A 57,519-nucleotide genomic window follows, 5' to 3' on the forward strand; every position below is an offset into this window, starting at 1 on the left:
GCTGCTGAAGTTAGAAGTTGAGACAAACCTTCAACTGGGATTGTCAAAGCAATCGCCATTGCCGAAACGATCGCCGCCACCATCGATTCATAGATGTCAGCCCCCATACCGGCAACGTCACCGACGTTGTCACCCACGTTGTCAGCAATAACGCCTGGATTGCGAGGGTCATCTTCAGGAATGTTTTCAACAACTTTACCCGCGATATCCGCGCCGACGTCAGCCGCTTTAGTATAGATACCACCACCGATACGCGCGAAAAGTGCAATAGAAGAAGCACCTACGGCGAAGGAATGCATGATTGTTCCCATGATTTCTTGACCTTGGAATGCGATGTAAAGAGCGCCCAAGCCGACAAGTCCAAGACCCGCGACGGAAAGACCCATCACCGCACCACCATCAAGAGCGACAAGCAAGGCACCCGGTTTTGAACCCAAAGCTGCTGCTTGAGAGGTACGAACGTTGGCATAAGTGGCCGCTTTCATACCGAAGAAGCCTGCAAGTAAAGACAAGAAAGCACCAAGGACAAAAGATCCCGCTGCGATTCCGCCTAACGCAAACCAAAGTGCTGCCGCTACGACAATGGCGTAGACGAAAAGGACTTTGTACTCACGCACTAAAAAGGCCATTGAGCCTTCGCGAACATAACCCGCGATGCGATTCATAGTTTCATTGCCGGCTGGTTGCGCTTTCACGCGCAGGTACAGACCCAAAGCAACGATCAAACCAACCACCCCAGCAATAACTGGAGAAATTAGCAAAGATTCACTGAACATTGTTGCACTCCATGTTTGATTTTCGTTTCAATTACGAAGGCTTAAGAAGTACAGACTTAAGCCCAGCGAGTCAACGAGAGGCGAATTCTCGACCCCACCTTTTTCGTGGCACGGCGCATTTTGATTATTTTTTAAGCAGATTATTTAGTTAAGGCCTGAACGGCTTGCGAGATCCATGAGAAATACTTTCCGGTGAGTGTCGCAATTGTAGTGCGACGACAGATATCTCCCACCTTGCCGCCAAAGAGGGTGCGCGTGTTTTCAGCTTGAGTGGTGATGGCCACCAAAACAGGTTGTCCTTTTGTATAAGTAAAATGCGGACCGCCAGAATCCCCTTTGCAAACACCTTTGCCATTGCTTTGACGGTATTGCAAAAATGACGGGCGTGCTGAAGTCACGCTGCCTTGGAGGTTCACCATGCGCATCTCACCAGAATCAAAATTGCCTGAGGCGGTGCGACCGATGCCGAATGCGCGAGTTTTATAACTCCCCGGCTTTAACGCCGCTCTCGGCAATTGCGCAATCTGAGTTCCTGCAGGAGCTGGCTTTGTTAAATGCAGGACGGCGATATCATCTTCATTTTCTGAAAGTCCATAACCCATGTGCCGCAAAGCCATGTCGTATTCAACAACCGAGCCATCAAAAAACTGCACCCCTTTATCTAAGGCCATTCCCGATTGCACACAATGAGCAGCCGTTAAAACTGTTTGCGGACTGATAATGGTGCCGGTACAAAAAAGTTTTTGAGTTTGCAAATTGATTAAGGCCACAGTGGCTCTTAAACCTAAATCATCTTGAGAAAAAGCTTCGGCCCCGACGATACCGCCAGAGTCTGACACGCCCTCCGCTTCCATCTCATATTCTTCAGCCGGCGTTTCAGCGCAACCCATAAGACTTAAGCCTCCTAAAACTAAGATAAGATTTAAAGCGATAAGTCGTTTCATAAGGGTCTCCGGCAAAACTCGAACGCCCCTTATAGAGCAAGGCCTGTACCGCCTTATAAACGATCTAATAGCATTTAATACGAACCTAAAGCAATTAACGTCACTGCAAGGCAAAAACCGATCAACAGCTTAAGAAGGACTTAAGATCGGAGCCAAAAATGCGAAGAAAAATCCTACTAAAAAAATGACGACCGAGAGCCCATAAACCCGCGCAGAAAAGCGTCGGCCCGAGATGCAGGCATTGCGCAGTTCAGGATCTAGAGGGCATGGCGCATTTCGATTGCGCCACAGCAGAACTCCGTTTAGTGCCAACATCACTCCCGCAAAAATAAAAACAAAACCCTTGTTTTCTGAAACCCAGATAAGACCCGGGACATTCCCCGCAAGGCCTGCAAGCACGGCCCCCATCCCTAGGCTTACTAAAAGTGCGGGCAGCGCACAGCAAATCAAAGTGCCCGTGGAACTAAACAGAGTCAGAAAAGTAACAAACTTATTTGTCTGTATTTTGGGTGTTACCGTTGACGACGTCATAGCCTGATTCCTTTAATAAATTGGAGATCTTTTCATCACTTAATTTCTGCCCGTCTTTATAGGTCAGCTTGACGTATTTTTTTTCTAAGCTGACTTCGACACTTTGAACTTCGGGCTGTTCTTTAAATTTTTTTGTAATGCCTTGAGCGCAGAATGAACAGACCATGCCTTTAACACCGACGGTTTGTGTTTCGCCTGCAAAGGCCAAGCTTGAAAGTAAAAGTATGGTTGAGAGAATGAGTGTTTTCATAAAATCTCCATTAGTAGTGCGCCATAAAGTTAAGGGCTCCGCCGCCGCCAAGAGTGGTGCCAAGTTCTATTAAAACATTGCGATAAAAAAGGCGGACAAATTGAGTGACCTCTATATCTTCATTATCTTGTTTCTTAAATTGCGCAATAAACCAGGTGTTCAAATCATTGTATTCCGCTAAGTAAGGCGCAAAGCCCGCGCGCACTTTTCCTTGTTTGATGTCTTCACGTTTTACAAAATCAGAATCTTGCCTGAAAAACTGCGCATAGCTTGCGGCCACATAGTATTTACGCGATTCCCAGTCCGCATCAATTTGCGCTAAGCCGACACCTTTGGATTCGTTAAACGACTTTTCTAAACCATAGCCCACGCCAAGATAAACATTTCCTTGAGAGTCTTCGTTGTTCCAACGTTTTGCCAGTAAAGACGCGCGCGGCAGGGTTGCCTCGATAATATCTTCAAACTTATAAAAGCTAGTTGCGGCGGAAAAATAACTTTTAAAAGAATAGTTTAAAGTCAGCTCATTTTCCTTGTTGTCATTGTAAGACATCAACCCCCACGCCCCTTCAAAAGAAACCGGGTGGGCCCGTGCAGACAACGAAATGGCGCTGACGAATGTCAGGAGAAGTATTTTTAGCATCTTGATATTCCCTCTTGAGAAGCCTTTCAAACCTCATTAGGATGGGGCAAACAGGTTTGTGACAAAAATGACGAAAAAATTAACCGAACAAACAGATGAAGAGCTTTTATTAAGTCTCGCCGAAGGCGAAACGAAGGCTTTGGATATTCTGTTTTTAAGACACTCTGGAAGAGTGCTCGCCTATGCGCTTAAAAAGGGCCTGTCGCCGGAACGCGCAGACGATGTCTTACAAATCGTGTTCTTACAATTACATCGCAAAAAACACCTTTATGACCCCAAGCATGCGGCCCTAGCCTGGATCTATGTCATCACCCGCAGTGAACTAAAGGATTATCGCAATCGGGAAATAAAGGATTTTAAGGAATGGGATGATTCCTTGTCACAAACCGCCGAGATGGCTCCTATGTTAGAGACGAAGGACGAGGCTTTAGGGCTGCTCTCGGGCTTGCGAGAAAAAGACCAAGAAATCGTTAAAATGAGATATTTAGATGAAATGGAGTACGCGGAGATTGCTAAAGTTTTAAATGAATCTGAAGGCAATATTCGTCAAATCGTCAGCCGCAGCTTGCGCTTATTAAGAGGTCGATCATGAAAGACTTAAAAAAAGATTTTGAATCTTTCGTTGCCGCAGAACACCCGGCGGGATCTTCTTTTGTTTTAGAAAAAATCCATTCGCAATTAGATCTGCCGTCCCCATGGAAAGCAGCGACAAAACTGGGTCTCGCCCACGTCATAAGCTCGGTGGTGATTTTATCAGCCTGTGCTCAGTTTGGCATCCGACTCTTTTTCCCCGGCCATGGATTGATGCATTACTTTATGCAAATCAGTCCGACTTTTTGTATGAGCTTTTGTGGAGGGCTTTACTTAGCTTCGACGTTCTTACTGGCGCGTCTGCTTTTAACTCGCGATGAGTTTTTGGTGATTTATCGCTCTAAGATTTTAAGCATTCTGTCTTTGGGTTTGATTTCTTTAGGCGCGTTTGCCCTGGTCAGTCATGAAGTGACTTTTCAGGCAGGGCTTTTATGGCTTTTTGGAGCCATCATTGGGGCAGAACTTGCGAGCCTTTCAAAGACTCGCGTGCGACAATTCTTAGCAAAGATCTAATTGCTTTTTTTAGCTTGCAGAGTTTGCGATTCTGCGACGTTATTATCTTGATGCGCTTTCACGTGCGACCAGATTTTTTGACTGACAGGCCCTGGAAGACTGGCTTCGATTTGCGCGTCAGCTTTAGGATCTAACGAAGACCAGTTCAATAAAACTTCGGCCTTCACCCCGGCCAGTGCTTTGCGTGAATCCAGAGAATTCGAATTGTTTTCAATGGTCGTATCCGCGACCACATCTCTTAAAACTGCGGCCACTTCATCACGGGCCCCGGCCTGCAAGGCTTCAAAAAGATAATCCAAAGCTGCATTTTGCAAAGAGGCGGTGTCCTTTGAAGCCTCCGCCAACAGCAAAGGCTTCATGCTTTGAATCAGCGTGCGATCTTCAAGCAGCTCTTTTTTATCGCGCTCTTCATTTTTGGCCATTAACACTTTTTTGCGAATGCCAAGATATCTTTCTAAATCCGCCCGGTATTTAAAATCGGTGAAGGCTTTATTTTCGGCAGATTTTTGAACCGGAGACGAAGTCGCCCTCTCAGAAGGCACCACCGCTTCCGCCTTTACTATGGCTTTGGGCCCGGGCTGAGGAAGCTGAGGAGGCGAATTCGCCGGAGTCTCTTTTGAAGACTCCGGCCCTTTAGTTTTTTCTTCGGGAGATGCGGAGAGGAAGTAAACTCCCAATCCGATACCGACGACCACCACCACAGATAAGGCTATTTTCTTAATCATTTGTCAAAAACTCCGCGAGTTAATTTTTGACGGAAGAGCGAACGATTCATATCTTTCGCACCTTCATTTTGGAAGTAAGCCGAACCATTTAAGTAACCATTCGTCACCAGGATGTTGTGATGAATAGCACTGGATTGGACAAACACGTTATACACCTTACCGAAGTGTTTAATCGGAGTGATGGACACGATGGGATCCAGTGCGCCACCCACTTGGACTAAAGCTTCGCCTGATTTAAACTCACCGGCTTTTTTCATCATACCATCCGCTGTTACCACGGGATGGTTCGGAGTTAATTTCAACTCGCGACCGGACTGCATTTTGAAGACCAAGATGTCATGTTCGGTATCGATAAGCTCCGTCACCCATTGGTCGACTTTCGTTTTAACTACAGTCTTGCTTCCCATGCTTTGCGCACTTTGCAATGAAGCGACATAACCTGCATTTTTAGTTAAAGCATCAATGAATGGCATGTATTTCAATTTGCCGTTCGCATGCTCTTGCGCCAGGATTTGTTGCTCGGGAGTGGCGCATGAAGATACGCAGACTGTTGCCACATAAGCTGTCGCAGGCATTGTACAAGGAGCACTTGCCACTTTCGGAGCAATCCATGGTTTTTCTGGTTTATAAGCGTAGTTCATGAATGTTGGATACAACTCACGACCTTTACCGCCGACAGACACCTCTTTACCGTCAACTTTGATTGTCACGTTTTCGAAGTTCGTTAAAAACTCTTTAATCACTGGCAAGTCATTTTGACATTTCACCATCCAGTCGTAACGACCTTTGGCTTCGGTGTTATTTAAGCTGTCTTGCGAACAACGACGAGCCACATAGTCACGGCAGAAGCTTTCTTCAACCCACGCCGTTGGCACGGAAACATCGCTTTCAAGTTGCACGCTGTGATTGATACAAGCGTAAGTTTTCGTATTCACAACTTCGCGAGTTTTTACAATCAAACCAATTTGGTTTTTAGGGCAAACTTTAGAGCTGTTGGCCTCTTCTGTTGTTGAAGAGCTTTCTTGACGACGAACCGCTTCAGGGTTGCCATCACAAACTCGTTCTTCAACCGGCGCTACCTGATCACCGCAACGGCTGTTATCGACCTGGTTGCCTTTATCATCACGGCACACGAAAACGCGTGTTTGCTTACCGCCGCAATCGGCTGAGCATGATGAATAATTATCAGTTCCGGCATAGCTGTAAACAGGGCATGAACCTGATGTTTTAATATCCCCCTGACGAGTGTTCGAATTTACCACGGAACCATCTTGACATGTTTGATCCGTTACTTGGTTAAAGATGTCAAAGATGCCTTGTTCTTGGAACTGACATTGTTTTTGAACTTGGATTTCACCAATCACCACGCCCGTTTTCACGGTTCCATGAGAACCAAAGCTTCCACAACCTTCATGACAAGTCATTTGGTTCGCACTTTGAGATCCGGAAAGAACACCGTTATTACAAGAGCGTACTTCACTGACACTTTCACATGTGTTAGCTGGAGTGGAAGTCGTGTAAAGAACTTTAGAAGCTCCGTTGGCAAGAAGCGAACCATCTGGCAAGCGGCAAGATTGACCTTGGCATTCACCTTCATTGGTTTTTTCTTTCGTGCGCGAAGTTTCTTTCCATTCTAAATGCTCAACCACAAGTTGACACTCTTCGATCACGACGTCACGGTAAGTCACTGTTTTAGTGCCGTCGATACCACAAGCTTGAACTTCTGAATAAAGCTCGCCCTCGAACATGCGTTTTTCACCTTGGAAAACACAAGCGTTAGGATTTGTTGGTTCTTCGGGCTCTTCTGGGATATCAAGATTTTCAATCACACGGATTGAATGTTTTAAGGTGATCCATGGTTCCGTGCTCGCACCTAAGAATAATGTCGCGGTCACGGGATATGTGCCAATGGCGTTATAGGCATGGCTCACCGTTTGGTTTGCGGCAGTTTGGCCATCACCAAAATTCCAGCGAACGGCGCCGACTTTAGCAGTCAAACATGAAGGAATAAATACCGACAAGGTGGTCGCTACTTTCACTTTTGTTTCAGTTGGACCCGAAATTGATACATCCACCGCGCATTCCATACCATCAACAAGACCGATGATATTAATGTCACGAGAAACCACTGTTACTTTGTCGGCGGAATCCGTCACCGTGGCTTTTACGGTGTGAACTCTTTCGTCAAAGAAAATATGCGTAGGGTTCATACCCGCTTGCAGGGGAGTTGAATCACCAAAATCCCAAGCAATCGACTTAACAGTCACTGAAGAAGGTATCACTAAGCCAAAGCTCACATCACTATAAGAAAACGCGATGTGGGGGGCGGACATAGCAATTTCCGTCGAAACAACTTCTGTTTGGAAAGAAACCGCCGCGGCACCCGCCGTCTTTTCTTGGGCGACGACCACGTAAGAACCTGCCTGTTTATAAAGAGACGTCAGACCGGCTTTGGTTGCGACCGCACGGCTGGCACCTGCCACCTTCCAACTGACGTTTTGACCATTGACGCAGTTTCCGGCTTCTGCCAAGGCGTAATTCACAGCACTTCCTGATTGCGCTGAAGACTCCCCGACAATTTGCACGCCGTCACCGGTTGGTACAGATTCACATGATACAGAGGCTGTATTGAACGTTCCGATTTCCTCGTTAGTTGCTGCAGGCTTTTGACAGCCGGCTGCGACTAAAAGACTGAGTGACAATAAGACTCTTCCGTAATTCATGACCGCTCCCTTGCATGAAATTAATCTTCAAGGCAGCAGGAAAAAATCTCCATACTTTTTCAATGTTCGCATCATAATGGATACATGGGTTGGAAAGACTTTTTACAGTTTTTTAGACATTTAAAAAGTCTTTTTTTTCGTCAATTTTTTGATCATTTACAGTCTGAGACAGAGAGGAACTCTTGGCCCTTATAGAGGGTCTTTTTAAAATACTCATAGCGAAGGGGGGACTTCAGCTTTAACACTTGAGGATAATAGCGATAGTAAGTAAAGCTTTCGGCGAAATCCTCAAAAAAGTCCTTCGACGCGTAGTCAGTGACAAACTCCTGCGGGCGCTCATTAATAAAATGCTTCTCTTTTTCCACCCACCCGGAAGCCTTTAGCCATTCCTGGCTGCTATCAAGTCCATAGAACGTCCCATAGTTGTGGGCGATCTCATGGAAAGTGGTGTGCTCTTTGTGGGAGTCACTCATCGCATCCATAGGCTTATAAAACTGGATAATGCCGTTAGATAAGACATTGGGATTGACGGGATTTAAAATCCCAGAGTGATTCATGCGCACGTAAGTGGGAAGCTGGATAGCGGGCAACATGGTCAAGGCATTTAAGTAAGGCCCGAGCTCAGCCTTGCTCCAAGGGCGCACCTTAAAGTAAGCATCAAACTCGTCTTGATCTTTGGGGGTCGGCGCTTTTAAGCGATCAAAGCCTAAATGCGAAAGAATGATTTTATATTTCATCGCGACATAAAGATACAAAACACCGTCTTCAGAGCCAAAGACGGCTTCTGCCGCGCAAAGCGCTTTATCACATTTGAGGTCTTTAAATTTTGTCCAGAAGTCGATATCTTGTTCGGGCTTAAATTTATAACTCTTATAAGTGACTAAATAACGATAAGCCTCAATAAGTTTGGCATTTTCATCTTTAATCGCAAGTCCCCCGACACCAAGACTTGATTTTGCGCCAGAATGGCTCACGGCTAAGATTTCCGCCTTCATGGCTTCGTGAGTTGGGAAAGGTTTGCGACACAAGGCTTGGTCGGTGGAAAGCGCTTCATTAAAAGTACTTTTACGTTTCACACCGTGTTTGGCGATGAGTTTTTCAGTTGTGGAAATAATCCAGTCTTTATAAGCGGCCACTTGCGTTCCAACACCGGTGTAAACGCACTTGTCCCCTTCAACGGGCTGTCCAAAAAACGCGTCGACATCATCAGCGCCATTCACCACACCGACGACGACGGAAACTTGACCCGAGTGTTTTGCAAATAACGGCCCTCCGGAGTCTCCGGTGCAAATGCCTTTTCCGATGCTTTGATCAAAGAAAAAATATTGCGGCGAAGCGGATCTGATTTCAGCCGTTAAATCCACAGATCGCAACACACCGTGGTCGTTTTTCACACTGCTAGTGCGACCATACCCCACGGCGTGCAACGTGCGACTCCCGGGGGCGGTGAGCGTTTCAGGCATCAAAGCAGGAACGGCTTTTTTCGGAGCCGGCTTTTCAAGCCAGATAAGTCCAATATCATTTTTATGTTCGTTTTTAAGTTTCATCACGCCCTCAGAAATCAGTTGGTAATTTTCGTGAGGAATGAGTTCTGCCGACATTACGGATTTTTTTGGATCTGCGGCAAAAAAGATTTCTAAATCGCCACCATCTTTCACGCAATGAGCGGCCGTTAAAACGATTTGTTCTGCAATCAAAGTTCCGGTGCAGATGCGATTAAAGCCATCCACGATTTTAACGACCGACCGCAGATCTGGATCTGAAAACGGTGTGGCCTTGCCCCCAACGATCGCGTTTTCTTGTTCTAATTCCGCTATTTCATGCGAAGTCGGACCCGCGCACGCTGAGAGTAACAAAATACTGAGTAAATATTTTTTCACGGTTGCCCCCACGCCGCCATCATCCCGAACTGACAAGCACGATCAAAAGTGACCGTACCCCCTGCAGATCGACCCGATTTGCTAGATCCAGAAATATCAACCACCCAAAGAGTTTTTCCGCGGTAATCGCTAGATGCGCGTGGGGCTGACTTTTTAACCGACTTTGTAAAGTCGACGAGAGAAAGCGTTTTTTTCACAGCGTTCATATAGGCGGCATCGTTAAAGCAATCAGGCGCCACATTCGAGGAACTTCCCAATCTGGCTTTTTGTTGAGAGATCCATGGGAGGTAATAGGCGGTCTGAGTAGTGATCGCGTTGTAGTGACACATATCACCCACCACCTTACCCATAATTTTAGTGATCTTGTCTAAGGCCGTGCTGACGGAAACAATGGTGGGGCGCCCGTTGACATACATAAAAGAAGGTCCACCGGAATCACCTTTGCACAGGCCTTTTTTATTGCGCTGATTATAGATTAATTTTTGCGGACGATTTTTTAAAACTTCACCTTCAAGGTTGACCATGCGTAACACGCCTGAATCATCGTTGCCACTCACTGTATTCGTAAGTCCAACCCCGAACGTGCGAACCTGATATTTGCCGGGTTTTAAGGGGCCTTTTGGCAAAGCCGCAATAACGGCGGCTTTGGGTGCAGGCTCTGCAAGCAAAATCAAACCAATATCGTCCGAGTCTTTATGGTTCATCGACATGAATCCATCAGACGTACTCGCGGGACTATAACCAGGGTGTTGTAAAATATATTCCGCCCGAACTTCTTGACGGTTGATGAAGATGACCGAAAGATCACTGGCACTGATATTTTTTAAACAGTGAGCGGCCGTGAGAACAAATTTTGAATCAATCAAAGTGCCGGTGCAAAAGGTATCTCCTCGTAAAGTCAAAGCCACCGTCGCCTTAGCACCTGGATCCTCGGCGGAAATACGGTCAGCCCCCACGATGCCTTGCGGGATGATGTCGTGGCCATTTTCTAATTCATGGCGCGCAGGATTTTGCCCCTCGCAGGCAGCAAGTATGAAAAAAGAAAAAGCGCAGGCCAAAAACAGAGACTGTTTCATTTCGAGATCCTTTGGTTATAAGGATAAAACAGCAAGGCCAGGGCCACATTTAGGGGGATGATTCCGGGTTTAAAGCGAGCTCAATGGTATGGCCTTTCAAAGCGCCGAATATTGCGCCCAAGGGGCCATTTAGTAGACAGGACTCTCTTCGGGGACCTTAAGGCAAAATGATTTTTGAAGGCTCGCCCGGAGGCGTCCATTTAAGTTTAATCTCTAATGGGAAGTGATCAGAGCTGACGACGGTGTGATGAACCCTGGCATCCAGCACGTCAAAGCCGCGCACAAAGACGTGATCGAGTTTTAAAAAGCGTCCGTCATCTTGAAGATCCAAGTGTTCAAGTTTTAGATCACGGAAGATACTTTTCATCACCATAAAGCGTTTCAGGTTCCAGGTGTTAAAGTCCCCAGCTAAAACCACCGGTCCATTAAAGTGCGAAATCTTTTCGGCGATTTCATAAAGCGAGCCGGTGAAAGCCCCTATGGTCACAAAATTTAAAACATGCGTGCACACAAAAAGAACTTTGGTGCCATTAAAATCATATTCGTTAAAAAGTGTGAGCTTGGGCGTGAGCCAAAACATTTCTTTGGTTTTAGCTCTGATAAAATCAACCGCTTTCGGTGCATACGGAGACCCAATGGCCACCCCGGTGCTGCTTTGATCTTTTTTATACTGAAAACTTTGTGCTAAATGCCATTCGTAAGCCGCAAAATCTTTTTTCCATATTGTCGGCATCTTGTCTTCACCGACAAGGGCTTCTTGCAAAAGAATAAAGTCTTTACCGTAACCGAGTTTTGAAAAGTCGCGCGAAAAAATATGCGCTTTTTGACCTTTATAGACATTCCAAACGAAAATGGAAAACTCTGAAGGCGGAAAAGGCGGTGATACCGCCTCGCCGATTTTCATTAATACTTTTTCCATTTGCGGAATGAGATAAGGAACCATGTTTCATTTTATCCTTACAGAATGACTTTTACAACCCGGTCCACGACAAACTTCGCTGATTTTAAAGCTTCTGTAGCATCCTCCTCTTTATAAAACTCTGAAGGTGTCAGGTCTTCACTTCCATAATAGGCCAACTCTCGATCACGGCGTAAACTTCTTGAAATGGAACATATTTTATCCAGATCCTTATGCAAGACGGTCGGCATTCGCGCTTTCTCCTCTTGAAGAATTCCCGAAACATCGTGAATTCGCGGGACGTCGATATGGCAATGGCGCAAAAGAGACTTTAACACAAGCTCCACCACCTCTTGGGACTCACGAACGACGTCAGCCCAGGCCTTCTTAGAATAAAGATACTCTACAGCCCCTAAGCGTATCTGGGCCCTTTCCGCATAATCTTTTGCTAGTCCCTTATTTTGCATTTTCCCCCTGCCGGATCCAATAACCTTGTCCATGGCTCATTTTTTTTATATACAGACCTTTTGCAATATCCCCGCGAATATCCCGAAAAACTTTCTTAACATTTCCATTTAAGTCATAAAGAATTTCGCCCTCGATCGCATTTTCTAACCAGAGGCTTCCAACCGGCTCTCCAGGCTTGGGCAACGCCACAAATTGCGGAGAGTATTTTTCGCCGACACCCAATTGATCCCAACGTCTATAAAACTCGCGGTCCATTTTTACCTGAGGCCCCAAGACCACCAATATATCGATATCACTTTTTTCGGTGGCCTGACCTCGAACTTGGGACCCGAAAAGCACCACTCCCTGGGGAGAAAATACTTTTATTATTTCTTCCAAAGGCAAATCCAGATCGAGAGCTTTAAAAGATTTTAGTTTACGATTGCACAGTTGATTCAAAGACTCCCCGTTACGAGAAGCCTCTTCTTTTAAAGCCTGATGTAGGCCTGGCTCTAATCTTAGGACGAACTTACCGGATACCATAGTACTATGGTACTACCATTAGTAGTACTATGAAAGAACTTTTTTAAGTCGTTGAACCCACACGACTTAAATAGCTTTCGTCCACGGTGGAAACGGTTAAAGATTGCGCTTCTTGTCGCTCTTGTTCTGCCAATAAAGTCGACAAATAGCGTTCCGTATAACTAGGGACGATCACGACGATGGTTTTACCCTTGTTTTCCTCTTTAGCGGCCTGTCTTAAACCGGCACAGATCGCCGCGCCTGAAGAGATCCCCACGGGGATGCCTTCGGTTTTGATAACTTCTCTAGCGGTTTTGAGGGATTCTTCCGAAGACACTTGTTCAATGCCATCCATCACGGATTTATCCATTACACTGGGGATGAAGCCTGCTCCGATCCCTTGTATTTTATGGGGTCCAGGTTTGCCACCGGAAAGCACGGGACTTTCCACAGGCTCAACCGCAATCATTTTCACACTTGGCTTTTTTTGTTTTAAAAACTGCCCGACCCCCGTGATGGTTCCGGAAGTACCAACACCACTGATCACCATGTCCACTTGGCCCTCAGTATCATTCCAGATTTCTTGAGCCGTCGTTTTGCGGTGAATCTCAGGATTGGCGGGATTATCAAATTGTTTTGGCATCCACGCGTTCGGAGTTTTTTCATGAAGTTCGATCGCTTTGGCAATCGCCCCTTTCATGCCGAGCGGCCCCGGAGTTAAAATAATTTTTGCGCCCAAAAGAAGTAAAAGAGTTCTTCGTTCTTGCGACATCGTTTCGGGCATGGTGAGCGTTAATTTATAGTTTTTGGCAGCCGCGATAAAGGCAAGCGCAATCCCGGTATTGCCACTCGTGGGTTCGATGATTTCCATGCCGGGTTTTAGTTTTCCAGTTTTTTCGGCGTCTTCAATCATCGCCAGACCAATGCGATCTTTCACGGACCCGAGAGGATTAAAAAATTCTAGTTTTAGTAAAAGCTTTCCGGGAAGATTTTTTCCCATACGTTGCATTTGGATAAGAGGGGTGCGGCCGATGGTTTTTGTGATGTCGGAATAGATGTTCATGAAATGACTCCTTCCTGTGAAGGGTATCCCAAATGAAGGTGTTTTATTAAACAATTTTACGCGTTGGGGTCTGGCGGCGTAGACTCCAATTAAAGGCCGATAAACTCTTGAGGAGAGATTTTTAAAGCCGCGCTCACAGATTCAATAAATTGTATGTCAAAACTTCTTTGACCTGCTTCATACTTACTAATTTCTGACTGCGAGATCCCCAGCGCGAGGCCAAGATCTTTCTGCGTGATGCCCGCTTTTTTGCGAAGCATGATCATCCGCGCGCCTTGCTCTAACTCCACTTTACGTTCAATATCGTAAAGCTTGGGATTTTCGGCTTTTTCTTGCGCGAGTCTTTGTTTACGAATCCTCATTTATTACTCACTTGTACTGAGTCTAGATTAGCATACACATCTATAGCATCATTCTTAGAAGGAGATAAAAAATCCTTGGTCAAAGAAAGCTCTATATCATAGCGGCTTTTCTCGCGATCAAAAATAATATTTGTGAGCGTCACACGAAAAGCTCGTTCACCCTCGACGCTAAAACCCGTAAACTCTTTCCCTCGATTTTCCCATGAGCGCAGTGTGGAAGCCGGAACGCGAATTCTTTGGGCGACATCATCAAATGACAATTTTGCGAAAGTTCTTAGAAACTTAAGTTGGTTTCCCGTTAATCTTTGTCTCTCAATCAATAAAGCTTTCGCCGTATGAAGCTTTAAATCGTTCATATTGATTTCTGGAAATTCTTCGCCCTCTATGGTCTCGACAAAAATATTCTTAAGAAGAACATCGAATCCGAATCCCTTAAATATATATTTGGATACTAAAGTTTTCACTACTCTTCCCTCTTATTTTTATCAATTGCCGTGATAATCAAAACTTTTGGATCCTTAAATAAGACAACAATGCGAATATCCTTTTTCCCACTGTTATCAAGGCCACGGATCGCGTATTTCCGAGCCTTCCCGCCTCAGCCGCCGCTATGACATCGATAACCACATTAGATCGCTTCCTTATCGACATATTACACCCTTCACTTTATCATATTGCTTATTTTTGAGCAATTGAAGATATATATATCTGTAATTACAAGTACTTATAATACAAATATACTTATAATCACATATATTCAAATACCGCGAAGATAGCAACTTCGCCATTTATGGATATGTAGATAATATGTAAATATCTATAAGTAAATACTTATTTACATAGCCTTATACGTAAGGAATTGTTGATTTTAATAAAAATCCAAGGGCAAGTTTTGGATTGAATTGCTAGATTCCAGCTTTCATCGAGTTTTTTGTAAGCCGTACTAATCTGCCTTAGAAGCTTAGTAACAGGCAAGAGCGCGCACCAGGCCTTGCTTCGCATAAGATAATATAAGCTCATCCTGAGTGACTAATTGCAGGCGATTTTTTCGTGCTGTAGCCACGATAATCCTATCCGCCGGATCACCGTGAAATCCTCCCGGAAGGCGAGATGACTCTACCGCGACGTCGGCCGACAAAGGCAACACTTCCAAACCCAGTCTTTGAATAGATAACTCAATCCAATCTAAAATGGGTTCGGTGAGAGTGAGGCGACCTTTAGCCTCTAACATTGAAATTTCCCACAGCGAAATAGCGGAAATACAAAGTGCCCGATCTTTAAATGATTTCTCAATAAGGCTTTTAGCGGGACCCTTTTTCATTTTCTCATTTCCTAATGCCAGCCACACCCAGGCATGAGTATCCAGAAGCAATCGACTACTTGTCATCGGCGTTCCACTTTTCCTTTAAGGGCTTCACGATATCCCCTTGGACTTCGCCAGTGCCAGCCATCACGCCAAAAGGACCCGCGGCCGCGCCCTGTTCATCATTTACCGGAACTAGCTTTGCAACGGGCTTACCATGCTTCGTGATAGTGACAGACTGACCATATTTTTTGACTCTATCCATCAGTTTGAGACATTCTGCTTTAAACTGTCCTGCGGGGTATTTGGTAGTCATATGACCTCTTTTGGGATAATGGTCATAATAACATGGTCATATTTATAAATCAATGTCCTTTACGCTCTCTGGCAGAGCGTAAATTAAACTAGCTCGCCTTTTTCCCCAAAACTTCTTCGGCCATTTTGCCGACCATGTTTTGCAACACTTGGGCTTGCGCGGACATTTCTTCTGAAGTCGCTGCGGTCTGTTCAGCGGCAGCTGAAAAGCTTTGTGTTTGTTGATCGAGCCCTCCCATGATTTTGTGAATGGACTGAATCCCTTCGGTTTGTTGGCCCGAAGTTTCCGCGATCTCTTGATTGAGCACGTTCACTTTTTGTACCGAAGTCACAATTCCATCTAGGACGCGATCACTTTTTTGCGCAAGCTCCAGCGACACCTTTGTTTGATTTACGCTGTTGGTGATGACTTCTTTCACCTCTTTGGCGGCGGAAGCCGACTTAAGCGCCAGACTGCGAACGGCGTCGGCGACCACCGCAAAGCCTTTTCCTTGCTCCCCGGCTCTGGCCGCTTCGACCGCCGCGTTCAGGGCTAAAAGATTTGTTTGAAAAGCGATGTCGTCAATGATGTCCATGGCAGAGGTGATTTCGCCTGAAATTTTAGACATCACGTTGATGGATTCAATCAGATGTTTTACTTCCGCCGCCCCTTCGGCAGCGCCTTTTTCAGAATTTTTCGCGAGTTCTGCGGCGGTGCTAGCGCGCTGTTGATTGGCTTGCACGATGTCGTTCAGGTTTTTGATCGCACTTAAGGTTTCCTCAATACGCATCGCCGATTCCACGGATCCTTGCGCGACGTTTTGCCCGGCCATGGAAAGCTGATTAGAGGCTTCTAAAACTTGGTGGCTTGATTCGTTGGTATTGGTCACCGTGTTTGAAAGAAAGGCCATCATTTTGCTCGCAAAAATAGAGAATCCTGCCATCGCCACCGCGAATGAAATAAAAAATCCGATCAAAATTTCATTACGAAATTTTGCCACCTGCGCTTCGACGTCATCCACATAAACGCCACTGCCAATCACCCAACCCCAAGGAGCAAAATGGCGCACGAAACTGAGCTTTGGTTCTGGCTTCGGCGAATTGGGTTTGGGCCAAAGATAAGGAACAAAACCTTCGCCTTGAGTTTTTGCGAGTTTTGCAAACTCCACAAAAAGTTGAAAGCCGTTGGGATCCTTTTTTTCGGTCAAATCTTGGCCGTTCAATTCAGGTTTCATGGGATGCATAACCATCGTTGGATGAAGATCGTTAATCCAAAAATACTCATTGCCAGCATAACGAAGTTTGCTGATGGACTCTTTGGCCAAGGCTTGAGCTTGATCGGTGGTGAGTTCTTTTTTGGCTTCTAATTCTTGATAGTGTTCTAAAATTTTGGTCGCAATGTCCACCGTGTTACGAAGTGAGACGCGGCGGTCTTGATACATATTATCGCGAATAAGGGGCAGAATGTATCCCACCATCATTCCCCAGATCGGAATCATTGCCATGACTAAAAGAGCGAGCGTTTTGTAACGGTAACTTCGATGTTTCCATAACTTCCCAAACATTCGCAGGCTCCTTTTTTTTTAGCGGGGCTTAGTATCGCCCGGGTGTACATCGGCGGTTGCGCCGATGACTTAAGCCCTGGCACTAAGATGCGAGTCGGATTTTTAATATTTAATGTTTGTCATTTTAAAGCACAATATCGGCCGCACTGCTTTGCATTGAATTCTGAAAGTGACCGGGCCTTATCTTGTGCTAGACTTCTTTTTTGAGCGGAGGAAGCTTATGAAGTATTTTGCAGCAGCATTTTTGATTTTTCTTGGGTTTGGCTTTCAGGCAAAAGCCGACAATGCCGTGGGTGCGGTGTTAGGTGATCCTTCAGGGCTTTCTGCTCGCTTTGGGTTAGACAGCTTTCATTCTATCGAAGGCGCCTTGGCTTATTCGGTTTCGGGCTATAAGGGCTTTCACATGCATGCGACCTATTTGTGGGACCGCGCGCGCACTTTTAAAACTTCGGGTGATCCGCTGTACATGTACTATGGTTTGGGAGCGCGATTTATTTCTATTAATGATGGAAAATACGATGGCGATGTGGCGATCGGCCCTCGTGCTCCGCTGGGTTTGATTTATTACTTTGAAAATCCGGATTTGGAAGTTTTTGGGGAGCTGTCTGTGGCGTTGGATGTGGCTCCACGCACGGATGTGGATTTGGATGTTGGGATTGGGGTGCGGGTGAGGTTTTAGTTCGCCCACTTAAATAACTATTTGTTTTATCGATTTATGATTATTATTGTCACAGACGCTTTGCGCATCAGAAGTTCATTCAAACTTTTTTTACAATCACTTTTTTGTTTGTTTACATACATCTCCTTTCTTTAGACTTTGCATCAACAAATAAAGAAAGGGATTTCTAATGAAGAAAAAAATATTTGTTTTATTAACCATTGCAGCTTCTCTCGTTGCTTTTAAAGCAAAAGACGGGTTGCGCCCATTGGGCTTAAAATTCGTCGCTCCAACCATTTCCGGCAAAAGTAACGTATCCAATCCTGAAGTCGGCGAGATCGTATTTGATACTAGCGATTCAAAATTTTGGGGCTTCTTCGGTCCAAATCACCCGGCTCACTGGGTTGAGCTAGGCGGAAGTTCACCGGGATCCGCTCTTCCTTCTGGCACCATCCTACCTTATGGCGGCACTACTGCGCCTGCGGGTTTCCTCATTGCGGACGGAAGTACTTTAGATGGAAGTGATCCACAGTATGCTGCGCTTTTCGCAGCTATTGGTTGCAACTTCGGAGGAAATTGTGGCACCGGGGGCGATGATTTCAATCTTCCTGATTTGCGAGGTCGTTTTCTACGTGGTGTAGATGGCACAGCGGGCAGAGATCCTGATAAAGCCAGCCGCATCGCCATGGCCTCTGGCGGTAATACAGGAAATAATGTCGGCTCCATCCAAGGCCACGCGTTTCAAACACACAATCACTCTATTTCAGATCCAGGACATTCGCACAGCGGTAATTATTATTCAGCTTCTGGCGGTTCGGATCTCAATATGTCAAGATTCGCTTCAAACGGAAATCCTCAAACAAAATGGGTCGATAGCGCCTATACTGGAATCTCGATCAACAACGCAGGGGCCTTAGGCACAAATGCCCAGGCTAGCTCTGGCGAAACTCGTCCGGTTAATGCCAATGTTACATATATAATTAAATTGTAGGTCTTAATTTAAAGTCGGCTGAGCACCTTACCACGGGTGCTCAGCTTTAGGCTTCCTGGCGCATAGCTTCATAGTCAGTTTTATGTTGTAAATAGCGCGACAACAAACAAATATTTGCCGTGAGTTCACGCCCTAATTATAGAGCTGATGTTGATGGACTTAGAGCTGTCGCCATCGTTGCTGTTCTTATTTATCATGCTTTCCCAAGTTCGTTTCAGGGCGGTTTCGCTGGTGTAGACGTATTCTTTGTTATTTCAGGTTTTCTAATCACTTCGATTATTAAAAGTGAACTTGATGAAAACAAATTCTCGCTTGCGAGCTTTTATTCACGACGAGTTCGTCGCATATTTCCTTCGCTTATTATTGTGTTATCCACTTGCGCCATCTGGGGATGGTTTTTCCTTATCCCTAGCGAATACGAAAATCTTGCCGAACATATCAAATCTGGCGCCACATTTATTTCCAACTTTACCCTTTGGAATGAGGCCGGTTATTTCGACAAACTGGCAGAGACAAAGCCGCTTTTGCATCTTTGGTCCTTAGCGATTGAGGAACAGTTTTATATCCTCTGGCCACTTCTGCTTATTCTTTGCACACGTTTTAAAATCAGTCTTCGTTCGATCACGGGAGCAGTTTTGCTTCTTTCATTTATAACAAGCGTGTATTTAACGAACCAGAATCTGACTGCCGCCTTTTATTCCCCCGCCTCACGATTCTGGGAAATTCTTATCGGCGCTATGCTTTCAACAATGCCTTTAGAAAGACTGAAAAAGTTTGCAAATCCATTATCAATACTGGGCGCTCTTTTCTTAGTCTTGAGCTTTGTATTATTGGACGACAAAAGAAGTTTTCCGGGATTCTGGGCCTTACTTCCGACACTGGGCACGGCATTTATTATCGCCGCAGGCAGTAGTGCCGTTATCAATAAAAAGATCTTATCCCATCCCCTGGCCGTCGGCATTGGGCTGATCAGTTACCCGCTGTATCTTTGGCATTGGCCGCTTTTTTCTTTTCAGATAATTTCTAAACATTCTTTAAGTGTCACAGAAAAATTAGTAACCCTGGGGGTTGCAGTTGGCCTTGCGTATGTGACTTATGTGTTGGTTGAGAAACCTTTGTCCAAGATTTTTTCTGCGCGCTTAAAGGTCGCACTTTATTCAGCAGGAATGGTCACCATGCTGGGCTTGGGGATGTTTATCTATGAAAACGATGGATTGATTTCTCGTTTTCCAAAAGACATTCAGGAGTTTGCAAAACCAATTCCGGTAGAAAAATGGCTAACCGATGTTCGTAGCGGCGTTTGTCATATTCAAGATCCAGAAAAAGATAAACTGAGCGACATCTGTTTTGAAAAGGGGCACCCTTCTGTTTTTCTTTGGGGAGATTCCCACGCCGCGGCACTTGTGCCGGGATTACTTGAACTGCAAAAAGAGAAAAAGTTTTCTTTTAGCCAGGCGACTCATGTGGGGAATCCGCCGTTTATTGGGAATGATCATTGGCCATTGCACTATCAACAACATAATGAGAAAATTATAAAGGAGATTAAGCTCGGCAAGCCCGATATCGTTTTAATACACGCCGCCTGGGTACAATATAAAATTCCAACAGAGTCGATAACCTCTGCCATCTCTAAGACTATACACGAGATTAAGAGAACCTTGCCCGAAAAAACGAGAATTGTGATAATCGGGCCTGTACCAGCATGGAATGAATCTCTTCAGAAAAATCTTCTAAAATATTATTTGGGTCGGAATAAACTTATTCCGCCTTATTCCTCTTTTGGTCTTAACTCAGAGATTTGGATATTTGACTCGGTTCTTCGCACAGTCAGTAGCACAAACGAAGTGAATTATGTTTCTGTATTAGATAACTTATGTAAATCCGGGGAGTGCCTCACAAGGGTTGAAAACAGCTCCAAAGGACTGACAACGTTTGATGATGCACACCTCTCCCCTAGAGGGGCCATCTATTTTACAAGACTTTCGGCAAAATATCTGTTTTTGTAAAATTAAAACTCAGATGTTCGCAGGCTTATACTCTTTTACCAACTCACCTAGTTTTGTTTTTACTTCAGCGGGCTGCCCATCATCACAATAACGGCTCATCTTTTGAAGTTCAGAGAACAAGACATTCGCTTCTATCATTCCCTCTATGGCACGCATGATACGCGGATGGCGGGTTTTTTCAACGTTGTTCCCGATGAGAAGCTCTTCATATAGCTTTTCGCCCGGTCTTAATCCCACAAAAGATATCTTAATATCTCCCCGACCCGACTCAGCCTCAAACACCTCCAAACCACTAAGCTCGATCATCTTTTTTGCAAGATCAACAACCTTAACCGGTTCCCCCATATCCAACACGAATACATCGCCCCCTTGCCCCATGGCTCCGGCTTGTAAAACTAATTGGGCAGCCTCAGGAATGGTCATAAAGTATCGAGTCACGTCCGGATGAGTTACAGTGACTGGACCACCTGCCCGGATTTGTTCTTTGAATAACGGTACGACAGATCCAGAAGATCCCAAAACATTTCCAAAACGAACCATGGTAACTCTAGTCTGGCCGGCGCTTTCTTTTGCAATCGCTTGCAACACTAACTCCGCAAGGCGTTTGGTAGCTCCCATGACATTAGTGGGCCTCACGGCCTTGTCCGTAGAAATTAAAACAAAGTTTTCGACTTTAGCGCTAATACTGGCGCTGGCTGCTCGCCAAGTCCCAAAGACATTATTACGAACCCCAGAAATAATATTGCTTTCAACCAGAGGTACATGTTTATAGGCGGCCGCATGATAGACTGTCGCAACCGAGTATTTGAGAATTGTTTTTCGTAGATGATCTTCATCCAAAACATCGCCTAAGATTCCCACGACCTTGAGATTCGGGAAATGTTTCAGCAAGTCCTGCTCAATTCTATAAAGCGCAAATTCATTTTGCTCATATAACACGATCATGCGAGGGCCATTTTGAGCAATTTGTCTGCATAACTCAGCCCCAATTGATCCCCCAGCACCCGTGACCAACACCGCTCGGTCCTGGATACAACTTGAAATGAGATCTTGAAATGGGGGAACGGGGTCTCTTCCAAGAAGATCCTCGACGCCAACCTCGCGAATATCTTCGATACTCACGCGCCCATCGACAAGCTCTCCCATTCCCGGGAGCGTCTTCAAAATCAAATTTTTCCCCTCAAATCTATGGATAATTTCTTTACGTCGAGATCGTGATGCTGAAGGCATCGCGATAAGAAGCTGATGACAGCCCTCTTCAGCCATGACCTCCAGCGCTTCTTCTGGAGAAAATACTCGAATACCCGCAACATTCGATCCGTGAAGGTCTTTACTGTCATCAAAAAATGCGACGGGCATAAACTCCGGGCCAGACATCAGCGCAAGCGCCGTCTGCAATCCTGAGCGTCCAGCTCCATAAATTGCCACTTTTTGGCGACGATCCCCTTTTCTTTCAAGAGATCGCAGGATACCACGAGCAAAAAAACGACTTGAAGCGATATACGCAATCGCAATCACCCAATAGATCACGATGGAGGAGCGTGGAATCCCCCCCACCTGCCCCATGACCACGACAGCCAAGAGTAACAAAACGGAAAGCGACACTCCGTAAAAAACTGTCAATAAAATCTTGTCGTCCATAAAACGAATAACAGCCCTGTAAAGACCTAACCGAACAAAGATCGGTACCGCGAGAAAAGGTAAAACAAAGAAAATCCAAATATATTGAGAAATGTCCGGCGCCCAAATTCCTAAACGGAGAGCGATTGCCGAATAAAGCGCCAACGGCAACAATAAGACATCGCAAAGAAGCATAAGAATAACTTTAAACTTCCGAGGCAAATATGCGAGGCGATAGTAAGCTGTCATGCGATAAATTACTTCCGACGAAAAATCATCTTAGAACGCCATTGAATAAAACGAATTCCCATTCCCAACTGGGCTTTGAGATATTTAGGATCTTTCCATGAGTTTACCAATAAGCTCTTCAGTATTGCGGTCCCTAAATATAATGCGTAATAAATGTCATGGACCTTCGTAATTAAATTGGGCTTCACCAGCAAGCTTTTGCACCAATCATTCACATCGCATTCAATCACGATATGAACACGAACTTCATTCCCGTCATTTCTCACACTATGAACGTAGCTGGTGTCCAGCGCCCAAAATGTACCAGGCCTCATCACGACCTGTTCCCCAGAAACCTTGAAAACCACTTTGGGATTAGTCTGAATAGGAATATGAAAACGAATACGCTGATTAAGTTTCGCTCCCGTCAAATCCCTATGAGGATGCAGTACTCCTCCCGGCTGTAAATAGTAAAATACCGCCATGTTTATCGGAGTCTTAAAGAATGAAATAACCTTATTTACTTCCGGCGTCCTAACATTATCTGGAATTTCGGCGCCATTTTCCACCAATGGAATAAAGCTCCATAGCTTACTCGCGTACTTACCGGCTTCATGCGTGGGAGTAGACTGTTTTGAGAGACCGATTGCAAGCTCGCAGAGTCGGGCAATTTCAGCATCCGTTAAAAACTTTTCGTCTAAGACGTACGCGCCGTAGTTCAAATCTGTTCCTTTTTTTTTAAAACAGCCACCTTTAACAAAATATCCACAAAAGATACTTGCCAAAACCTAAAAATTTTCACCGATCACCCCGTTTTAAACAATGCGAAATGCTCTGCATAATCTTGAAATCGTTACCGTTTCTAATTAGATTCAGCTAATGATAAAACGTTTTTTTGATTTTTTCGCAAGTTTGGTTATTTTGCTGATTGCTTGCCTTCCACTCCTCATTCTTTTTTTGCTTGTAAGACTGTTTTTGGGGAGCCCAGTCCTTTTCCGCCAAGTGCGTCCCGGCTTAAAAGGACACCCTTTTGAGATGCTCAAACTTCGCACAATGACTGACCAAAGAGACAGTCATGGCAAACTTTTGCCAGATGCTGATCGACTGACAAAATTTGGAAAGTTCCTACGGTCAACAAGTCTTGATGAACTTCCCGAAATTTGGAATGTTTTAAATGGAGATATGAGCTTAGTCGGACCGCGCCCTCTGCTAATGGAATATTTACCTTTGTATTCCGATGAGCAACGTCGGCGTCATGATGTGCGCCCAGGCATTACCGGGTGGGCCCAAGTAAATGGGAGGAATGCTTTATCGTGGGAAGAAAAATTTAAACTAGATGTTTGGTACGTTGAAAATCAATCCTTTTTGCTCGATATAAAAATTCTATTTTTGACTTTATATAAAGTCGTAAAGCGATCAGATATTTCTGCACCCAACCAAGCCACGATGACAGCGTTTAAAGGCTCCAGCGACTTAACTAAGCCTTAAGCTTTGCTGGAACTCCCACATAAGTCCCGGCCTCGACCAAGCTTTTGACCACCGAGCCTCCTGCCCCCACAATAACTCGGTCAGCGATCTTCACCGATGGAACAACGGAAACCCCCGTGCCGATTTCGCAATATGAACCTATGGCCACAAATCCCGATAAAGAGGTATTAGGCGACAGATGAACATAATCACCCAGTCTAACATCATGACCAATTGTACATCCGATATTTACCACGACGCTTTTTCCAATTTCAATATCACAAGTCAGAACTGAACCCGGACAAACAATAGACCCTTCGCCAATATTCACGTTAGATCCTACAACACATGAAGGGTGCACGACGGCGGGACACGCGGAGATATGACCTCTGACCTTTTCGATCATATCTACCATTGCTTTTGGATTTCCAGACCCGACAATCCATTGAGCATCCTTAGGAATCTTTTCGGCCTCGTAAAAAATAGGCAAACCTCTAAGAGAAGTTTCCGGCGAAGTCCTTCCGTTAAAGAAACCAACAACTTGATACCCTGCCTGAGTTACCCAATCATAAACTTCTCTTGAAAAAGCACCACTTCCCAAAATGACAATTTTCATACCTACTCCACCACTCCTATTTTCTCGCAGATTTCAAAACTTTTTTAACTGCAAGGCTCAAACCATCGGCATAATCATCAGCTAACGTCGGATGCACCAAGAAGGCAAGGCTGCTCTCAGAAAGTTTCTTAGCATTTGGAAGCCGTTCCTTCACCGCAAATGGACTATTCACAAACGCCTTTTCTAGATAAATTTCCCCACAGCTTCCCACGAAACATGGAAAACCTTCGGCTTGAATGGCATGCATAATTCGATCTCTGTTCCAGCCATCCCGCAATTGAGCTTGATCAATAAATGCGTATAGACGGTAGTACGAGTGAAACTCTCGGCTGCTAGGCTGAGGGATTATTAATCCTTCCTCATCCTTAAGATTCGCAATAACCTTATGAGCCAAATGACGTCTTTGCAGAACCCAAGCTTCAAGTTTTTCTAGCTGCTTGAGAGCAATCGCAGATTGTATTTCTGTGAAACGCCAGTTGGTACCGAAAGATTCATGCAACCATCTAAATCCCGGGGGATGTTCACGTCTGTAGACAGCGTCATAGCTTTTACCATGATCTTTGAAAGCCCACATTTTTTCGTAAATTTCTGATTCATTGGTCAGAAGAATGCCGCCTTCTCCACCCGTGGTCATAATTTTATCTTGGCAAAATGAAAAGGCCGACATGTCACCAAAAGAGCCCGTCAGACGACCATCAATTTTTGCGCCGTGCGACTGCGCACAGTCCTCAATAACTTTCAAATTATTTTCTTTAGCAAGCTTCATGATAGCTGACATATCTGCGGGCCACCCCGCTAGATGAACAACAACAATAGCCTTAGTATTCTTGTTTATAACTCGAGAGATACTGTCCGCCGTGATATTTTGCGACGAAAGGTCAATATCTGCCATCACCGGGGTCGCCCCCACACGCACGATGCAGCTCGCAGAGGCGATGAAAGTACGGCAAGTCGTGATGACTTCGTCTCCAGGTCCGACCCCTAAGCCGAATAGCGCCAATTCCAACGCCAGGGTTCCGTTTGACAAAGCAATTCCATGCTTCATACCGTGGTACGAAGCAAAATCATCTTCAAATTTCTTTGTAAGATTCCCTGTCCAATAATTTACTTTCCCGGACTTTAAGACGTCCACGACAGACTCTATCTCGTCATTTCCAAATACAGGCCAAGGAGCAATAGCTTTTTTTGAAACCGGGTCTCCACCGTTTATTGCTAAATTTTTCACCATGATCTCCTACGAAATAACATCTTCAAACATTTTTAAAAATCTTGTAATACCATTTTTAAAACTAAGATTTTCTTCATAATAACTTTTGGCCGAGTCACCCATGGATTTTAATTCCCCTTTAGATTTTGCCGACAAATCCAAAACAGCAGCGCTTAAAGCCTCCGGATTTTCCGAAGGAACACAAATTCCGCCCCCAGACAAGCGGATCAACTCCGCGGCATCCCCCGGCACCGCCATCAGCACAGGCTTTCCTATCGACATATAGGCTTGAGTTTTAGACGGCACCGTAATCTCAAATAAAGGGTCTTTTTTTAGATGCACTAATAAAACATCACAATTCGACATCAATCGGCCAACCTCAGTCACTGGCATCCGAGGAACAAATATGACGTTAGTCAGTTGTCGGTCTTGCGCAAGCTTTTTCAACCTGTCTGCATCAATTCCGCCGCCCACAAAAACAAACTGGATATAAGAAGATTTTAAAGAAACCTTTTCAGCGGCTTCAAGAACACTCTCCAGTCCTTGTGCCTTTCCCATATTTCCGGCGAATAAAATATTAAATTTATTTGTTAAAAAACTAAATTCTTCACCTGTTGAATGCGAACTTAAGGACTTTTCATCACACCAGTTATAAATAACTTCGATTTTATTTTGCGCCACTCCTCGCGTAATCAAAGCTTTCTTAAAGCCTGGCGACAAAACAACTATTTTATCGGCTCTTTTATAAATCCAGTTACAAAGCATATTGATAACTTTAAGAATTCGTTCATTTTTAAGCATTCCGGTAGACCGTAAAGAATCAGGCCAAAGATCCTGGATATCATACACAAACGGCACTCGGCGAATCAGTCCAACAAGGGCAGCTGAAAATCCCACCGTCGCTGGCGGATGATAGACATAGATGACATCAAATTTCTTGGCTCTGATTGTCCCAAAAATAAAAGACGAAATGCAAAAACTAACGTAGTTAGAAATTCTTTTAAGAGCAGACCCATCATGACTAGGATAAAGCCAAACTCGGTGGACACAGATATCGTCCATGATTTGTTTTTGATATAACTTCAGACGATAATTTTCGTAAATATCACCACCCGGATAATTCGGAAACCCGGTAACCACCTCAACTTCATGACCCTGACTCTTAAGTCCTTTAGCAAACAAGAGTCCTTTGAAGGTGGGCTCTGGATCAAACCATTGAGTAAGGATTAAAATTCTCACGAAAAGCCTAAACTTTCTTCCACACAACTCTGTTCACATAGTCTGTGTAGCTTAGAATAATCCTTAAAACCTTGTCCGACACGTTGGGCATCGAATAATCAGCAACGGATCTTAACAATCGCGCATCACCCCTAGGCTGATCCGCCAAAACCTCCAAAGCTTGCAAAATGCGGTTTTTCTCTAAACCCATCATCATTACGGAAGCTTCTTCAAAGCCTTCTGGTCTTTCGTGAGCTTCTCGAATATTTAATGCAGGAAAATTAAGGATAGATGACTCTTCAGTTATAGTTCCACTGTCCGATAAAACCGCACGAGCTTGGACTTGCAATTGGTTATAATCAAAAAAACCCATCGGCTTCATGAGCTGAACTAGGGCATGAAATTTGGCACCACTCTTTTCTACCCTTTTCATGGTTCGCGGATGAGTTGAAACGATCACCGGCAAGCCGAACGTTTCAGCTACCGCATTTAAAGAATCAACTAATTTGGAAAAGTTAACCTCTGACTCTATATTTTCTTCGCGATGCGCACTTACTAAGAAATACTTTTCTTTCGTAAGATTTAAACGAACTAAAATATCTGACTTTCGAATCTGAGGTCCATAAAAATTCAAAATCTCGAACAAGGGACTGCCCGTCTTAATAACCCTATCGGCAGGAAGACCTTCCCTTAGCAGATACTCTCTAGCAATTGAGCTATAGGTAAGATTTATATCCGCAGTATGATCTACAATTTTTCTATTAATTTCTTCTGGCACACGTTGGTCAAAACAACGATTGCCTGCTTCCATATGAAAGATAGGGATTTTTCTTCTTTTGGCTGCAATCGCCGCCAAGCAACTATTTGTGTCACCCAATATTAAAACGGCCTCGGGCTTTTCCGCTTCTAAAACTTTATCGACTTCTATAATTACATTTCCAATTGTCGCGGTGGCGTTCGCACCAGCGGCATTTAGAAAGTGGTCCGGTTTGCGCACACCGAGATCATTAAAAAATATCTCATTCAACTCGTAATCATAGTTTTGGCCGGTATGGACGATGACTTGATCAGTATACTCATCAAGCCGAGCCATGACTCTGGAAAGTCGAATAATCTCTGGTCGGGTTCCAACAACGGTCATCACTTTCATTTTTTTCATATCAAACCTTATGTGCAATGGTATCTGGATTTTGGCGATCGAAAATCTCGTTTGCCCATAACATCACAACTAATTCGTCTTCACCGATATTTGTAATGTCATGAGACCAGCCAGGTATAGTTTCTAAAATCGGCGATTCTTTGGAGCTATCAACAACAACTTCGCAAGTCTCTTGAGTATCCATATGCAAAAACTTATATCGAGCTTTCCCTTTAATAACCAAAAACTTCTCTGTCTTCGTGTGATGGTAATGCCCACCCCGAGTAATACCTGGATGTGCGGTAAAAAAAGAAAACTGTCCGGAATCTTTAGTTTTTAACATTTCAACAAAAACACCCCGAGGATCTTCATAACGAGGAACCTCATAGGTAAACTGCCCGGGTTTCAAAAAGCTTAAATACGTCGCATGAAGAGCTCTGGTAATTCCTTGGCCCACACGTTCGGTGATGAGTGTCTGACGACTTTCCTTAAAGGCCTTAATCGTATCTGCCAACTCACCGAGAGTAATGGTATAAACAGGTTTCGCCTCAATAATTCTCGAATCTCGTAAGTGCCCCGTTTCATGGGAAATCAATAAAGAGATAAATTCCGTGACCACATCATCAATATAAATAAGTCGCAATACGGTGCTTCGGTCATTGATCGAAATAGGCAGATCGTTCGCGATATTATGGCAGAATGTCGCAACAACGGAGTTATAATTCGGACGACTCCACTTTCCAAATACATTAGGCAAACGAAATACGTAGGATTTTTCGTTCTGTAAAAGGATCTCCTCCGCAGCCTTTTTTGACTTCCCGTAAGGATTCTCGAGCTCTGCCTGGATAGATGAAGAAAAGACGATAGGTGACTTTAAACCCAGGTTATACCTTACATTCAAGATTTTTTCTGTTAAAGAAAAATTGCCTTCATGAAAATCCTTTTCTTGTTGCGGACGATTCACACCAGCTAAATGAAAAATGAAATCAGCTTGGGCGACAAGATCCTTCAATTCTTCTAACGACGATCCTTTATGATACTCAAGAATTTCGTATTTCTTCAGCTCACGCAGCCTCAAAATCAAATTTTTGGCGATAAATCCTTTTGATCCAGTGACAAGAACCTTCACGGGTTACTCCTCTGGTGCAACGTTTTTATTTTTTTTAATCGCACGAATGAAGTCTAGCTTCAAAAGCAGCGTTTTCATTTCCTGAACATTTAAGCGATGAGTGTTGTGAGAATTATAATCTTCAGACTGCGAAATGGCGATCTCACCTTGCTCTATGAATTTATCATAGTTTAGGTCGCGCATGTCGGCAGAGACTCGATAGTACTGCCCCATTTCTTCAGCCGAAACTCTTTCTTCTCGACTCAACAACGTTTCATAAAGTTTTTCGCCGTGACGAGTTCCAATGACCGAAATGGGATGTTGAGGAACGTCCAAAAGTTCGCAAAGCGCTTTAGCTAGGACTTCTAGAGTTGCCGCAGGAGCTTTTTGGACAAAAATATCTCCGTTCTTTCCATTTTCAAAAGCATGAATTACAAGATCAACGGCATCGTCCAACGTCATCATGAAGCGAGTCATAGCTGCATCGGTAATTGTCAGAGGTTTTTTGGATTTTATTTGATCAACGAACAAAGGGATCACCGAACCCCTAGAGGCCATCACATTGCCATAGCGAGTTCCGCATATAACCAGACGACCACCGTCCAGGCCACGAGATTTTGCCACCATGACCTTTTCCATTAACGCTTTAGAAATACCCATAGCGTTAATGGGATAAACCGCTTTATCGGTACTTAAACAAACAACACGACTTACTCCGCATGAGATCGCAGCCTCAAGGACATTTTCAGTACCAACGACATTTGTCTTAACCGCTTCCATTGGATGGAACTCACATGAAGGAACTTGCTTAAGTGCGGCTGCATGAAATATGAAATCAACGCCTCGGCAGGCAGAAAGAACACTGACGTAATCTCGCACATCACCGATGTAAAATTTTAATTTAGGACTGTTATATTTCTTGCGAAGATCATCCTGTTTTTTTTCATCACGACTAAAGATACGCACTTCTTTGATATCGGAATCTAAAAAACGCCTAAGAACTGCATTCCCGAAAGATCCTGTGCCACCCGTAATTAAAAGAGTTTTTTCTCCAAAAATAGAACGATTCATTACTAATCCCTTGAAACAACATGTATTTACAAGGTTGGGATCGTATACAACATTGCCCACACCATCAATTAAGAACGTCTTGCCGCATCGGACAACATATCTTGCTCAGATGATCTTAAATACTTACGCAACGCATCTATCTGACGATATATTCCCTATGAAATGATGGAAGGGATTGCAACGATACCAGACGAACCAAGATATCCAAAAACCACAAAGAAAATGTCGATTACTGGAATAATTGGTAGAGCCCGTTGCCGACCGATATCTGCACTATAAATTCTTTTTTTATTTGTGCGCGTCGCCAATCCTTCTCAAACGCAAAATTTTTGAAACTTCTGATTTTTCCGAAGAATCAAAAACAAAAATCCATACGAAAAAAACACAACCGATAAAGATAGAAGTTTTAAGAAGCAATCGATAAAGCAGAGGAATAAAATCCAGGTAACCTATAAATGAGACAACACAAAGGCAAAGAATGACTCCTAAAAAAACTTTTTTGACTTCAAAATCAATTGCCTGAAAACGCTTTGAAACAGCATAGGTCAACAAAGGCACCAAAGTATAGGTCAGCAGTGCCGCCCAGGCGGCAGCGCTATATCCAAAATAAGGAATCAGTGAGGCATTCAAAATTGTACTGACTATTGCAACGACGCCGTAGACATAGACCAAATATTGCATTTTACGCTCGTAAAACAAACCCGCCGACACAATATTATTTAGACCATTGATCAGAACTCCTAACATTAAAATCGGAGTCAGCTGTATTCCCCGGTAATAATCAGGCTTAGGTATAATGGCATGAAGGAACTCAACGAAAAATAATGAGCAAAAAATAATCCCTACCACACCTATAGTCATGTAGTAGGTAGTAACCTTAGTAAACATAGCGCCTTTTCCCTCGTTAGTACGATTTTCCATCATAATAGGGTTCCAGACCTGAGCAAAAGGAGCGATCAAAATAATTGAAATAATCGAAGCCGCTCGAGCGCCAACGGTGTAAACGCCCGCATCTTCTACTGATAAATACTTGTTCAAAAAAAATCGATTTGACCATTCCATAACCATAGCCGCTACGCTGGCTAACATATTAGGAATCCCAAACATTATGAGGATCTTAATTTCCGGTCGATTTATCTGTGCGACCAGTACGCCCCTGCAAACGTACAGAAGATATATAAAAATGATCAGACTTGAAAACAGAGCACCCATAATCGGCGCCATGACACCCATTGATGAGTAAACCAATAAAAAATAAGATATCCCGATATTCAACAATAGAGTCAGAACCCCAGATATTGAAACGATTCGCGACCACTTCACAAAACGCATATAGTTGTAAAATATTTGGTTTACAAACGCGATGGCAGTCCCGGTCAAAGTCCAAAAGATGTGATCGCCCCACTGAGCAGTCCCAAAAAGATATTCTGAAAGATGATTCCTAAAGAAGAAGCCACACATCACTTGCAAGATGGCACCCAAAACAATTAGGTAAAATGACGTGCTAAATACAATATTTCTATCTTTTTCCAGCTCGTAATCGAAATAAGAACGCGACAGTGCCGATGAAATTCCGAAATAGAAAATGGTCGCAGCTATGGCGCCACACATTTGGATAAGTGAGAAAACACCAAAATCTGCAGTCGATAGTTTGTTAGTAAGAAGTGGTAATAACAAAAAAGTTACCGCCGATTGGGCGACACTTCCAATGCCATATACAAAAAAATGTAAAAATAGTTCTTTAAGGGGCCTCTTCAAGTCTTACTCTCGGAATTGCGAACAGCTTGAACCTTGCCTATGAATAATAAAATCCAAAGGAAAAATAGTAAAATGCTCGAAGGAGGAGTTGCTTGAAACATGTAGTAACCTAAGAACGCTAGCGGAGCGATGAGCAAACTCATGGAAATAGAGTCACGGTCCTTAACTATTTTAGAAAGACTTTTATACATCTCGCTCTTAAAGAATAGCAGCAAGGCGACAACCAGCAATACAAAATTCATTCCATGTTCCGCTAAAAAATATGCGTAAAGATTATGCGTATTGGTGACGTGAGCTCCACTTTTAATTAAGTTATAGAAGGCCAGACCACTTTGAGTATCCAGGGTATCGATGTTCACCTTGGTGGGAATTTGGCTATCGCTCATGTATCTAGGTACATTACCAGGTCCAACACCTAAAATGGGGAAATTCAAAAATAGGTCTACCCCTCTATAAACCGCTCCGATCCGTTCCTTAAAAGACTCTGTACTCGCAAGACGGCCATGAGCATACACATAGTGTTCTTGAATAAATGCATCTGGCCCCCCATTGGATCTTGCTAACCAAATTTTTTCGACACCCGGAGGTGCCATATTAGACGTCCTTTCCGAGATGGGAAAGATAACGCCCGCAAAAATTAATACACAAGCCACTAATTCCTTAAATCTTCTTTGAAGCACTCCCAATATAACCAGCGCCGTAAGAAATGGCACCCAATGGGCTCTGTTCAAAGTTTCAACCATCAAAAAACTGGAAGAAATAAATAAGAATAAGAAAATTGGCTTCTTTTTTGAAAAATAATAATAGAGTGCGCTCGAAGCGCAGGCGATCAAGAACAACCCGGCCTCAAGATCATTGGCCATAAGCCCACTCTTAAAACCATTTCTATAGTTAAACGTGTATTTGTAAACCGCTATTGGCAGGAAGTTAAACTTCACCAACACATACTCTACAAGCAACACACTTCCTAAGAAAACAAAAATAGCGGCGATAAAGTCTATTTGGCTTGAACGTTTAATCGAAAGGTAGACAGCCAGGATCAGCACCATGATGTAGAAAAACGGAAGCGTTTCTAAAACAGCTTGAAGCGGAAAAGGGAACTTCAAGGCACTAAATCCAACCTGGATAAAACTTTTCACCACAATGAGGCCAATAACCAACAACATAAACTTTACCGCAGTTGGCAGAATGTAAGATCTGTTTTTCAGAACCAACCGCACCAAAGAACTGGTAAGCGCAAAAAAAATCAAAAATTCAAGGATTTGATAGAATCCTATCTCAAACAAGTTTTTACTAAATCCCAAGTTAAATAGAGCTTCAGGTCCATCAGCCCTCATCCTTTGCTTCGGAAAAAAAAGGAAAAAACAAATCCATGCAAACAAGGACTGTTCTAGCGAAGCTCTAACACCAAAACGCCAGACGCAAAATGCTCCCCACGTTATCAACGCGATCGAATAAATTGAAAAGGCTGTTACGGAGTATGGCAAAGAAAAACCTAATACAAAAAGAACCAGCCCAGACAGATATAGAAAAGACCAGGAAATAATCCAATCTGAGGCTTGCGGGAATGCGGCTTCGAGGTTTTTATAGAACTTGCTTCCCAAAGACATTTTCTCCGCCTATTTACCAAGTTTTAAAAGCTTAATAATCCGCGGCACAAGGGTCTGTCTAACCCCTGGTCGGTGCAGAAACTGCCAAACAGAGAGCGGAAAAAAAAGAATTATATAAGTCACAAAATATTGAGGTCCGAAAAAAATATTTTTCCTTAGAATTCTTCTCGCCTCGCTAACTTGGCCAAGGTCAACCAGGTAACGAGCTTTATAATAATCAGCTCGTGCATGTGCTTCTTTAAAGGCGGCAGCGTATTTAATCTCAATTCCAGGATTTTCTTTTTTAAGCTTATCTAGGGTGTACTCGCGTTCATACGCCCATCGGGAAATGGCTTTTCCAGTCAAAGACCCTTCATAAATTCTTAGCTTCACTAAACACTCCGGCACAACACAAAACTCATGTTTCGCAGCCATACGCATAAATAAATTGTATTCTTCCGAAGCGACCATCTCTAAATCGAACTCATAACCACCTTCGACCAAGATATTTCTTTTAATCAACAGAGTTGAAACGGCAATATCAAATTGGTTAAGTAATTCCTCGAAAATATAACCTGACTTATTGTTGACCAAGTCTTTGCGTAAAAAAGTTCCGTCTTTAGAAATGATTTCTGTGCTGGTATAGCATACGGCGAAGCTGGAGTTCCAAAACACGTCAATTTGTTTTTGAAGACGATGTGGAAGCCAGATATCATCCGAATCCAAGATAGCAATGAGATCGCCGTCAGCCTCTTTCATCGCTAAGTTTCGCGCCTCTCCTAATGGTGTAGTTTGGGACGCGCGAAAATATTTAATACGATTTCCGTAGGACTTCGCAATTTCACCGCTTCGATCAGTGGAAGCATTGTCCCAAAAGATGATTTCCCAGTTATTGTAAGTCTGGGCAAAAACAGAATCTAAAGCTTCCGAAAGGTATTTTTCGCCATTAAAGCAATTTATTATTATACTAACCAACGGCGAACCAGACATTCCCACCCTCAATAATTCAGACGCGCGCTCTTAAATACCTTAGTAATCTATAACTTAGAGGCTGAGATAAAACCTTGTGCCCCTTAAGAACGGAGAATGCCAATTTATCCCTCTCCAGACAATCAATTAATTTTTCTGCAGCGGAATCTATCGAATGGTTTTTTTCGAAGTAGTTATAGCTTTTTTTACACAGCAGGGCGTAGTTCTGATCCAGGGCCGCTATAACTTTACTCAAACTCTGGTTACCACTCGTAAAGCTATTTCCATTTATCACGTCCCCAAGGACATATCCATCCTGCTCAAATAAAAACTGATAAACGTAATCCCCTGTTATGGGAACGTAGGAAATATCTAAAAGCACCGTCGGAACACCCATGCGTGCACCTTCTAAGGCGGAAGTTCCCATGGCGAATAAAACATCGACCTCGTCCCGAAGGAACTTTTCAACCTCGCTGGTTGTCAACTCAGAGATATAGCGAACTTTAAAAAAGTTATTTTCTAAATTTGCTTCTTGAATGAGATATAGATATTCGCCGCGCCCCACAACCGTGAACTCAATAACCCGCTCTTGTTCCATAGCTAAATGGGCCATTTTGCGCATTGTGTATAATAAAATATGAACTTTGAAGTCCGCGATACGACCTATCCACGCAGCTCGCAGCGGAGACCTCACGTTGCGGACTTCTAAATCGCAAATTTCGTCTACGCCCTGGAGAGTCACGGGTAGATATTCTCTTTTATCACAGTTCACACCAAAAATTCGCTCGGTGGTATCCAGATTCACCCGATCCATAAATGCGATGGCGTCATACTTCAAAAGTAATTTTAAAAATCGGACCACACGTAATTTATAGGCGAATAAAATACTGTTCAGAAAGAAAATGATTCGCGTTTCGGAACCATGAAGCCAGTTCCGCAAGCCCGGGATGGCCGGCACAAGGTTATAAGGGTAACAATTCCAAAAAAAGAGCTTACAGCCGTCTAAAGGCCGCAAGGAAGAGTAAATCGACCAAGGTGTCATTGCTTGCAGCACCAAAATACCGTTGTCAGGAATTACAACCTCAAGATCATCTTTATATTCAAGCAGCTTCACCTGTGCAGACTTACGGTGTGTCGCCATATATCCATCAGCATAATCGACAATATAAATTTCGTTGGGAATTTTCCCTGCAAGATACTCTGCCATTCTTAAAAAGAGCAAAGAAACCCCGCCCACCTCTCGGTAAGGAAAACAAAAAAATATCACCTTATTCTTTAATCGTTCCACAGGTATTCCGGCAATTCCTTTTCAATGGAACGAATTATTTCTTGATCCGAAAAGGCTTTCCACTTTCCTACGTGCACAGAAGACTTTCGTGGATCAAAGTAACGCCCCTTTTCGATATGATTTTTTTTATCTTCTCCTAAAAATTCGATGATCTGCTCAAGGCAATGATCATATTTAGTGACCAGGTTTTCATACTGTAGAATCAAGACTCTAGAGTCGCTTCCCGAGTAAAGATGCTGCATGTACGTCCGGTAGCGCCTAATGAATAGTTCTAAATCATCCGTCGCCAAAAAAGATTTATTAATTCCGTCATTTTCACCGGCTTGAAGCTTGATATCTTCCGACTTCAAGGCGTGGGCGTTAATTCCGGAAACATAAATGTCTCGGGGATCACGAATCACAATGATGGACTTAGAATTTTTTAAAATATCCAAAGATCTAACAGGATTAAACGCTTCAAAAGCATTATTAAAAAAAATAGTCCTGACGTTGCTATCTACGGTACTTTCAAATAACTTATTGATGAACGAACTTACCTTTTCAGAGAAGTTTTCTCCATCAACAAGCTGGACCCAGCTTCGCGCCCGAAGCCTGAATCCAGACTTGAGCAATAACTTACTCCAAAATCTTTGCAACACACCATAGGTCAAGAAATCATAGGGCCAATATGCAAGATACTCTCCAAGGACCAAGCTTTTTACAAACTTCTTCGCTTCGGGAGTAAAGGTGCCTTTGAATCGCAGGTCATAGCGATTGCCAGTGACTGACATGGTTTGAAAAATATTGAGCCTTCTAGGACTTGGACCTATTAAGTCCACCACGCGCAAAAAAGCATTGATAGCATAATGGGATCTTACCGGCGACCAATCTTCACACAAATGATGTTTAAGATCGAGAAGGCCCCCGGGCAATCGAAAAAGATCAAACTCAAACGAGTGCTCTGGAATATAGTATGAGTCAAACTCTCGCAGAATATCTGAGACCGCCGTTTTTCCTGAATTCCCTACGCCAGAGACATCTACAAATTTTTTCATAGGTCAAAATGAGTTAAGAGCATCGATGACCTGGCTTACATCTTTTTCTGCCATCGTTGGATAAATAGGAATACTTAAAACTTCCCGATGAATCTTTTCTGTGATTGGTAGGTTTAAGTGAGCGAACTCTTTATATGCTTCCTGTTTGTGAGGCGGGATTGGATAGTGAATTAATGTCCCGACTCCCCGCTCCTTCAAAAAACTCTGCAGCCCAGCTCTATCGTCGGCAAGCACAACAAACAAGTGCCACGCGTGGGCTTCTCTATCAGGGCATTCCGGCAAATGAATTCGGGGATTTTTTATCTCCTTAAGATACTTCTCTGCAATTCTACGTCGGGCTTCTGTTTCTGTATCTAGATGCCTTAGCTTCGGTCGCAATAAAGCAGCCTGCAACTCATCAAGTCGACTGTTTACCCCTTTGTATCTGTTGACATACTTCTCTTGCGAGCCGTAATTGCGTAGCGTCTTGATCACAGAAGCCAATTCGTCGTGATTCGTCGTCACTGCACCAGCGTCGCCCAGTGCCCCTAGATTTTTGCCAGGATAGAAGCTAAACCCGGAAGCGTCAGACAAGTTTCCACAACGACGTCCATTTAAAATGGCACCATGAGATTGAGCACTGTCTTCAAAAATAAGCAATCCATGCTCTTGCGCAATCTCTTGCAGGGAGGTCATGTCTGCAAGCTGACCGTATAAATGGACCGCCATAATAGCTCGAACATTTTTATTCAGATGTTTTTTTACCTCGGATGGATCGATATTAAACGTTTTAATATTCGGCTCAACCAATACCGGTTTTAAGCCCGCGAGCGAGATCGCCAAGATCGAAGCAATATAGGTATTTGCCGGTACCAAGACCTCATCACCATTTTTTAAGCGACCTAAATGTTTGTAAGCTTCAAGTATAAGCACCAAAGCATCCAAACCATTTGCTACTCCGATACAGTGTTTGGTTCCACAGTATTCTGCAAACTCCCTCTCAAATGCTTCAAGCTCTGGACCCATGATAAAATAGCCAGAATTTAAAACTCTTTCGAACGCCTGAGTCAGTTCTTCCTTATGAGCCAGATTAATTTCTTTCAAATTCAAAAAAGGAATCATGCACGCTCCTTGATAGGCTTGGCGGGATTTCCAACAACGGTGGTATGATCGGCAACATCTTTCGTCACGACCGCACCCGCACCGACCATGGCGTTTTCTCCGATAACTATTCCTGGAAGAATGACACAGCCTGCGCCTAATGAGGCGCCTTTTTTTACGACAGTTTTTGCAAACTGGGTCGGGTACTGTTTAGAACGAGGAATTTTATCATTGGTAAACGTAGCATTAGGGCCGATAAAAACCCCGTCCTCTAGAACGACGCCATCCCAAATATAAACCCCACTTTTAACGGTCACGTTGTTTCCAATGACGACATCATTTTCAATAAAACAATGAGCATTGATATTACAGTTAACGCCTATTTTAGCATTGGGTAAAATGACACAAAATTGCCAAACCAGTGTGCCCGCTCCGATATGGGAGGATTGAACATCTGAAGAGGGGTGAATTTTCACTGCATTCACTATCGCTCCCTTATGGCCTTTTCAAAAATCGAGTAGTCTCGGATATAGTCAGCTTCATCATAGTAGTCGCTAGCCAGAACTGCAATAACGCAGTCTTTGGAGAAGTCATGCATTTCGTGCCAAACGAGGTTATCGATAAGAACGGCCTCTTGAGGATTAGAGAGCTCAATGTTCTCTTTACGACCCTTCCCATCATCCAAATAAACACGCAGACTTCCGTTTAAACAGATCATGACTTGCTTCAATTTATAATGCGCGTGAAAACCACGAGGCAGATCATTTAGGTCATAGAGATAATAGATGCGCTTGATATCGAATGGAATCTGCCGCCCGCCTTCTAACGCAATTAGTTTGCCACGGGCATCAGAAAGGACTTTAAACTTCAGGGAATAGTCAATACTCACAATTGTTCCAACTATTGAGTTAATTTTTTAAATGCGTGCACCGCTTCGGACATTCCTACTTCATACATGCGCGCTTCAAAACTGTAGGCTATGAAATCAAAGCCACCTTTGATGGCCTCTTGAACCTTCGCAAGACTTGGTTCAACGACATGAATGCCTCGAGCTTTTTTATTTTTAATATTTGATTCTTCGATCTTAGACATCGCAGCAAGAAAATCCGGAGCATCGAATTGTCCTGGCTTCCCTAAAGAAGCCGAAAGATCGTAAGGTCCGACAATAAAACCATCCACCCCAGGAACACTCATAATATCATCAAAATTATTAACCGCATCAATATGTTCAATTTGAACGATGAGTACAGATTCCTTCGAGAGCCACTCACGATATTCGGAGAATCCGGCCCCATACTTCTGGGCCGAAGACAAACCTACGCCACGAGTCCCCGTTGGAGGGTAATGCATTGCGCGATAAGCTTTCATGGCCTGCTCGCGAGAGTTCACCATCGGAACAATAATTCCAGAAGCCCCAGCATCCATGACTCTTTTAATTTGAATTGGATCATTGTCCGAAAGCCTTACCAGCATCGAAACACCGTTGCTTCGGCCTATGTTTATCAATGTGGCCATTTGATCTAAGTCGATCGAACTATGCTCAAGATCAATACAAATCCAGTCCAAACCTGAGTTGACTGATATTTCCACGAATGCCCTGTGTGCCAAGGTAATCCAGGTCCCAAGAGTGGGAAGATGTTTTTTGAGTTTTTCTTTCAATTCCATGAGGCGTAGCCTAACCAAATCAAGCTGCTTATACAAATGAAAAGGTCATAACTATCAAATGTTTGGCGCGTTAAGAACGCAAATCAAGTGAACTTCGATGACACAATCCAATCTTTAAATTCTTGCTTCAAAAACTTTCGATCAATCTTGCCATTTATATTCAAAGGAAATGAGTTTTTCGCAAAAATCTTCCTCGGTATCGCATATTCCGGCAATATCTGAGAGAGTTCTACTTTAAGCTGTTGTTCATTGATAACCGCCGCTTCAACAAAAACGGCGACAACTGCATTTCCATGATTGTCATGCTCAAAAACCGCGACAGTGCTCTTTGCGCAGATTTTAGAACATGCATTTTCGATTTCCCCAAGTTCAACGCGAAAGCCTTGAATCTTAACTTGCTGATCGACCCGGCCACAAAAGAAATAATCACCAGCAGCATCCCTAATGGCAATGTCACCAGTCTTATAAAAGCGTTCTCCACTAGACGTTTTAAAAAATGCTTTCTTCGTATTTTCCGGATCCAGATACCCAGGAGTTACTTGAGCCCCCCCAAGGCAAAGTTGTCCCTCGCACCCTGAGCCTTCGACAACATTTTCACTGTCATCAATAAGCATTAATTTTGTATGAGCCATAGGCTTACCAATCGCCAATATGCCATTTCGAGCAGAAGGCGTACTGCATTCAAAAGCCGCACAGTAAATTGTGGCTTCAGTGGGACCATAGAAGTTCCAATGCTCGGCATTGGCGCAGGATTTTTTCCACAGCGAAAGATCTTGCTCCAAAAGTGCTTCACCACAAAACGTAGAATATCGAAGTTCCGGAAAACTAACTCGCGGAAGATAAGGACGAAGAAAATTTATAATAGATGGCACCATAAGCGCATAAGTTATGCGCTCATCTTTTAACGTTTTATAGACTGATAGATACTTCGCATTTCCACTTTTTAAAGGATAAACAGATCCACCGACCAGTAACGGCAGCAAATAGGAGACGACGGAAAGATCAAATGAAAAATCAAACATTTGAAGAAACCGGTCAGAAGCACTCAGATGCAATCCGAGCTTTGCATGTGCATCGAAGAAGGACTCCAAATTACCTATAGATATAGGCACACCCTTTGGAACGCCAGTGGATCCGGATGTAAATAAAATATAGGCAATCTGCTCTGGATAAACCCCCGGCGAGGGACTTTTATCAACAAGCTCATTCGAATTTACAAAATTGATCGTAAGGTCTTTAAAAACGTCCTTGGCCTCAATATCACTAAAAAACAAAAACCTTATTTCAGCTGCCACGATGATGTTTTTATTTTTTTCTGGAGGCTGACTACTTAAAATTGGAACAAAGGTATTGCCCGAAAAAAGTACGCCCAAGATCGTCGCATAGGTTAGAAAATCCTGCTGCGCCAAAACTCCAATTCTTTCGTTTTTTCGACCGCTCAGAAAACTTGCGATTTCCTGAATCTTTTCCCCTAATTCAAAATAAGTGTAATGGCGCTCATCAAAAACAAAGGCCGTGGCCTGGGGTGAGCGTTTGATATTCTCCAGAATTTGGTTCAAAATCATGGTTCTTCCAGTCATATACAGGATAGCTTTTAGTACCAGAGAGGCAAATTTTGGGCAATTTTAAAAAAAAGGTGGTTTTGATCGGCAACGGCATGCTCCCTTCCCTTTGCGCGAAGCATCTAATTGAACGGCCCGATGTGGACCTCAGCTTTATTGTGGTCGACGACAGCCCTCAACGCTATGGTACTGGACTTGAAAATGCCGCTGAAAAATTCAATATCCCCTTTAAAAAAGTTCAGAAGATTCGCGGTTCTGAGATAGAACGAAGAGTTCAAGAACTAAGGCCGAATTTCTTACTCAGTATTTGTAATTCTCAAATCTTAAGGCCCGAACTTCTTTCTGCCTGCGAAGTGGCAATTAACTTTCACAATTCACTTCTTCCTACTTACGCGGGATCGAACTCTTGCACTTGGGCTATTTTCAAAGGCGAAAAAAATTTCGGGGTCACATTCCATCTCATTGAGGGCGAGGTAGATTCCGGTGCTATCATCCTGCAAAAGTCATATCCGATCCCGGACAACGCCACAGCAGGACACCTTTTACTGACCGGAGCTCACAGAGGATTTGAACTCTTCAAAGAAGGGATCGATTTAGTTTTAAATAATATCATGCCCCCCCGCCACCAACAATTAACCGAAAGAACTTACTTCACCGCAAAAGAAAGACCAAATGACGGCTGGTTCAATTTTCACTGGTCCACATCCGAATGTCTGCGCTTCTTGAGGGCTTTCGATTATGGCCCTCTGCAAAGCCCCGTAGGACTTCCGAGAATTAAGATAAAGGATAAGATTCTGTATGTCTCTACAGGCCGTGAGTCTAAATCTCCAGTACCGAATATACCAGAAGGAAGCATTCATCTGATCGATGACGGCATCACCGTAAGAGTTAAGGACGGCTTAATTGAATTGACTTCATTTTTTACAGAAGATATGAGGAAGCTAAGTTTGTCAGAAGTAATTGCTGAATATAAAATCCAAGACAAGATGATTTTGTCTAATTGAAGTCTGAGAGAAATAGCACTAATGAACCATAACGAAATACTTGAACAACTCACGCCGATTTTTGCTAAAGTCTTCTTCGATGAATCCATTAAAATTTCAGAAAAAACGACGGCTGCTGATGTCGTGGGATGGGATTCGTTGAATCATGTTGCCTTGATTTCTGAAGTTGAAAATCATTTCAACGTACAATTTGATATCGATGATATAGTTTCCATGAAAAATGTTGGCGACATGGTCGCCCTTATTCAAAAGAATGTGGACTAGTTCCGCGATTGACTAGATTGTCTTTGGGACATGTTTTCTAATAAAAAGTCGGTTACAATTTTTCGGCCCGGACTTAGAACATGCCCACCGTCATAAAAGTACTCATCTGGAACAATATCAGAAATATCCATAATCTCTGATACTTCAGAACTACTCTTTAAAACATTATATAGCGAAGACTTTAGCCACTCCAGACGCTTGTCATTCCTAAGAGCAGAGTGCTCCGGAAGCATCAGAACAACAACCTTCCCATTTTTTGACATAGAACCTAAGTCCTTTAACGCTCTTTTTAAACTTTCTGTAGAACTTAAATCCGGTCTAAAATCGCTTTTTTCTAAATGTTTTAGTAGCTCTTTTATCCGCAAACTCTGGTTGACGGGGTCATAAGACTTATCGCCATAAAGAAATTCTGACCTTGGGGAAAACTTAAGTAGGTCTTCAGGCACACTCGAGACTTTATCTGAATAAATGAAATCATGCAATTTTAAGCAAGCCAGTCTTACCATCTGCCCTACTCGCCATGTGTACAAAGATAGCGGAAATATGTCGTTAGCAATTAACTTTCTTTTCAATTGTTCTCGAGAACCCTCCACCTCTACGGAAAGTAAGTCACCCTGTGCAGAAAAAGTCATTAGATCATCAATACCTGAATGGAGTGTACTTAAGTAACCTGGACGCAAAATATATGACTGAAGGCCCACGAATACATAGTCACTCCGGCTGCCATACTTCTTAAACAACTGACTAAACAACTCTAAACTTGGCGCGAGGCCGTCAAAGGCGCCAGTTCCAAGATTTGTGTATTTAAATCCATCACGTCCAGCGTTTAATACATCTTCGTCAAATGCTTCCCGAGCTGAAGAAATACCCATGATCGTAACCAAACGGTCTTGAGAATTCATCATTCTCATTTTATAAAATTGATTGTGAAATGCAGTATATGATTTTTCATACAAGCTGGCACTACCTCGGTAGTAGGAAATGACGAGTGAGAGACTCCACACCCCAGCAAACACCAGAATCAAAGAAAGCGCGAACTGCGCCGAACGCTTAAAACCCCGCATATATAAACGTCAAAATATCTTTATTATACATGCTCATCGCTAAAAATGCTTTGAGAGTTATGAAGATTATGGTTAAACAAATTTTTCCGACTGTCTTTAGCTCATTCTTCATTTCTATTTTCCCAACATCAGGTTCATAGCAGGATGAATCGCCAATGAAATCATAATAAAAGTATACACGGGACCTAAAAGCTTCCAAACGATTACCACGTAATTATTTTTATCCCACCCCTTCTTTTTTATGAGGTCGAATGCAAACTTCTCCACCGTGATAATTATTCCCAGAAGAATTCCCCAAACTAAAAAACGGAAATGAAACCCATGCCACGCCCCAATGAAGACGAAGGATACAAATAAGACAAAGGCATTAAAATAAAGCAACTGCTCAACTGTTCGTCTTTTTGACCGAGTGTACTTCATCTGCATTGGAAAATAGATATTCCGTCGTATCCAATCCCCTAAAGACATGTGCCATCTATTGTAAAAACTAGAAACGCTCGGTGCAGAAAAGGGGCTTCGAAAATTTTCAGGAGTATAAAGTCCTAATATTCGCCCTGCACCCATCGCAATCAATGTATATCCCGCAAAGTCAAAAAAAGTATAAATGAAGATAACACCAGTATCTAAAACGGTTTTTGATACGATATCACCATTGCCAAAATAAATAATTCTTACAACCTCTGCGCAGAAAAGCTTATAGAAGAACCCCGTTACCAGTAAGTTTATCGCATTTAAAACGCCCGAAAAATTTTCACAAGGGTCCCGTTCACTGAAGCTTTCACAAAATTTTTTAAAAGGGGCTATGGGACCAGCAAAATGCATATTAATGGGCATCAGGTAAGATAATAAAAAAGCGAAGTTCAGAGTGTCATGTCTCGTTTTTTTTACTTTAAGAATATTGAACGCATCTATGGCCCTAAGAAAAATATACGAGTACGGAATTATAAGGAGTGCATTCCACAAAGATTTTTCTTGGGCCAAACTAAGAAGCTTGTAAACACAGAAAAAGATCACTAGAGCCATCGGCAGGAATATAGATATCCTAGGGAGCTTTTCGACCATTCTTGCGGAAAAGAACAGCACCGTTGAAAGCAGTAGCAAAAACAATGCCTCTTTCCATCCAAGGAATACCCACAACAATGCAAAATTAACCAATCCGGTAAGCCAAATTTTTAACGATAAATTACTGAATGATCTTAAAAAAACCCCGCATCCAATAATACAGATCCAAAATGTGGGATTTAAGAAAAGATTCATAAATTATCCTATACCTGTCTATTCAGGATGTGACCGCTCTAACACTTTCAATGACATAAGCGACATCGGAGTCACTCAAATCGACATGCAATGGCAATGACATCAGGGACCGCCCTAAACTCTCAGCCTTAGGTAAAGCGTAAGAAGATCGATACAATGACAACAAATGATTGGGGAAATAGTGCGCGCCGGTCGCCACGCCTCTGGCGCTTAGAGAGTTGGCCACTTCTTCACGATCACCATCAATTTTCACGACGAAAATGTGGGGTACTATGGTTCGAAAATCTATGTCCAGAAGATGAACACTCTTTATCCCACGCAAGCCTTGAACATACTGCTGCGCAATCTCTCGACGACGTTTTGAAAACTGATCAATTTTCTTTAGCTGTTCGCGACCAATTGCCGCCATGAGATCACTCATGTGATAGCGAAACCCTTGATGTTTTACATCAAACACCCAGGAGCGAGCACCTTGGTATCTTTTTTCTGTGTCCTTTTCTACGCCCAAAAGTCGAGCGTCACGAACTCTCTGCGCCAGAACAGGGTCCGCAGTGACAATAACTCCCCCTTCGCCGCTGGTAATATTTTTGATACCGTCAAGACTGAAGCAAACAATGTCTCCCTCACGGCCAACTCTGCTCCCCTTACGGTCGCCACCTAAAGATTGAGCGGCATCCTCAATCACTCGTAAATTATATTTTCTTGCGAAACCATAAACTTCATCGATGTATTTCGCACTACTCGCATAATGGACCGGCATGATTGCCTTTGTCTTGGAGGTAATGCGTCTTTCTGCATCTTCTAAGTCAATAAAGACACTAGATTCTTCAACATCACAGGCAATCGGCTTAGCTCCCACTGCTGAGATCGCTTGATAGCTGGCTACATAAGTGATTGACGGAACCAAAACTTCATCATCACTTTTTAAATCTAAACAGAGAGCCGCAAGATGCAAAGCGGCAGTGCCCGTATTCACGCAAATAACTTCCAGGTCAGTATCAAGGTACTTTTTGAGCTCCTGTTCAAAAAGCTGAACCTCTTTGCCCATCCCTAAGTATTCATTATCCAGGACGCGACAGACGGCATCTTTTTCTTCTTGTCCGACAGAGCATTTAGAAAGGCGAATTTTACGGATTTCACCACTCATAAGAAATCTCCTCAATCGGAGCGTTTACAGCTTCACTTGGATCATGTTCAATGTTGGCAATATTTAAAAGAATATTTGATTCAATTCCGATGCCTTGAAAAGCCAACCACAAACCGGGTGAAACCACCAAACGAGCGTAATTCTTTTGCGACAAAGTGACCTCAAAGAACTCGCCTGACGAGGCGCTGTCTTGTCTATCGTCGTATATGACGAAACGTACTTCTCCGCTTATGACAATTAAACTTAGAGTCATCCGTGTATGTTTTTTCCAGCCTTTCCTAGCCCCTTCGTAAACGGAAGAAAAATAGGCTTCGCCAAAGCCTGCAAAAGAGTTTTCCGAGGCTTTCAGGCCGTGAAACACGTCGCCTAAGGGATTGGCAATTCTTTTTAAGGGTATAAGTTGCACCCCTTCTAGCATCGAGCCGCCCACTCTATATTTTGTTTTTTTGCCAATTGAACGTATTCGGTGATTTGTTTTGATGTAAAGGCAAACATGTCGCCTTTTTCTTTGTAGTAAAGACTGTACCAATCCACGACAAAATGAACTGTCTGGTAATAACCCAAAGTAGCTTGCCACTTCATATCGAAAAGAGCCTTGTCACAGTTTAACTTAAGCAACCCTGCTTCATTAAACGGACGATTGTCCGTTATTTCGTACGCCTTGTCACTGCTCTCAAATCCCCAACGCATGGACATGTCGATAAGCAAGTCAACCACGGTACGATTTTGTTCCGCACGCGGACCAAAGTTATAAGCTTGCCCGTGAAAATCTTGAGATTTGTATAAGTTTTTACCTAGTTCTAAATAGCCACTCAATGGCTCAAGAACGTGCTGCCAAGGACGTGTCGCTTTAGGGCTTCGGATGGCCACTTTCTCTCCCGCAGCCCAAGCCCTGGCAATATCTGCGACGATACGATCTGCAGCCCAATCGCCCCCGCCGATAACGTTACCTGCGCGTGCGCTGGCTACAACGACGGGATGCCCTTCTTTTTTAAAAAAAGTCTCTACGTACGAATGAATGACATTTTCAGCGGCGGCCTTAGAGGCACTATATATATCTTTGCCACCTAAGTGATCGGTTTCCTTATATCCCCAGCACCACTCTACGTTTTCGTAACATTTATCGCTAGTGATCATTACTGCGACACATTTTTTTGGATAGTCCCTGAGCACGTCTAAAACATGCGCCGTACCCATGACATTACTTTGCAAAGTCCGAATAGGATCCTGATAGGATTTGGATACAATAGCTTGCGCCGCAAGGTGAAAAACAAAATCAGGCTTTTCGGCATGGATCACATGATAAACTTTGTCTCTCTCAAGAAGATCAAACTCATAATGCTTAATTTTATCTCGCAGTTTCAAAGTTTCAAATAATGAAGGATTGCTGGGGATATCACAGGATATACCCACAACGTCCGCTCCCATAGAAAGCAACCATACAGTAAGCCATGAGCCCTTGAAGCCGGTATTCCCAGTGACAACGACCTTTTTGCCCTTATAGATATTTTCGAAAGACATTACTCCCAGACTTTCCAGCTTGCTTTGCGCTCGCCCCACATTTTTTCTAAAACATCTTTGTCGCGAATAGTATCCATGCAATGCCAGAATCCATCATGCTGATACGCCATCAATTCTTGATCTTTTGCCAATCTCTCAAGTGGTTTCTGTTCCAAGATCGTATGATCACCTTCAAGATAATCGAAAACACCCTTGTTAAAAACAAAGAAGCCCCCGTTAATCCAACCTTCGCCAACCTGAGGCTTTTCATGGAAGTCGATCACCTTACCGCTCTGAATTTCTAAAGCACCAAAGCGTGCCGGCGGCCGCACCGCTGTTACTGTAGCGATCTTTCCATGAGACTTATGAAACTCTACAAGCTTTTTAATATTCACATCTGATACGCCATCACCATACGTAAGCATGAAAGTTTCCTGATCTAGCAGATAAGGCTTCAAGCGAAGAAGCCTTCCGCCAGTCAATGTATCGTGACCGGTGTCGTTAAGATGAACGACCCAATCTTCGTTCGCAGAGCGACGATAATTTACCTGCCCGTCCTTCATATTCAAAGAAAAGTCCCGAGTTCTGGAAAAGTAATTGAGAAAGAAATCTTTGATCACATGGCCTTTGTAGCCTAATGCGGGTAGAAACTCGTTGTATCCGTGAGCTGAGTATATTTTCATAATATGCCACAGAATCGGCATGCCTCCGATTTCCACCATCGGCTTGGGCCTTAAAACAGTTTCTTCAGATAATCTCGTGCCTAATCCACCGGCAAGAATGACGACTTTCATTGATGTATCCTTTAAATAGTTACTGAGCCTGACTACTCTCCTAAAAAAGGGCCCCGGGATCAAGTTGATAGTATTCATTTCCCCAAGGAGGAACCGCATCGCCGCACCGCGCGAACAGGCAGACCAAGTATCTTGTTTGCACTTTGTGAGAGTTTTACTTAAGATGGCCCAGCTTTTAAAAACGATTCATTTTGGAGAATTTAAGGCCATGCAAAACAGACTAGATGAGATTTTTACCGAGAACAGAAACCCTGCACAGTTTGCCCAAAAATACGGAAGTTATCTAGGCGAAGTTTTATCGAAGCTCGATTATAACGCCATCGGAAAAATGATTGAAACAGTTTTGGATGCTCGCGAAAGAGGCGCCCACATATTTTTTATCGGGAACGGTGGAAGCGCAGCTACGGCTTCACACTTCGCCAACGATATTTCCATCGGCACTCGCGTTACAGATAAACCTTTTAAAGCGATGGCCCTTACTGACAACGTTGCGATTTTAACGGCCGTGGGTAACGATGATGGATACGAGGTAATTTTCACCAAACAACTGCAAAACTTTGCAAATCCTGGTGACGTTCTAGTTGCTATTTCAGCTTCAGGAAACTCTCCGAATATTATCCACACCGTTAAGTACGCAAAAGAAAAAGGGCTTAAAGTCATCGGCTTGACGGGCTTTGATGGTGGAAAACTTCGTGAATTAAGCGACATCAAAATCCATGTTGATACTCGCAAAGGTGAATACGGTCCGGTCGAAGACGTTCATATGTTTGTGGATCATCTGATTGGCTCATACTTCAATCGTATTGTTAAAGTATAATGGCTCACTGCGGGACAAGCGAAACTGCGCAATTTATTCAGATAGCAGAGGAGGCATGCCGTGCTGGTATGCGCTCCCTGAAGTCTACAAAGAATAGCTTCGAGGTCATTTCACAGTCAGACAAGGACATCAAACTTTCCGCCGATATTGCCGCCCAGTCAGCTATCATCCAGATCCTACAGCAAAAATCTTCGTTCCGAATTATTTCTGAGGAACAAAAAAACTCACCCATCACAGACAACGAAACTGTATGGATCGTAGATCCTCTGGATGGAACCCTTAATTTTTCACGCGACATTCCCTTTTATGGAGTCAGCATAGCTTTATGGAAAGGCGATACCCCTATTTTGGGAGTCATCGGAGACTCTTTCTATGATGAGATTACTTCGGGTGGCATAGGCCAATCCGTGACTAACAATTCTAAAAAAACTCAGGTGAGTAGCCAGACTGACATCGCTCAATCCGTTCTCGCTACAGGATTTCCGGTTCAAAGTGACCTATCAAACAATGCACTCAACTCGTTGTTCGATTCAATTAGAGCTTTTAAAAAAGTCAGGATGTTTGGCAGTGCCGCACTTTCGCTTCGTTTAGTGGCTCAAGGAAAAATAGAGGCTTACTTCGAAAAAAATATTTTCCTTTGGGATGTAGCCGCGGGCATCGCTCTAGTCAAAGCCGCCGGGGGCTCTGTGAAAATGATCCCAAAAGATAATTTTAAATATGATGTCCTTGCAACAAACGGACAGATTGCAGTGGAGTCTATACTTCTATGAGTGACGTCGTTGCAGTAGCTTCGCGCTCTTTTTCTTCTGACTCTTTTTTGAGAGATTCCCTCTTAGCCTTGTATCCTAAAGCCCGCTTTAATGAATCGGGTAAGAGTCTTTCTGGCAAAGAGTTGGTTGATTTTCTGAAGGGAGCTCCCAAGGCTATTATCGCACTTGAAAAAGTGAATCAGGAGCTGGTAAACCAACTTCCTGATCTTAAATTGATTAGCAAGTATGGTGTAGGTTTAGATAACATCGATTTTACCGCCCTTGAAAAGAATAATGTTCGTCTTTCCTGGACCGGCGGAGTAAATCGGAGATCTGTCGCCGAACTTACTTTGCATTTCATTCTGGGCACCGTAAGAGGAAGTTTTCACAGTCATCATGATCTCCAGAATAATCACTGGTTTCAATTTAAGGGATACAACCTTTCAGGAAAGACTGTAGGCATTGTGGGATTAGGACACGTCGGCAAAGAGCTCGTCCCTTTTTTAAAACCTTTTGGAGTTAAGATCCTAGCTTATGATCTTAAAGAGCGTTCTGGATATTGCCAGGAAAACGCAATTACTCAAGTATCCAATCTCGAAGATCTTTTATCTAACTCGGACGTCATAACAATTCACGTGCCTCACACTAGCCTCACTCATATGTTTTTCGATGAGAAAAGAATGGCTAAAATAAAAAAAGGAAGCTTTTTAGTGAATACAGCTCGTGGCGGGATTGTCGACGAAACTGCCCTTTTTGAGATGTTAAAAAGTGGGCATATTGCCTCTGCCGCTTTTGATGTTTTTGATAATGAACCCCTCGCGGACGAAAACTTAATGTCGTTGCGAAATTTCTACTTTACGCCTCACATCGGGGGATCCTCTGTTGAGTCTATTCGGGCGATGGGCCTGGCCGCGATTGAAGGACTTTCCACCGGTAAAATCGCACGTCCTGAGAACTTTTTCGACTATCCATTATAGCGCATGAAGAAAACTATTTTCCTATCTCACTATCTTAATGAAACGACCCCTGGCTACGGTGGCAAACAAGGTTTTTTCAAAAAAATCTCGTCTGACATTGCTCAAGGTGCGTCTTCCAATTCTCAAGAGTGGACTTTATCAAATCACATTGGGACGCATATTGATCTTCCTCTGCACTTTGATAGCAACGGAAAATGCCTCAATGATTATAGGGCGGAGGAATGGATCTTTCGATCGCCTCACCTACTAGATCTCCCAGCAACGTCCGATCAAATAATAGGCCCCAATATCGCCTTTGAATCTGTCCCACACGAATGCGATATGCTGATATTAAGAACCGGATTTGAAAAACACAGAAATAACGCCACTTATTGGTCAAACAATCCCGGCCTGTCTCCAGATCTTGCTATTTGGCTAAGAACACATCGCCCTAATATAAAAGTACTTGGGTTCGACTTCATTTCGATCACCTCATACTCAAACCGCCCATTGGGAAGATTAGCGCACAAAGAGTTTTTGGCAAAATCCGGCACGGGTGCTCCCCTAAGAGTTATCGAGGATATGAAACTCGAAGAACTTCAGAACTCTCCCAGCATGGTCGTGGTTTCACCCCTTCTTGTAGATCGTGCTGATGGGGCCCCTGTTACGGTCATCGCCATTTGCTAGCGGGCCCATCGTCGGATTCCCGCGATAAAAGAATTATTAAGCATGGTTTAATATTTATAACTTGTGGAAATGACCCCTCGAGACTTAGAAAAAAACCACGGATCAAATGCTGGATCTTTGATGCTATTCCAGAACAAATCCAACTAAAAGTGAAGTCATAGCCAGGCCTAAATCAATGGCCTGGCTAACACACTATTTTCCTGAGTAAGAGTCCGTTAGATTATACTTCTTTTTCCACTCAGGGTCGGCACAGTAGATGCGGTACACTAACTCCATTGTCCTATATGCCTCTTCAGACGAACCCTGCTCAACTTTTTGATCATTGATCACACAGTTGGCAAAATACGCGATTTCGTCTCTCCAAGAGTTATCTTCATTATACCGAATTTTTACTTCGTGCGGGTCTCCACCATCTTTACTTCCCGCGTATGCGATAGTGATAGTTTCCGCACCATAACTCTTGGATCCTGACAGAATTCCTGAAAGCGTGATGCTTCCTTTTTCAAGCGAAATATCTAAATGGAAACGATGACGCCATTGAGTGGCCGTAGAATGCAGGAAAGCAACCACACCATTTTTAGCTTTCATTAGAACATACGCATTATCTTCTACGTCATGTTTCCAAAAGCTATTATCTACAAAGCTATGAATTTTATCAAAATCTCCGGTAAACATGCGAATGAGGTCCACCATATGTATGCCTTGATCAAGCAAAATTCCACCACCGGCTATCTCCCGCTTCGTTCGCCAATCAGACTGAAATGAGATAATTGCGGATTTACCATAAACACCCCGAAGGTTTAGAACCCGCCCAAGCTCGCCAGAGCGGATGATTTCAAAAGCTTTACGCACGGACTCGTGATAACGATGGTTAAAACCATACATAACCTTCAATCCAGGATGTTTTTTTTCTGTCTGAATGACATCATAAATATCTTTAAGATCTCTACCTGGAGGCTTCTCGCAAAAAACATGAAGGCCCTTATTCAAACCAGCCATTGTTACTTCAGCGGCTACATCATTCGTTAGGCACACAAATAGAACATCTAGATCTTCAGAGAGAAGCTGCTTATAGTTTTGATAAATTTTAACCCCTTGAGAAGTATCTTTCATATCATTTTCAGAAAATTTGATATCGCAGACAGCGACTGTTTTCATATTTGGGTGAAGATCAATAAACTGTCTTCTGCGCTTCCCCACGATGCCATAACCGGCAATGCCTACTCTATACATTTTATTCATAATTTAAATTCCAAACTTTGATCGATAAGCTTTAAATAAAGCATCGTTAGTCATAACTTTTTCAACTTTTTGTATATCCGAGGGAATATCCACGCCATAACAAGCGTGAGTAGTTAAAATCATTTTGATTTTACCACCTTGCTCAACAATTCTCATCATATCGACGGATTCAATTTTCTCAAGCATAGTTGGCTGCATGCTATTGAATTCTATCAGAGCGTCTCTGCGAAAAAAAATCATCCCCGTCTGTTTATACTTTGGATAATCTTGCGAATACTTTTTAGCACTTGGGATTGGTTCCCGAGAGAAGTATAGCGCATTTCGCCACCTATCGATCACCACTTTCACTGTATTTGGTGAATTGAATTCTTCGTCATTTTCAATTTTTCCCATAATATTAACGAGGGGTAACGACGAATCATCACGTAAAGCCTGAATAGCTTCTTTAAAAACTTGAGGGACCACTAGGGGCTCATCCCCCTGCACCATACCGACGACATCAAACTTTGCATCATGAATTTCTTCAATTTTCAACAATGCCTCGGCCGTACGATCTGTACAACGTTCATGCGTATCTGCGGTCATTACCACTTTGCCGCCCACGGACTTCACATAGTCAAAAATTTCTTTATCGCAGGTCGCAACATAAACTTCGTCGAAAATTGGTTCCGCCACGGTACGTGCGTAAATATGCCCGATCATCGGCACACCGTTAATTTTTGCTAACGGTTTATTTGGAAATCTCGTCGCTGCCATTCTTGCTGGAATGATTGCTACCGTTTTCACGTTTTCTCCTTTATTTCTGAACCAAAATCCACGTATGGGAACTTAGCTGGTTTCTAGCGAGGAACTCTTGAAATTCGCGAACCACACTATCCCCGCGAGCCTTAAGAACTCTAATAAATTCATTTTCAATGCCACTGTTAATAACAATATCGACATCTAGCTGCCCCGGAGTCCATACCTCCACAGATCTCGCTCCTAATAAAATAAAAAGTTTATTGAATCCCTCGACACTTAAAAAGTTTAGATGATGCGGAGGCGAAACCGCTTTGGATTTATCTTGCAGAGTCAGAATATCAAATCCATCGTAACCTAAACCTGTGATCAAATAATGGCCGCCAGATCTGACAAGACTATGAACAGAGCTAACAAAATTTTTTACGTTATGCACATGTTCAACCACTTCTGAACAAAGAACCAAATCAAACTTATTACGCCAAACTTTAGCATCCTCGGCTGTAGAAACTAGAGTTTCAATTCCTTTAGAGCGACAAACTTCGGCCGATGTCGAATCCGGCTCAACAGCAAACAGAGACAACCCTGGAATCTCTTTCTGCAACTCCTCTAGAAAAAGTCCATGCCCGGCTCCGATGTCACAGACCGTCTTAACCGCCAGTCCTTTTTCTTTAATTAAATTCGCAATTTTTTTTGCTTTGGGTTTAAAAAGTTTTTCCCGACGTGCATCCCGGACCGAGGGGAAAAACACATTTGACCAAAAAGTGGATGAGGGGCTGTTAAAATAAAGTGAACTTATTTGATCAGGTGTGGGGCGTGGTGAACAAAATAATGAATGACAATCCAGACACATCTTGTAGGTGTATCCATGTTTCTCAAATTTGGTCTCTTTTCTGGTGCCGCCACAAGCCTGACAGACACACTCCTGAAAAAGATTTTTATCAAGTTTAGCTCCGTCTTCAGCACTCAGTTTCAAGTACTGATCAAGAATTGCTTTCGGGCGAATCTCTTCTTCTTTCATTTACGACTCACTTGCCAGTTGCTGAAGGTATTTTCCATAAGAGTTACTTTTATAAATTTCTGCAGACTTTAAAAGTTGCTCTTTGGTTATGAATTGCATTCGATAGGCAACTTCCTCCGGACAAGCAACCTTGAACCCCTGCCGACTTTCAATAGTCTGCACAAAAAGACTAGCTTCTAAAAGACTTGTCGGAGTTCCCGTATCAAGCCAAGCAAACCCGCGGCCCAAGGTTTGGACATTCAAAAGTCCTTTTTCCAAATAAATTCTATTCAAATCCGTAATCTCCAGTTCACCCCGCGGTGACGGATTTAAAGACTTTGCATAACTCACCACGTTCTCGTCGTAAAAATATAATCCAGTGACGGCAAAGTTAGACTTCGGCTTCACCGGTTTTTCTTCGATGGATCGCGCGATACCTTGAGTATCAAACTCGACCACGCCATATCGCTCAGGATCGTTTACCTTATAAGCGAAAACAGATGCTCCTGATTTAAGTTCTGCGGCACTACGAAGGATCTTTCCAAATCCGTGACCATGATAAATGTTATCACCTAGCACCAACGCACAACGGTCATTAGAAATAAATTTTTCACCAATCAGAAATGCTTGCGCTAAACCATCAGGTGACGGTTGGACGGCATAAGAAATCTTGATCCCCCATCTTTCGCCATTTCCTAAAAGTTGTTCAAACCGAGGTATGTCTGTTGGTGTTGAAATCAACAAAATATCTCTGATTCCAGCAAGCATCAACGTGGTCAACGGATAAAAAATCATGGGTTTATCGTAAATAGGTAACAACTGCTTACTAACCACGGTTGTTGCAGGATATAAACGGGTCCCCGCCCCACCTGCTAAAATAATGCCCTTCATACACACTCCGAGTAGCTCTAGTTAAACTCCTGCTATAATGTGAGCGAACTTCTCGCACTGCACAACAGCTGACTTTTTTTTGAAGATAAAGTTAATGCCATTATTCACCCTATCCTGCACTTGCTTTTGATCCATCGCCCTAATTGCCATGACCGATTCAGCAATTCCCCTTGGACTAACTTCATTTATGTAAAACAAAAAACTGTCATATTCATCCGGGATTGAAGGCACCCTAGAAGTAAGAACAGGCATTTGGTAACTTAGATACTCGAGGATCTTTGAAGGGAACGATAAGGCTACGAACTTCTTTTCTAAGCGGCGTGGATTAATCAAAATATCTGCCTGTTTTGCTTTTACGGCAACCTCACTAGGCTGCAAAAGTCCTAAATATTTCACCCGAGCATCTATCTTCGATTTATGAAGAACATATTCTTCAAGTTCACCGGTACCGCAAATCCAAATCTCATAATTTTCTGGAAGAAACTCGGCAGCATCCACCAAGTCTTTGACTCCATAGTCATAAGACAGACCACCAGAATAAAACACCGCGCAAGATTTTTTTTGATTTAAACTCAAGGGCGGCAGATCCCCAGGTCGATCCACTATTCCTTCGATAATCACAGCGGGAATTGATTGCCATTTTTTATAAAATTTTGCCGCATACTCTGAAACGTAAGAAAATCCAGAAGACTGAGTCCCTAGCCACTCAATCAACCAAGAGTCTATCGCCTTTAAAAAACGCCTTACGCCTTTTGATTTTCCCATATATTCAGGAAAGTCTGTCACGATAATGTAAAAATGAACTCCAAAAATCCATTTCAACAAAACTGCCGTTAATAAAAAAGGCGTATGCAGAGAATACAAAATAATTTTTTTATCGTCTTGAGGATATGTTGATAACCATTTTATAGCTGAAAAAAGGGCTACTACGAAGCGCGTCACCATTTTGAGCATCGGAAAGTTAATGTATGGAAGCGAGACTCGCCTGCTCCCATCCAACCTCAGCTCAGCGCGATATCCAATAAGAACATTTCGATTTCCAGGAAAAGTTGTCGCTGGAAATAACGAGTGGGCATCTACTGAATATCCCAGCTCAGAAAGCCCTTTTATATATCGCTCCTCCAACTTCCTTGCTGCATGATGTTGAGTTTTATCTGCCGAAGTGTAGTGAAGGAAATACTTTTCCTCGCAAGAAAATCCCATTAATAGTAATTTAGGGTTTGTTTTCACCCAAGCTCACTTTCGATGCAATAACTCAAATCTTAGAAGATATAAACTCAATAGCACAAACAAAGTCAAACTCGTGACTAGGAATCCCAACAATTTCAGTCCTAAATTACTTCCTTTAGATAATTCAGGCCCTTCCACGCTTAAAATTCGTTGGCTTTGATTACGGATCTTAAAGTCTCTCGCAGCCACCTCGGTTAGGAAGTTGCTGAATGTGAGTGCAGAATTTTTATCACTATCTTTTATGAAAAGATGTAGGACTTCGGTTCCTATGAATTTATGCTCCACTTTCTTTAAATAATACGGCACCAAGTCTTCATCAGGAATTCCATGCGTCTTACTCAGCTGAAATTTGTTATCCAGCTCTTCAATGACTTCCTTTTCATATACAATTCTACTAATCAGATCTAAATCCGTTAAATCGCCCGCATAGGTTGTTTTAATCACGTAAATGTCTGGTACATAGAAGCAAAATAAAGCTCCAACCCCAACCAGGAGTAAAACTAAATACAACCACCAGGCTTGAATAAAAGCTTTTAATCTAGACAATAGCAGCCTCGTTAGAGGATCATCCTTTAAAATCATTTTTCCAGCCAATCCATGCTCGTAAATAATGACCATTTATAAATCGTGTTTTCTTTGTAAACATGTTCACTCCAAAGCCCAAAAAGAAGTACGTAACCACGGAGTTAATCGCGCACGCCATGGCCCCATATTTTGGTACAAAGCAGTAATTTAAGACCAAATTCAGCAAAACCGCGCCGACAGTTTTATAGAGAAGAAACCTGTGCATTGACTCATTTGCT

General features: G+C 43.2%; 61 protein-coding genes (2 of these 61 running past the window's edge). 12 read left to right on the plus strand and 49 right to left on the minus strand.

What is annotated here, in order from left to right; all coding sequences use genetic code 11:
* From AZI86_RS10805 to AZI86_RS10825, 5 genes are all read right to left on the minus strand, one after another.
* Positions 1-776, minus strand: partial view of a sodium-translocating pyrophosphatase gene (locus tag AZI86_RS10805; RefSeq protein WP_061835204.1) — the start only. The gene continues 1,294 nt to the left of window position 1, outside the view; only the first 776 of its 2,070 coding nucleotides appear in the window; its start codon is at positions 774-776; the stop codon falls past the left edge of the window.
* A gap of 140 nt (positions 777-916) precedes the next feature.
* Positions 917-1,720 (minus strand): S1 family peptidase, encoded by an 804-nt coding sequence (locus tag AZI86_RS10810; protein WP_061835205.1) that lies wholly within the window; start codon positions 1,718-1,720, stop codon positions 917-919.
* A gap of 129 nt (positions 1,721-1,849) precedes the next feature.
* Entirely contained in the window at positions 1,850-2,251 is a 402-nt protein-coding gene (locus AZI86_RS10815; protein ID WP_061835206.1) for a hypothetical protein, read from the minus strand.
* Positions 2,211-2,501, minus strand: coding sequence for a heavy-metal-associated domain-containing protein (locus AZI86_RS10820; protein ID WP_061835207.1), 291 nt, complete (start codon positions 2,499-2,501; stop codon positions 2,211-2,213). The genes AZI86_RS10815 and AZI86_RS10820 overlap by 41 nt, the downstream gene beginning before the upstream one ends.
* 10 nt (positions 2,502-2,511) lie before the next feature.
* Positions 2,512-3,141, minus strand: a complete 630-nt coding sequence (locus AZI86_RS10825; protein ID WP_157684685.1) for a hypothetical protein — start codon at positions 3,139-3,141, stop codon at positions 2,512-2,514.
* A gap of 67 nt (positions 3,142-3,208) precedes the next feature.
* Here AZI86_RS10825 and AZI86_RS10830 point away from each other — a divergent pair, with 67 nt between their 5' ends.
* Positions 3,209-3,733, plus strand: a complete 525-nt coding sequence (locus tag AZI86_RS10830; protein WP_061835209.1) for an RNA polymerase sigma factor — start codon at positions 3,209-3,211, stop codon at positions 3,731-3,733.
* The gene (locus tag AZI86_RS10835) at positions 3,730-4,245 is read left to right on the plus strand and encodes a hypothetical protein (protein ID WP_061835210.1); all 516 of its coding nucleotides are present in this window, start codon (positions 3,730-3,732) and stop codon (positions 4,243-4,245) included. The genes AZI86_RS10830 and AZI86_RS10835 overlap by 4 nt, the downstream gene beginning before the upstream one ends.
* Here AZI86_RS10835 and AZI86_RS10840 read toward each other — a convergent pair.
* The 13 genes from AZI86_RS10840 to AZI86_RS10900 form a co-directional block, all read right to left on the minus strand.
* Positions 4,242-4,970: a hypothetical protein gene (locus tag AZI86_RS10840; RefSeq protein WP_061835211.1), complete on the minus strand. Its 729-nt coding sequence runs from the start codon at positions 4,968-4,970 to the stop codon at positions 4,242-4,244. The genes AZI86_RS10835 and AZI86_RS10840 overlap by 4 nt on opposite strands.
* Positions 4,967-7,693, minus strand: a complete 2,727-nt coding sequence (locus AZI86_RS10845; RefSeq protein ID WP_061835212.1) for a PKD domain-containing protein — start codon at positions 7,691-7,693, stop codon at positions 4,967-4,969. Before AZI86_RS10845 ends, AZI86_RS10840 begins: the two co-directional genes overlap by 4 nt.
* 152 nt (positions 7,694-7,845) lie before the next feature.
* Positions 7,846-9,573: a trypsin-like serine protease gene (locus tag AZI86_RS10850; RefSeq protein ID WP_061835213.1), complete on the minus strand. Its 1,728-nt coding sequence runs from the start codon at positions 9,571-9,573 to the stop codon at positions 7,846-7,848.
* Positions 9,570-10,649 (minus strand): S1 family peptidase, encoded by a 1,080-nt coding sequence (locus tag AZI86_RS10855; RefSeq protein ID WP_061835214.1) that lies wholly within the window; start codon positions 10,647-10,649, stop codon positions 9,570-9,572. The genes AZI86_RS10850 and AZI86_RS10855 overlap by 4 nt, the downstream gene beginning before the upstream one ends.
* Before the next feature lie 157 nt (positions 10,650-10,806).
* Positions 10,807-11,568 (minus strand): endonuclease/exonuclease/phosphatase family protein, encoded by a 762-nt coding sequence (locus AZI86_RS10860; RefSeq protein ID WP_253715888.1) that lies wholly within the window; start codon positions 11,566-11,568, stop codon positions 10,807-10,809.
* A 38-nt stretch (positions 11,569-11,606) separates the two neighbouring features.
* Entirely contained in the window at positions 11,607-12,014 is a 408-nt protein-coding gene (locus AZI86_RS10865; protein WP_061835216.1) for a HEPN domain-containing protein, read from the minus strand.
* Positions 12,004-12,537 (minus strand): nucleotidyltransferase domain-containing protein, encoded by a 534-nt coding sequence (locus AZI86_RS10870; RefSeq protein WP_061835217.1) that lies wholly within the window; start codon positions 12,535-12,537, stop codon positions 12,004-12,006. The genes AZI86_RS10865 and AZI86_RS10870 overlap by 11 nt, the downstream gene beginning before the upstream one ends.
* 43 nt (positions 12,538-12,580) lie before the next feature.
* On the minus strand, positions 12,581-13,579 hold the full coding sequence (gene cysK, locus AZI86_RS10875) for a cysteine synthase A (RefSeq protein ID WP_061835218.1): 999 nt from the start codon (positions 13,577-13,579) through the stop codon (positions 12,581-12,583).
* Positions 13,580-13,668: 89 nt separating this feature from the next.
* Positions 13,669-13,941, minus strand: coding sequence for a helix-turn-helix domain-containing protein (locus tag AZI86_RS10880; RefSeq protein WP_061835219.1), 273 nt, complete (start codon positions 13,939-13,941; stop codon positions 13,669-13,671).
* The gene (locus AZI86_RS10885; protein WP_061835220.1) at positions 13,938-14,405 is read right to left on the minus strand and encodes a helix-turn-helix domain-containing protein; all 468 of its coding nucleotides are present in this window, start codon (positions 14,403-14,405) and stop codon (positions 13,938-13,940) included. Before AZI86_RS10885 ends, AZI86_RS10880 begins: the two co-directional genes overlap by 4 nt.
* 497 nt (positions 14,406-14,902) lie before the next feature.
* Positions 14,903-15,328 (minus strand): type II toxin-antitoxin system VapC family toxin, encoded by a 426-nt coding sequence (locus AZI86_RS10890; RefSeq protein WP_061835221.1) that lies wholly within the window; start codon positions 15,326-15,328, stop codon positions 14,903-14,905.
* Positions 15,318-15,560 carry a type II toxin-antitoxin system Phd/YefM family antitoxin gene (locus AZI86_RS10895; RefSeq protein ID WP_061835222.1) on the minus strand — a complete coding sequence of 81 codons (243 nt, stop codon included), beginning with the start codon at positions 15,558-15,560 and terminating at the stop codon, positions 15,318-15,320. The genes AZI86_RS10890 and AZI86_RS10895 overlap by 11 nt, the downstream gene beginning before the upstream one ends.
* Before the next feature lie 88 nt (positions 15,561-15,648).
* The gene (locus AZI86_RS10900; RefSeq protein ID WP_061835223.1) at positions 15,649-17,103 is read right to left on the minus strand and encodes a methyl-accepting chemotaxis protein; all 1,455 of its coding nucleotides are present in this window, start codon (positions 17,101-17,103) and stop codon (positions 15,649-15,651) included.
* A gap of 220 nt (positions 17,104-17,323) precedes the next feature.
* On the opposite strand from AZI86_RS10900, the gene AZI86_RS10905 reads away from it, so the two are divergent.
* From AZI86_RS10905 to AZI86_RS10915, 3 genes are all read left to right on the plus strand, one after another.
* Entirely contained in the window at positions 17,324-17,782 is a 459-nt protein-coding gene (locus AZI86_RS10905) for a hypothetical protein (RefSeq protein ID WP_061835224.1), read from the plus strand.
* A gap of 169 nt (positions 17,783-17,951) precedes the next feature.
* The gene (locus AZI86_RS10910) at positions 17,952-18,752 is read left to right on the plus strand and encodes a tail fiber protein (RefSeq protein WP_061835225.1); all 801 of its coding nucleotides are present in this window, start codon (positions 17,952-17,954) and stop codon (positions 18,750-18,752) included.
* Positions 18,753-18,871: 119 nt separating this feature from the next.
* Entirely contained in the window at positions 18,872-20,758 is a 1,887-nt protein-coding gene (locus AZI86_RS10915) for an acyltransferase family protein (RefSeq protein ID WP_061835226.1), read from the plus strand.
* Positions 20,759-20,767: 9 nt separating this feature from the next.
* Here the strand turns inward: AZI86_RS10915 and AZI86_RS10920 are convergent, their stop codons facing one another.
* Positions 20,768-22,627: a polysaccharide biosynthesis protein gene (locus AZI86_RS10920; protein WP_061835227.1), complete on the minus strand. Its 1,860-nt coding sequence runs from the start codon at positions 22,625-22,627 to the stop codon at positions 20,768-20,770.
* Between the two features lie 8 nt (positions 22,628-22,635).
* On the minus strand, positions 22,636-23,391 hold the full coding sequence (locus AZI86_RS10925; RefSeq protein ID WP_081111888.1) for an aspartyl/asparaginyl beta-hydroxylase domain-containing protein: 756 nt from the start codon (positions 23,389-23,391) through the stop codon (positions 22,636-22,638).
* Between the two features lie 94 nt (positions 23,392-23,485).
* On the opposite strand from AZI86_RS10925, the gene AZI86_RS10930 reads away from it, so the two are divergent.
* Positions 23,486-24,094: a sugar transferase gene (locus AZI86_RS10930; RefSeq protein ID WP_157684686.1), complete on the plus strand. Its 609-nt coding sequence runs from the start codon at positions 23,486-23,488 to the stop codon at positions 24,092-24,094.
* Here AZI86_RS10930 and AZI86_RS10935 read toward each other — a convergent pair.
* From AZI86_RS10935 to AZI86_RS11010, 16 genes are all read right to left on the minus strand, one after another.
* Complete coding sequence (locus AZI86_RS10935; RefSeq protein ID WP_061835229.1) at positions 24,084-24,689, minus strand: NeuD/PglB/VioB family sugar acetyltransferase; 606 nt, start codon at positions 24,687-24,689, stop codon at positions 24,084-24,086. The genes AZI86_RS10930 and AZI86_RS10935 overlap by 11 nt on opposite strands.
* 16 nt (positions 24,690-24,705) lie before the next feature.
* Positions 24,706-25,917, minus strand: coding sequence for a DegT/DnrJ/EryC1/StrS family aminotransferase (locus tag AZI86_RS10940; RefSeq protein ID WP_061835230.1), 1,212 nt, complete (start codon positions 25,915-25,917; stop codon positions 24,706-24,708).
* Positions 25,918-25,923: 6 nt separating this feature from the next.
* The gene (locus AZI86_RS10945; protein WP_061835231.1) at positions 25,924-27,135 is read right to left on the minus strand and encodes a glycosyltransferase family 4 protein; all 1,212 of its coding nucleotides are present in this window, start codon (positions 27,133-27,135) and stop codon (positions 25,924-25,926) included.
* Between the two features lie 7 nt (positions 27,136-27,142).
* Positions 27,143-28,273: a non-hydrolyzing UDP-N-acetylglucosamine 2-epimerase gene (wecB, locus tag AZI86_RS10950; RefSeq protein ID WP_061835232.1), complete on the minus strand. Its 1,131-nt coding sequence runs from the start codon at positions 28,271-28,273 to the stop codon at positions 27,143-27,145.
* A gap of 1 nt (position 28,274) precedes the next feature.
* A complete protein-coding gene (gene wbjC, locus AZI86_RS10955) occupies positions 28,275-29,381 on the minus strand; it encodes a UDP-2-acetamido-2,6-beta-L-arabino-hexul-4-ose reductase (protein WP_061835233.1) in 1,107 nt (368 codons plus the stop codon).
* A gap of 3 nt (positions 29,382-29,384) precedes the next feature.
* Positions 29,385-30,419, minus strand: coding sequence for a polysaccharide biosynthesis protein (locus AZI86_RS10960; RefSeq protein ID WP_061835504.1), 1,035 nt, complete (start codon positions 30,417-30,419; stop codon positions 29,385-29,387).
* 300 nt (positions 30,420-30,719) lie between these two features.
* On the minus strand, positions 30,720-32,189 hold the full coding sequence (locus tag AZI86_RS10965; protein WP_061835234.1) for an oligosaccharide flippase family protein: 1,470 nt from the start codon (positions 32,187-32,189) through the stop codon (positions 30,720-30,722).
* Positions 32,186-33,799 (minus strand): O-antigen ligase family protein, encoded by a 1,614-nt coding sequence (locus tag AZI86_RS10970; RefSeq protein ID WP_061835235.1) that lies wholly within the window; start codon positions 33,797-33,799, stop codon positions 32,186-32,188. Before AZI86_RS10970 ends, AZI86_RS10965 begins: the two co-directional genes overlap by 4 nt.
* A gap of 9 nt (positions 33,800-33,808) precedes the next feature.
* Positions 33,809-34,768, minus strand: coding sequence for a glycosyltransferase family 2 protein (locus AZI86_RS10975; RefSeq protein ID WP_061835236.1), 960 nt, complete (start codon positions 34,766-34,768; stop codon positions 33,809-33,811).
* 16 nt (positions 34,769-34,784) lie between these two features.
* A complete protein-coding gene (locus AZI86_RS10980; RefSeq protein WP_061835237.1) occupies positions 34,785-36,035 on the minus strand; it encodes a glycosyltransferase family 1 protein in 1,251 nt (416 codons plus the stop codon).
* A complete protein-coding gene (locus AZI86_RS10985) occupies positions 36,023-37,069 on the minus strand; it encodes a sulfotransferase domain-containing protein (protein ID WP_061835238.1) in 1,047 nt (348 codons plus the stop codon). Before AZI86_RS10985 ends, AZI86_RS10980 begins: the two co-directional genes overlap by 13 nt.
* Positions 37,070-37,072: 3 nt before the next feature.
* Complete coding sequence (locus tag AZI86_RS10990) at positions 37,073-38,170, minus strand: DegT/DnrJ/EryC1/StrS family aminotransferase (protein WP_061835239.1); 1,098 nt, start codon at positions 38,168-38,170, stop codon at positions 37,073-37,075.
* A complete protein-coding gene (locus tag AZI86_RS10995; RefSeq protein WP_061835505.1) occupies positions 38,167-38,625 on the minus strand; it encodes an acyltransferase in 459 nt (152 codons plus the stop codon). Before AZI86_RS10995 ends, AZI86_RS10990 begins: the two co-directional genes overlap by 4 nt.
* An 8-nt stretch (positions 38,626-38,633) precedes the next feature.
* Positions 38,634-39,038, minus strand: coding sequence for a sugar 3,4-ketoisomerase (locus tag AZI86_RS11000; RefSeq protein ID WP_061835240.1), 405 nt, complete (start codon positions 39,036-39,038; stop codon positions 38,634-38,636).
* Between the two features lie 11 nt (positions 39,039-39,049).
* Positions 39,050-39,814, minus strand: coding sequence for an HpcH/HpaI aldolase family protein (locus AZI86_RS11005; protein ID WP_061835241.1), 765 nt, complete (start codon positions 39,812-39,814; stop codon positions 39,050-39,052).
* Between the two features lie 83 nt (positions 39,815-39,897).
* Entirely contained in the window at positions 39,898-41,379 is a 1,482-nt protein-coding gene (locus tag AZI86_RS11010; RefSeq protein ID WP_061835242.1) for an AMP-binding protein, read from the minus strand.
* A 50-nt stretch (positions 41,380-41,429) separates the two neighbouring features.
* Between AZI86_RS11010 and AZI86_RS11015 the strand changes: the two genes are divergently transcribed.
* Together AZI86_RS11015 and AZI86_RS11020 are read left to right on the plus strand one after the other, a co-directional pair.
* Positions 41,430-42,380: a methionyl-tRNA formyltransferase gene (locus AZI86_RS11015; RefSeq protein ID WP_061835243.1), complete on the plus strand. Its 951-nt coding sequence runs from the start codon at positions 41,430-41,432 to the stop codon at positions 42,378-42,380.
* Positions 42,381-42,401: 21 nt separating this feature from the next.
* The gene (locus AZI86_RS11020) at positions 42,402-42,644 is read left to right on the plus strand and encodes an acyl carrier protein (protein WP_061835244.1); all 243 of its coding nucleotides are present in this window, start codon (positions 42,402-42,404) and stop codon (positions 42,642-42,644) included.
* On the opposite strand, the gene AZI86_RS11025 is transcribed toward AZI86_RS11020, so the two are convergent.
* From AZI86_RS11025 to rfbF, 6 genes are all read right to left on the minus strand, one after another.
* Positions 42,641-43,708: a hypothetical protein gene (locus AZI86_RS11025; RefSeq protein WP_061835245.1), complete on the minus strand. Its 1,068-nt coding sequence runs from the start codon at positions 43,706-43,708 to the stop codon at positions 42,641-42,643. The two genes, AZI86_RS11020 and AZI86_RS11025, sit on opposite strands and share 4 nt — an antisense overlap.
* A gap of 114 nt (positions 43,709-43,822) precedes the next feature.
* Positions 43,823-44,965 carry an MBOAT family O-acyltransferase gene (locus tag AZI86_RS11030; protein WP_061835246.1) on the minus strand — a complete coding sequence of 381 codons (1,143 nt, stop codon included), beginning with the start codon at positions 44,963-44,965 and terminating at the stop codon, positions 43,823-43,825.
* 22 nt (positions 44,966-44,987) lie between these two features.
* Positions 44,988-46,112, minus strand: coding sequence for a DegT/DnrJ/EryC1/StrS family aminotransferase (locus AZI86_RS11035; protein ID WP_061835247.1), 1,125 nt, complete (start codon positions 46,110-46,112; stop codon positions 44,988-44,990).
* The gene (locus AZI86_RS19385; protein ID WP_216635909.1) at positions 46,102-46,365 is read right to left on the minus strand and encodes a dTDP-4-dehydrorhamnose 3,5-epimerase family protein; all 264 of its coding nucleotides are present in this window, start codon (positions 46,363-46,365) and stop codon (positions 46,102-46,104) included. Before AZI86_RS19385 ends, AZI86_RS11035 begins: the two co-directional genes overlap by 11 nt.
* A 158-nt stretch (positions 46,366-46,523) precedes the next feature.
* The gene (rfbG, locus tag AZI86_RS11045; protein WP_061835249.1) at positions 46,524-47,633 is read right to left on the minus strand and encodes a CDP-glucose 4,6-dehydratase; all 1,110 of its coding nucleotides are present in this window, start codon (positions 47,631-47,633) and stop codon (positions 46,524-46,526) included.
* Positions 47,633-48,406 (minus strand): glucose-1-phosphate cytidylyltransferase, encoded by a 774-nt coding sequence (gene rfbF, locus AZI86_RS11050; protein ID WP_061835250.1) that lies wholly within the window; start codon positions 48,404-48,406, stop codon positions 47,633-47,635. The genes rfbG and rfbF overlap by 1 nt, the downstream gene beginning before the upstream one ends.
* A gap of 208 nt (positions 48,407-48,614) precedes the next feature.
* On the opposite strand from rfbF, the gene AZI86_RS11055 reads away from it, so the two are divergent.
* Genes AZI86_RS11055 through AZI86_RS11070 form a run of 4 tightly spaced genes read left to right on the plus strand, consistent with a single transcriptional unit; the run spans position 48,615 to position 51,615 of the window.
* Positions 48,615-49,223 carry a D-sedoheptulose-7-phosphate isomerase gene (locus AZI86_RS11055; RefSeq protein ID WP_061835506.1) on the plus strand — a complete coding sequence of 203 codons (609 nt, stop codon included), beginning with the start codon at positions 48,615-48,617 and terminating at the stop codon, positions 49,221-49,223.
* Entirely contained in the window at positions 49,223-49,993 is a 771-nt protein-coding gene (locus tag AZI86_RS11060) for an inositol monophosphatase family protein (RefSeq protein ID WP_061835251.1), read from the plus strand. The genes AZI86_RS11055 and AZI86_RS11060 overlap by 1 nt, the downstream gene beginning before the upstream one ends.
* Complete coding sequence (locus AZI86_RS11065) at positions 49,990-50,949, plus strand: phosphoglycerate dehydrogenase (protein ID WP_061835252.1); 960 nt, start codon at positions 49,990-49,992, stop codon at positions 50,947-50,949. Before AZI86_RS11060 ends, AZI86_RS11065 begins: the two co-directional genes overlap by 4 nt.
* Before the next feature lie 3 nt (positions 50,950-50,952).
* Complete coding sequence (locus tag AZI86_RS11070; RefSeq protein WP_061835253.1) at positions 50,953-51,615, plus strand: cyclase family protein; 663 nt, start codon at positions 50,953-50,955, stop codon at positions 51,613-51,615.
* Positions 51,616-51,807: 192 nt separating this feature from the next.
* Here AZI86_RS11070 and AZI86_RS11075 read toward each other — a convergent pair whose 3' ends face one another.
* The 7 genes in view from AZI86_RS11075 to AZI86_RS11105 are tightly spaced (at most 21 nt apart) and all read right to left on the minus strand, a layout consistent with a single transcriptional unit that may run on beyond the window.
* Positions 51,808-52,857 (minus strand): Gfo/Idh/MocA family protein, encoded by a 1,050-nt coding sequence (locus AZI86_RS11075; protein ID WP_061835254.1) that lies wholly within the window; start codon positions 52,855-52,857, stop codon positions 51,808-51,810.
* A gap of 3 nt (positions 52,858-52,860) precedes the next feature.
* Complete coding sequence (gene kdsB, locus AZI86_RS11080; RefSeq protein WP_081111890.1) at positions 52,861-53,643, minus strand: 3-deoxy-manno-octulosonate cytidylyltransferase; 783 nt, start codon at positions 53,641-53,643, stop codon at positions 52,861-52,863.
* A 10-nt stretch (positions 53,644-53,653) separates the two neighbouring features.
* Positions 53,654-54,616 (minus strand): class I SAM-dependent methyltransferase, encoded by a 963-nt coding sequence (locus AZI86_RS11085; RefSeq protein ID WP_061835255.1) that lies wholly within the window; start codon positions 54,614-54,616, stop codon positions 53,654-53,656.
* A complete protein-coding gene (gene rfbA, locus AZI86_RS11090; protein WP_061835256.1) occupies positions 54,617-55,486 on the minus strand; it encodes a glucose-1-phosphate thymidylyltransferase RfbA in 870 nt (289 codons plus the stop codon).
* Between the two features lie 21 nt (positions 55,487-55,507).
* A complete protein-coding gene (locus AZI86_RS11095) occupies positions 55,508-56,716 on the minus strand; it encodes a glycosyltransferase (RefSeq protein ID WP_081111891.1) in 1,209 nt (402 codons plus the stop codon).
* Positions 56,717-56,722: 6 nt separating this feature from the next.
* The gene (locus tag AZI86_RS11100) at positions 56,723-57,334 is read right to left on the minus strand and encodes a hypothetical protein (protein ID WP_157684688.1); all 612 of its coding nucleotides are present in this window, start codon (positions 57,332-57,334) and stop codon (positions 56,723-56,725) included.
* Positions 57,282-57,519: the final stretch of an oligosaccharide flippase family protein gene (locus AZI86_RS11105; protein ID WP_061835259.1), read on the minus strand. It continues 1,058 nt past the right edge of the window; the window shows 238 of its 1,296 coding nt (coding positions 1,059-1,296); the start codon falls outside the window, past its right edge — the gene reads right to left on this strand; it ends in the stop codon at positions 57,282-57,284. Before AZI86_RS11105 ends, AZI86_RS11100 begins: the two co-directional genes overlap by 53 nt.

Source organism: Bdellovibrio bacteriovorus (assembly GCF_001592735.1).
GTDB lineage: Bacteria > Bdellovibrionota > Bdellovibrionia > Bdellovibrionales > Bdellovibrionaceae > Bdellovibrio > Bdellovibrio bacteriovorus_D.

Excerpts from the sequence above, each read along its gene's own strand:
- AZI86_RS11010 (WP_061835242.1), bottom strand. The coding sequence starts at position 41,379 with ATGATTTTGAACCAAATTCTGGAGAATATCAAACGCTCACCCCAGGCC.
- AZI86_RS11055 (WP_061835506.1), top strand. The coding sequence starts at position 48,615 with ATGCAAAACAGACTAGATGAGATTTTTACCGAGAACAGAAACCCTGCA.
- AZI86_RS10975 (WP_061835236.1), bottom strand. The coding sequence starts at position 34,768 with ATGTCTGGTTCGCCGTTGGTTAGTATAATAATAAATTGCTTTAATGGC.
- AZI86_RS10835 (WP_061835210.1), top strand. The coding sequence starts at position 3,730 with ATGAAAGACTTAAAAAAAGATTTTGAATCTTTCGTTGCCGCAGAACAC.
- AZI86_RS11060 (WP_061835251.1), top strand. The coding sequence starts at position 49,223 with ATGGCTCACTGCGGGACAAGCGAAACTGCGCAATTTATTCAGATAGCA.
- AZI86_RS11030 (WP_061835246.1), bottom strand. The coding sequence starts at position 44,965 with ATGAATCTTTTCTTAAATCCCACATTTTGGATCTGTATTATTGGATGC.
- AZI86_RS11005 (WP_061835241.1), bottom strand. The coding sequence starts at position 39,814 with ATGGAATTGAAAGAAAAACTCAAAAAACATCTTCCCACTCTTGGGACC.
- AZI86_RS10985 (WP_061835238.1), bottom strand. The coding sequence starts at position 37,069 with ATGAAAAAATTTGTAGATGTCTCTGGCGTAGGGAATTCAGGAAAAACG.
- AZI86_RS10855 (WP_061835214.1), bottom strand. The coding sequence starts at position 10,649 with ATGAAACAGTCTCTGTTTTTGGCCTGCGCTTTTTCTTTTTTCATACTT.
- AZI86_RS10900 (WP_061835223.1), bottom strand. The coding sequence starts at position 17,103 with ATGTTTGGGAAGTTATGGAAACATCGAAGTTACCGTTACAAAACGCTC.
- AZI86_RS11085 (WP_061835255.1), bottom strand. The coding sequence starts at position 54,616 with ATGAAAGAAGAAGAGATTCGCCCGAAAGCAATTCTTGATCAGTACTTG.
- AZI86_RS10830 (WP_061835209.1), top strand. The coding sequence starts at position 3,209 with ATGACGAAAAAATTAACCGAACAAACAGATGAAGAGCTTTTATTAAGT.
- rfbF (WP_061835250.1), bottom strand. The coding sequence starts at position 48,406 with ATGAAAGTCGTCATTCTTGCCGGTGGATTAGGCACGAGATTATCTGAA.
- AZI86_RS10930 (WP_157684686.1), top strand. The coding sequence starts at position 23,486 with ATGATAAAACGTTTTTTTGATTTTTTCGCAAGTTTGGTTATTTTGCTG.
- AZI86_RS11075 (WP_061835254.1), bottom strand. The coding sequence starts at position 52,857 with ATGAATAAAATGTATAGAGTAGGCATTGCCGGTTATGGCATCGTGGGG.
- AZI86_RS10845 (WP_061835212.1), bottom strand. The coding sequence starts at position 7,693 with ATGAATTACGGAAGAGTCTTATTGTCACTCAGTCTTTTAGTCGCAGCC.
- AZI86_RS10890 (WP_061835221.1), bottom strand. The coding sequence starts at position 15,328 with ATGACAAGTAGTCGATTGCTTCTGGATACTCATGCCTGGGTGTGGCTG.
- cysK (WP_061835218.1), bottom strand. The coding sequence starts at position 13,579 with ATGAACATCTATTCCGACATCACAAAAACCATCGGCCGCACCCCTCTT.
- AZI86_RS11035 (WP_061835247.1), bottom strand. The coding sequence starts at position 46,112 with ATGAGTGGTGAAATCCGTAAAATTCGCCTTTCTAAATGCTCTGTCGGA.
- AZI86_RS10870 (WP_061835217.1), bottom strand. The coding sequence starts at position 12,537 with ATGGTATCCGGTAAGTTCGTCCTAAGATTAGAGCCAGGCCTACATCAG.
- AZI86_RS10990 (WP_061835239.1), bottom strand. The coding sequence starts at position 38,170 with ATGATTCCTTTTTTGAATTTGAAAGAAATTAATCTGGCTCATAAGGAA.
- AZI86_RS10820 (WP_061835207.1), bottom strand. The coding sequence starts at position 2,501 with ATGAAAACACTCATTCTCTCAACCATACTTTTACTTTCAAGCTTGGCC.
- AZI86_RS10825 (WP_157684685.1), bottom strand. The coding sequence starts at position 3,141 with ATGCTAAAAATACTTCTCCTGACATTCGTCAGCGCCATTTCGTTGTCT.
- rfbG (WP_061835249.1), bottom strand. The coding sequence starts at position 47,633 with ATGTCTTTCGAAAATATCTATAAGGGCAAAAAGGTCGTTGTCACTGGG.
- AZI86_RS10940 (WP_061835230.1), bottom strand. The coding sequence starts at position 25,917 with ATGGTGAAAAATTTAGCAATAAACGGTGGAGACCCGGTTTCAAAAAAA.
- AZI86_RS11020 (WP_061835244.1), top strand. The coding sequence starts at position 42,402 with ATGAACCATAACGAAATACTTGAACAACTCACGCCGATTTTTGCTAAA.
- rfbA (WP_061835256.1), bottom strand. The coding sequence starts at position 55,486 with ATGAAGGGCATTATTTTAGCAGGTGGGGCGGGGACCCGTTTATATCCT.
- AZI86_RS10895 (WP_061835222.1), bottom strand. The coding sequence starts at position 15,560 with ATGACTACCAAATACCCCGCAGGACAGTTTAAAGCAGAATGTCTCAAA.
- AZI86_RS10840 (WP_061835211.1), bottom strand. The coding sequence starts at position 4,970 with ATGATTAAGAAAATAGCCTTATCTGTGGTGGTGGTCGTCGGTATCGGA.
- AZI86_RS10905 (WP_061835224.1), top strand. The coding sequence starts at position 17,324 with ATGAAGTATTTTGCAGCAGCATTTTTGATTTTTCTTGGGTTTGGCTTT.
- AZI86_RS10865 (WP_061835216.1), bottom strand. The coding sequence starts at position 12,014 with ATGCAAAATAAGGGACTAGCAAAAGATTATGCGGAAAGGGCCCAGATA.
- AZI86_RS10935 (WP_061835229.1), bottom strand. The coding sequence starts at position 24,689 with ATGAAAATTGTCATTTTGGGAAGTGGTGCTTTTTCAAGAGAAGTTTAT.
- AZI86_RS10970 (WP_061835235.1), bottom strand. The coding sequence starts at position 33,799 with ATGTCTTTGGGAAGCAAGTTCTATAAAAACCTCGAAGCCGCATTCCCG.
- wecB (WP_061835232.1), bottom strand. The coding sequence starts at position 28,273 with ATGAAAAAAATGAAAGTGATGACCGTTGTTGGAACCCGACCAGAGATT.
- AZI86_RS11025 (WP_061835245.1), bottom strand. The coding sequence starts at position 43,708 with ATGCGGGGTTTTAAGCGTTCGGCGCAGTTCGCGCTTTCTTTGATTCTG.
- AZI86_RS10860 (WP_253715888.1), bottom strand. The coding sequence starts at position 11,568 with ATGGAAAAAGTATTAATGAAAATCGGCGAGGCGGTATCACCGCCTTTT.
- AZI86_RS19385 (WP_216635909.1), bottom strand. The coding sequence starts at position 46,365 with ATGACTCTAAGTTTAATTGTCATAAGCGGAGAAGTACGTTTCGTCATA.
- AZI86_RS11070 (WP_061835253.1), top strand. The coding sequence starts at position 50,953 with ATGAAGAAAACTATTTTCCTATCTCACTATCTTAATGAAACGACCCCT.
- AZI86_RS10920 (WP_061835227.1), bottom strand. The coding sequence starts at position 22,627 with ATGACAGCTTACTATCGCCTCGCATATTTGCCTCGGAAGTTTAAAGTT.
- AZI86_RS10880 (WP_061835219.1), bottom strand. The coding sequence starts at position 13,941 with ATGAGGATTCGTAAACAAAGACTCGCGCAAGAAAAAGCCGAAAATCCC.
- AZI86_RS10810 (WP_061835205.1), bottom strand. The coding sequence starts at position 1,720 with ATGAAACGACTTATCGCTTTAAATCTTATCTTAGTTTTAGGAGGCTTA.
- AZI86_RS11100 (WP_157684688.1), bottom strand. The coding sequence starts at position 57,334 with ATGGTCATTATTTACGAGCATGGATTGGCTGGAAAAATGATTTTAAAG.
- AZI86_RS10910 (WP_061835225.1), top strand. The coding sequence starts at position 17,952 with ATGAAGAAAAAAATATTTGTTTTATTAACCATTGCAGCTTCTCTCGTT.
- AZI86_RS10815 (WP_061835206.1), bottom strand. The coding sequence starts at position 2,251 with ATGACGTCGTCAACGGTAACACCCAAAATACAGACAAATAAGTTTGTT.
- AZI86_RS11065 (WP_061835252.1), top strand. The coding sequence starts at position 49,990 with ATGAGTGACGTCGTTGCAGTAGCTTCGCGCTCTTTTTCTTCTGACTCT.